At 71.4% G+C, this 57,671-nt stretch carries 47 protein-coding genes and 2 pseudogenes (1 of these 49 running past the window's edge); 16 read left to right on the top strand and 33 right to left on the bottom strand.

From position 1 onward, the window contains the following. From ACWF41_RS18500 to ACWF41_RS18435, 14 genes are all read right to left on the bottom strand, one after another. Positions 1–1,103: the start of an NEW3 domain-containing protein gene (locus ACWF41_RS18500; RefSeq protein WP_380320291.1), read on the bottom strand. Its footprint begins 2,527 nt before the window's first position; 1,103 of the gene's 3,630 nt are visible here — the first part of the coding sequence; the start codon lies at positions 1,101–1,103; its stop codon lies beyond the left edge, outside the window. Positions 1,104–1,699: 596 nt separating this feature from the next. Continuing rightward, positions 1,700–1,957, bottom strand: a complete 258-nt coding sequence (locus ACWF41_RS18495) for a hypothetical protein (protein ID WP_380320294.1) — start codon at positions 1,955–1,957, stop codon at positions 1,700–1,702. A gap of 889 nt (positions 1,958–2,846) precedes the next feature. Continuing rightward, positions 2,847–6,110 carry a LysM peptidoglycan-binding domain-containing protein gene (locus ACWF41_RS18490; protein WP_380320297.1) on the bottom strand — a complete coding sequence of 1,088 codons (3,264 nt, stop codon included), beginning with the start codon at positions 6,108–6,110 and terminating at the stop codon, positions 2,847–2,849. After that, on the bottom strand, positions 6,107–6,556 hold the full coding sequence (locus ACWF41_RS18485; protein ID WP_380320300.1) for a TadE/TadG family type IV pilus assembly protein: 450 nt from the start codon (positions 6,554–6,556) through the stop codon (positions 6,107–6,109). The genes ACWF41_RS18490 and ACWF41_RS18485 overlap by 4 nt, the downstream gene beginning before the upstream one ends. Further along, on the bottom strand, positions 6,553–7,026 hold the full coding sequence (locus tag ACWF41_RS18480) for a TadE/TadG family type IV pilus assembly protein (protein WP_380320303.1): 474 nt from the start codon (positions 7,024–7,026) through the stop codon (positions 6,553–6,555). The genes ACWF41_RS18485 and ACWF41_RS18480 overlap by 4 nt, the downstream gene beginning before the upstream one ends. Beyond that, positions 7,023–7,433 carry a TadE family protein gene (locus ACWF41_RS18475; RefSeq protein ID WP_380320306.1) on the bottom strand — a complete coding sequence of 137 codons (411 nt, stop codon included), beginning with the start codon at positions 7,431–7,433 and terminating at the stop codon, positions 7,023–7,025. Before ACWF41_RS18475 ends, ACWF41_RS18480 begins: the two co-directional genes overlap by 4 nt. Before the next feature lie 16 nt (positions 7,434–7,449). After that, the gene (locus tag ACWF41_RS18470) at positions 7,450–7,662 is read right to left on the bottom strand and encodes a hypothetical protein (RefSeq protein ID WP_380320309.1); all 213 of its coding nucleotides are present in this window, start codon (positions 7,660–7,662) and stop codon (positions 7,450–7,452) included. Positions 7,663–7,740: 78 nt separating this feature from the next. After that, positions 7,741–8,646 carry a type II secretion system F family protein gene (locus tag ACWF41_RS18465; protein ID WP_380320312.1) on the bottom strand — a complete coding sequence of 302 codons (906 nt, stop codon included), beginning with the start codon at positions 8,644–8,646 and terminating at the stop codon, positions 7,741–7,743. Beyond that, complete coding sequence (locus tag ACWF41_RS18460) at positions 8,643–9,377, bottom strand: type II secretion system F family protein (protein ID WP_380320315.1); 735 nt, start codon at positions 9,375–9,377, stop codon at positions 8,643–8,645. The genes ACWF41_RS18465 and ACWF41_RS18460 overlap by 4 nt, the downstream gene beginning before the upstream one ends. 110 nt (positions 9,378–9,487) lie before the next feature. Then, positions 9,488–10,939 carry a CpaF family protein gene (locus ACWF41_RS18455; RefSeq protein WP_380320318.1) on the bottom strand — a complete coding sequence of 484 codons (1,452 nt, stop codon included), beginning with the start codon at positions 10,937–10,939 and terminating at the stop codon, positions 9,488–9,490. A 35-nt stretch (positions 10,940–10,974) separates the two neighbouring features. Further along, entirely contained in the window at positions 10,975–11,775 is an 801-nt protein-coding gene (locus ACWF41_RS18450; RefSeq protein ID WP_380320321.1) for a hypothetical protein, read from the bottom strand. A 5-nt stretch (positions 11,776–11,780) separates the two neighbouring features. Then, complete coding sequence (locus ACWF41_RS18445; protein WP_380320324.1) at positions 11,781–12,437, bottom strand: SAF domain-containing protein; 657 nt, start codon at positions 12,435–12,437, stop codon at positions 11,781–11,783. A 53-nt stretch (positions 12,438–12,490) separates the two neighbouring features. After that, positions 12,491–13,492 (bottom strand): hypothetical protein, encoded by a 1,002-nt coding sequence (locus ACWF41_RS18440; protein WP_380320327.1) that lies wholly within the window; start codon positions 13,490–13,492, stop codon positions 12,491–12,493. After that, positions 13,474–14,205 (bottom strand): hypothetical protein, encoded by a 732-nt coding sequence (locus tag ACWF41_RS18435; protein ID WP_380320330.1) that lies wholly within the window; start codon positions 14,203–14,205, stop codon positions 13,474–13,476. Before ACWF41_RS18435 ends, ACWF41_RS18440 begins: the two co-directional genes overlap by 19 nt. A gap of 194 nt (positions 14,206–14,399) precedes the next feature. On the opposite strand from ACWF41_RS18435, the gene mobF reads away from it, so the two are divergent. The 5 genes from mobF to ACWF41_RS18410 all read left to right on the top strand — a co-directional run bounded on the left by mobF (position 14,400) and on the right by ACWF41_RS18410 (position 22,591). Next, positions 14,400–17,915: a MobF family relaxase gene (gene mobF / locus ACWF41_RS18430; protein ID WP_380320333.1), complete on the top strand. Its 3,516-nt coding sequence runs from the start codon at positions 14,400–14,402 to the stop codon at positions 17,913–17,915. A 262-nt stretch (positions 17,916–18,177) separates the two neighbouring features. Further along, entirely contained in the window at positions 18,178–18,573 is a 396-nt protein-coding gene (locus ACWF41_RS18425; RefSeq protein WP_380320336.1) for a hypothetical protein, read from the top strand. 44 nt (positions 18,574–18,617) lie between these two features. Further along, complete coding sequence (locus ACWF41_RS18420) at positions 18,618–18,992, top strand: hypothetical protein (protein WP_380320339.1); 375 nt, start codon at positions 18,618–18,620, stop codon at positions 18,990–18,992. Further along, the gene (locus ACWF41_RS18415; RefSeq protein WP_380320342.1) at positions 18,989–20,392 is read left to right on the top strand and encodes a hypothetical protein; all 1,404 of its coding nucleotides are present in this window, start codon (positions 18,989–18,991) and stop codon (positions 20,390–20,392) included. The genes ACWF41_RS18420 and ACWF41_RS18415 overlap by 4 nt, the downstream gene beginning before the upstream one ends. Positions 20,393–20,656: 264 nt before the next feature. Beyond that, positions 20,657–22,591 carry an AAA family ATPase gene (locus ACWF41_RS18410; protein ID WP_380346872.1) on the top strand — a complete coding sequence of 645 codons (1,935 nt, stop codon included), beginning with the start codon at positions 20,657–20,659 and terminating at the stop codon, positions 22,589–22,591. 299 nt (positions 22,592–22,890) lie between these two features. On the opposite strand, the gene ACWF41_RS18405 is transcribed toward ACWF41_RS18410, so the two are convergent. The 7 genes and pseudogenes from ACWF41_RS18405 to ACWF41_RS18375 all read right to left on the bottom strand — a co-directional run. After that, positions 22,891–24,378 carry a UvrD-helicase domain-containing protein gene (locus ACWF41_RS18405; protein ID WP_380321242.1) on the bottom strand — a complete coding sequence of 496 codons (1,488 nt, stop codon included), beginning with the start codon at positions 24,376–24,378 and terminating at the stop codon, positions 22,891–22,893. Beyond that, a complete protein-coding gene (locus ACWF41_RS18400) occupies positions 24,365–26,011 on the bottom strand; it encodes an ATP-dependent nuclease (protein ID WP_380321239.1) in 1,647 nt (548 codons plus the stop codon). The genes ACWF41_RS18405 and ACWF41_RS18400 overlap by 14 nt, the downstream gene beginning before the upstream one ends. Before the next feature lie 1,089 nt (positions 26,012–27,100). Then, positions 27,101–28,069, bottom strand: coding sequence for an agmatinase (gene speB / locus ACWF41_RS18395; protein ID WP_380321236.1), 969 nt, complete (start codon positions 28,067–28,069; stop codon positions 27,101–27,103). Positions 28,070–28,158: 89 nt separating this feature from the next. Further along, the gene (locus ACWF41_RS18390) at positions 28,159–29,415 is read right to left on the bottom strand and encodes an MFS transporter (protein ID WP_380321233.1); all 1,257 of its coding nucleotides are present in this window, start codon (positions 29,413–29,415) and stop codon (positions 28,159–28,161) included. A gap of 60 nt (positions 29,416–29,475) precedes the next feature. Next, complete coding sequence (locus tag ACWF41_RS18385; RefSeq protein ID WP_380321230.1) at positions 29,476–30,060, bottom strand: TetR/AcrR family transcriptional regulator; 585 nt, start codon at positions 30,058–30,060, stop codon at positions 29,476–29,478. Then, positions 30,047–30,646 carry a sugar O-acetyltransferase gene (locus tag ACWF41_RS18380; protein WP_380321227.1) on the bottom strand — a complete coding sequence of 200 codons (600 nt, stop codon included), beginning with the start codon at positions 30,644–30,646 and terminating at the stop codon, positions 30,047–30,049. The genes ACWF41_RS18385 and ACWF41_RS18380 overlap by 14 nt, the downstream gene beginning before the upstream one ends. A gap of 126 nt (positions 30,647–30,772) precedes the next feature. Then, positions 30,773–30,916, bottom strand: a pseudogene (locus ACWF41_RS18375) (isocitrate/isopropylmalate family dehydrogenase); the annotation flags it as partial. A 183-nt stretch (positions 30,917–31,099) separates the two neighbouring features. Here ACWF41_RS18375 and ACWF41_RS18370 point away from each other — a divergent pair. Continuing rightward, complete coding sequence (locus ACWF41_RS18370) at positions 31,100–32,158, top strand: LacI family DNA-binding transcriptional regulator (protein WP_380321224.1); 1,059 nt, start codon at positions 31,100–31,102, stop codon at positions 32,156–32,158. A 22-nt stretch (positions 32,159–32,180) separates the two neighbouring features. On the opposite strand, the gene ACWF41_RS18365 is transcribed toward ACWF41_RS18370, so the two are convergent. From ACWF41_RS18365 to ACWF41_RS18350, 4 genes are read right to left on the bottom strand one after another with little or no spacing between them, the layout of a single operon-like run. Beyond that, positions 32,181–33,503 carry a glycoside hydrolase family 32 protein gene (locus tag ACWF41_RS18365; protein ID WP_380321221.1) on the bottom strand — a complete coding sequence of 441 codons (1,323 nt, stop codon included), beginning with the start codon at positions 33,501–33,503 and terminating at the stop codon, positions 32,181–32,183. Beyond that, complete coding sequence (locus tag ACWF41_RS18360; RefSeq protein ID WP_380321218.1) at positions 33,500–34,405, bottom strand: carbohydrate ABC transporter permease; 906 nt, start codon at positions 34,403–34,405, stop codon at positions 33,500–33,502. Before ACWF41_RS18360 ends, ACWF41_RS18365 begins: the two co-directional genes overlap by 4 nt. 10 nt (positions 34,406–34,415) lie before the next feature. Next, entirely contained in the window at positions 34,416–35,321 is a 906-nt protein-coding gene (locus ACWF41_RS18355) for a carbohydrate ABC transporter permease (RefSeq protein ID WP_380321215.1), read from the bottom strand. Continuing rightward, positions 35,318–36,730, bottom strand: coding sequence for an extracellular solute-binding protein (locus tag ACWF41_RS18350; protein ID WP_380321212.1), 1,413 nt, complete (start codon positions 36,728–36,730; stop codon positions 35,318–35,320). The genes ACWF41_RS18355 and ACWF41_RS18350 overlap by 4 nt, the downstream gene beginning before the upstream one ends. 1,031 nt (positions 36,731–37,761) lie before the next feature. Here ACWF41_RS18350 and bsh point away from each other — a divergent pair. After that, positions 37,762–38,709 carry a choloylglycine hydrolase gene (gene bsh, locus ACWF41_RS18345; protein WP_380321209.1) on the top strand — a complete coding sequence of 316 codons (948 nt, stop codon included), beginning with the start codon at positions 37,762–37,764 and terminating at the stop codon, positions 38,707–38,709. Between the two features lie 10 nt (positions 38,710–38,719). Here bsh and ACWF41_RS18340 read toward each other — a convergent pair. Beyond that, positions 38,720–39,690, bottom strand: a pseudogene (locus ACWF41_RS18340) (IS481 family transposase). A 120-nt stretch (positions 39,691–39,810) separates the two neighbouring features. On the opposite strand from ACWF41_RS18340, the gene ACWF41_RS18335 reads away from it, so the two are divergent. From ACWF41_RS18335 to ACWF41_RS18325, 3 genes are all read left to right on the top strand, one after another. Next, on the top strand, positions 39,811–40,446 hold the full coding sequence (locus ACWF41_RS18335; RefSeq protein ID WP_380321206.1) for a hypothetical protein: 636 nt from the start codon (positions 39,811–39,813) through the stop codon (positions 40,444–40,446). A 61-nt stretch (positions 40,447–40,507) separates the two neighbouring features. Continuing rightward, positions 40,508–42,928, top strand: a complete 2,421-nt coding sequence (locus ACWF41_RS18330; RefSeq protein WP_380321203.1) for a S8 family serine peptidase — start codon at positions 40,508–40,510, stop codon at positions 42,926–42,928. Positions 42,929–43,047: 119 nt separating this feature from the next. Next, the gene (locus ACWF41_RS18325; protein ID WP_380317310.1) at positions 43,048–43,434 is read left to right on the top strand and encodes an SDR family NAD(P)-dependent oxidoreductase; all 387 of its coding nucleotides are present in this window, start codon (positions 43,048–43,050) and stop codon (positions 43,432–43,434) included. Positions 43,435–43,459: 25 nt separating this feature from the next. Here the strand turns inward: ACWF41_RS18325 and ACWF41_RS18320 are convergent, their stop codons facing one another. Genes ACWF41_RS18320 through ACWF41_RS18290 form a run of 7 tightly spaced genes read right to left on the bottom strand, consistent with a single transcriptional unit; the run spans position 43,460 to position 51,157 of the window. Continuing rightward, entirely contained in the window at positions 43,460–44,152 is a 693-nt protein-coding gene (locus ACWF41_RS18320) for a hypothetical protein (protein WP_380317307.1), read from the bottom strand. Positions 44,153–44,200: 48 nt separating this feature from the next. Then, on the bottom strand, positions 44,201–45,046 hold the full coding sequence (locus tag ACWF41_RS18315) for a hypothetical protein (RefSeq protein WP_380317304.1): 846 nt from the start codon (positions 45,044–45,046) through the stop codon (positions 44,201–44,203). Beyond that, a complete protein-coding gene (locus ACWF41_RS18310) occupies positions 45,043–46,461 on the bottom strand; it encodes a hypothetical protein (RefSeq protein ID WP_380317301.1) in 1,419 nt (472 codons plus the stop codon). Before ACWF41_RS18310 ends, ACWF41_RS18315 begins: the two co-directional genes overlap by 4 nt. Further along, positions 46,458–47,927, bottom strand: coding sequence for a CHAT domain-containing protein (locus ACWF41_RS18305; protein ID WP_380317298.1), 1,470 nt, complete (start codon positions 47,925–47,927; stop codon positions 46,458–46,460). The genes ACWF41_RS18310 and ACWF41_RS18305 overlap by 4 nt, the downstream gene beginning before the upstream one ends. Continuing rightward, positions 47,924–49,345 (bottom strand): hypothetical protein, encoded by a 1,422-nt coding sequence (locus tag ACWF41_RS18300; protein ID WP_380317295.1) that lies wholly within the window; start codon positions 49,343–49,345, stop codon positions 47,924–47,926. The genes ACWF41_RS18305 and ACWF41_RS18300 overlap by 4 nt, the downstream gene beginning before the upstream one ends. An 11-nt stretch (positions 49,346–49,356) precedes the next feature. Continuing rightward, entirely contained in the window at positions 49,357–50,745 is a 1,389-nt protein-coding gene (locus ACWF41_RS18295; RefSeq protein WP_380317292.1) for a hypothetical protein, read from the bottom strand. Positions 50,746–50,749: 4 nt separating this feature from the next. Next, positions 50,750–51,157 (bottom strand): hypothetical protein, encoded by a 408-nt coding sequence (locus ACWF41_RS18290; RefSeq protein WP_380317289.1) that lies wholly within the window; start codon positions 51,155–51,157, stop codon positions 50,750–50,752. A gap of 226 nt (positions 51,158–51,383) precedes the next feature. Between ACWF41_RS18290 and ACWF41_RS18285 the strand changes: the two genes are divergently transcribed. The 6 genes from ACWF41_RS18285 to ACWF41_RS18260 all read left to right on the top strand — a co-directional run. Next, positions 51,384–52,943, top strand: coding sequence for a phage tail sheath family protein (locus ACWF41_RS18285; RefSeq protein ID WP_380317286.1), 1,560 nt, complete (start codon positions 51,384–51,386; stop codon positions 52,941–52,943). Positions 52,944–52,981: 38 nt separating this feature from the next. Further along, positions 52,982–53,503 (top strand): phage tail protein, encoded by a 522-nt coding sequence (locus ACWF41_RS18280; protein ID WP_380317283.1) that lies wholly within the window; start codon positions 52,982–52,984, stop codon positions 53,501–53,503. 14 nt (positions 53,504–53,517) lie between these two features. Next, the gene (locus tag ACWF41_RS18275; protein ID WP_380317280.1) at positions 53,518–54,297 is read left to right on the top strand and encodes a hypothetical protein; all 780 of its coding nucleotides are present in this window, start codon (positions 53,518–53,520) and stop codon (positions 54,295–54,297) included. Further along, complete coding sequence (locus ACWF41_RS18270) at positions 54,294–55,436, top strand: hypothetical protein (protein ID WP_380317277.1); 1,143 nt, start codon at positions 54,294–54,296, stop codon at positions 55,434–55,436. Before ACWF41_RS18275 ends, ACWF41_RS18270 begins: the two co-directional genes overlap by 4 nt. Beyond that, complete coding sequence (locus ACWF41_RS18265) at positions 55,433–56,704, top strand: DUF4255 domain-containing protein (RefSeq protein ID WP_380317274.1); 1,272 nt, start codon at positions 55,433–55,435, stop codon at positions 56,702–56,704. The genes ACWF41_RS18270 and ACWF41_RS18265 overlap by 4 nt, the downstream gene beginning before the upstream one ends. Further along, positions 56,701–57,671: hypothetical protein (locus tag ACWF41_RS18260; protein ID WP_452183004.1), on the top strand; the 971-nt coding region annotated here is incomplete at its 3' end. The genes ACWF41_RS18265 and ACWF41_RS18260, both read left to right, overlap by 4 nt.

The raw sequence follows: 57,671 nt of genomic DNA, 5'->3' as shown, positions 1-57,671 counted from the left end.
AGCATGTCGGTGATGCACTGCTTCGCCAGGTCGGTAAAGCCCGCGTTGAGGATGCCCTCGACGTTGAACGCCGCGTCGCGCAGGTAGAACTGGTCGTACAGGGTGGGGCTGCCGTCCCAGAAACAATGACCGTCGACGAGGTCCGCGGACATCAGCGACTGGACGATCGACGCGCGGTAGGTGTCGATCACCTTGTTCTCGGCGGCGTTGTCGGGCCCGACCGTGGGCAGCGTGAAGCGGGTGCTGGCCCGTTCGACGGTGGTGCGCCAGAAGTTCTCGGTCTTCTTGGCGTAGGCGGTGGAGTCCGCGTCCCGGATCGCTTCCAGATCCTTCTGCTGGCCGACCCAGTAGGGCACCTTCAGACGGATCGTGCGCGAGGCGCCCGGCTCGAGCGGCAGCGACCATGCAAGTCGGCCGTCGTCGTAGCTGGGCCCGTCCGATGCCGTGAGCAGGAGCTTGCCCTCGCCGCCCAGGGCGCCTGCAGCTGCGTCCCAGACCGGGTCCGCGGGCACGGCGGGACCGTCCTGCGGCTGCCCGCCCTGGCTCGTGCCCCCCTCGGCGACCGACGCGCCGAAGTGTGCGGTCGTCGCCTCACGGCCCGTGTTCCGCAGGGTGATGTCGACGAAGGTGATCATGTTCTCGGCCTGCACCCGCATGGACTTCCTGGGGAAGGCGTACTGCTGGTCGTAGGGCACGGTCGCGACGTCGGGCACCTTGGCCGCGAAAAACGAGATGTCGTGCTCGACCTGATCGCGGGTGAACGTCTGGTCCAGCATCGGCAGCCAGCCGTCGCGCCAGGTCTTGACCCGCTGGTTGACGGGCGTGTGCTGTTCGCCGGTGTCGAAGACGACCTTGCCGAACTGCGTCTGAAGGTTGCCCTCCGGCGTGACGACGGCCTCCTCCGGGCCGCCGTACACGCCGATGACGGCGTGCGGGCTCCGGTACCAGTCGAACGGTTCGTCGTCCTTGTCGTCGACCTTGGGGAGCGTTGCCTGTTGCTGAGCGTTGTCCATGACGCCGTACGGGCGGCGCAGGTAGTCGTTGAACGGGTTGCCGTACGGGCTGGTGGCGGCGTCGGTGCCGGTCGTTTCGTTCTCTGCCATGGCTTGAGGGGCGGCGGTCAGGCCGCCGGCGACAGTGAGCGCGACGAAGGCCGCCACGGCGGCGCTCCGTCTCGATGAAGGTGCTCTCACGGTGTTCTCCGTTCGATGGGAACAGGATCCGGACAGTCGATTGCTTGCTGGCTTCGAGGTGCAGAGCCTGGTCGAAGCCGCGGTGAGACGGCGGGTCCGATGCATGGCCGTCGCCAGCGGCGGGCTCGCAGGGTCGCGTGAGGTGGCCCCCGCGACGTCCGCGCCGACCGTCTCCGCGAGGCTGGCGAAGCGCCGCACACCAGCCGGTGCGCGCTCTGTGCCGCCGACGAGCACGGAGCGAGGGTGAACGACATGAGCACGATGCGTCCTCTCGGGTGGACGTCGGTGACTGGTCGGAGGGCTCGCGGTCCGCCAGATGGCCAGCGGGGCGAGGCTCGAGGACGAGATTTCGGCAGCCCTGGTTGCTCGGGGCGTGCGGCCGGCGAAGTGCTGGAGGCGGTGCGCTCCCGGCGCGCAACCGGGGGCCTTGTCGTTCGAGGGGCGACTCGTGGACCTCGGGCCATGGCTCCTCCTTGAGCCGTACGGGTCGTGAGTGATTGCAATGATCAACCATAAATTTGCAGTTGTCTAGACCTGTTGGTGTGCGCGCGGACCGATGGTCGGTCGGCGGTACGGCCGCGGAGCGAGCTCGAGGTCGCATGTCCGTCGATCCCGGTGTCGAACGGGGGCGATGCCACGTGGTGGTAGTGCCGGAGGCGGGTCGCGTCGACGCGGTCGACGGCGAGCTGCAGCACGAGGGCCGTGGTGATGGCGGCGACGCCGAGCAAGGCTTCCCACGGGATCCCGTCGGACGGCAGCCCCACGCCCATCCGGGGGGAAGGGGCGATGAGTCTTGCTGCGGTCCCTCACGGCGGGGAGGCGTGCCTCAGGCTTCGCCGCAGAAAGATGCGGCGTGATCGCGACAGCACGGACCGCGGCCCCGGCGACCGGTGCCGCTTCTGAGGCTTCGAACGGCTGACGACGCCAAATGGGTTCGGTGCGTCGTCTCCTGAGCTGGGCTCACGATCTTCAGCTGCGCGATCGACGTGCAGAGGCGCGCCGTCGATAGACTCAACGGGTGGTGTCGCCGACGACACATCGCAGATATCGACGTTCCCGTCGGGTTCCTGCCGTCCCGCCATGGCGGGGGATTGCCCGTCGCTCTGATTCCCCCACGGTTCCCCCGCAGGCCTATCGGTCGCGGTGAAGCTACAGGTCAGAGCATCGATGTCACATTCAACGTCTGAGCCACACTGGCTATGCCCACCTCGTCGTCAGGGGGTAGCCGATTCGAGGAAGGCCGCCATCGCGAGGATCCTCGCGAAACCATTTGGCTCGAACAGGCCGAGGCCGACGAATCCCACCCACCCGCGAACGTCGGCACGATGCGCCCCGGCACTTCCTGGACGACGCCGACCGCGGGCGCTGGCTCCAGGTTCTACATGAGTGGCTCGACAGGCAGACCGCGGTCGAGCTGCGGTCATCACGTGCTCGGCCCTGAAGCGGACCTACCGCGACGCCCTGCGCCGCCCGAATCTCGGCACAAGAGGTCACTTCATGCACCCAGCGCTGTTGCGCTCCCCATCGGCGGATCTAGAACCGCTTGAAGCCGACGAGGACGAAGTCATCGTCGTCAGTCCGCCGCCTCGGGCCGTCGCAGGGTGGTGCCGGCCCGATTGATCTCGGCCAACCATGCTGGAAGGCCTCAGGCCCCTACATCTTGGTAGAGCGTCGTCGAACAGCGCCGAACTTCTGTGTTCGCTGGGAAGGGTCGAGCGGCGGTCGGTAGTCGTCGGTGCGCTGGTAGATCCCGTCTTCTCTGATCTGCGCGGCTTCGGCATCATTGCCCTCGAGCTCTGCGATCCTCGCGAGATCCAGCCGGGCGGTCTCGTCGTACGGCGAGGCACTGAGTGCAATCTCGGCGGCTCGGCGTGCGGTGGGCAGGTCGCAGTCCTTCATGGAGCGGGTGGCGACGAGATGTGCGACGTCGACGATCGCGGCGGCGAACTCCTGGTCGAAGCGTTCGCCCTCGAACATCCAGGCCCAGGAGTCGGCGCGCAGGTCCGCGAACGGCTCGCCGCGCACCAGCCGGAGGGCGGCGACGAGGTCCGGCAGACCGTCGCCGCCGCGCGCCTGGGCTCGGGCACGCAACCGTCGGAACAAGTCGATGTCGAACAGCACACCTTGCAAGGAGTACCCGGTCCACCCGTTCTCGGTGCGCTCGCGGGTGCTCGGCGCAGTCGGAAGGTACTCCTCGCCCGTGCGTGGGTCGACGCCGAGGTATTTGCGCAGGTGGCTGATCTCGACGCGGGCGCGTTCGCGGGTGTAACCGAACTCGTCGGACAGCGTGGCGGATGGGACGCCGTGCGGGTGGGCCCACAGGTAGGTCATGAGCTCGATGTAGTGGTGCTTGCGCTCGGAGACCTCCTGGCTGACACCGTGAGCGGTGGCGCGGAGCGTGCCGAGCAGCATGACGCGCGAGACCGGGCACTCGTCGCCGAGGCGCCACAGCTCGAGGTCGGCGTCGAGGGTCGGGTCGGCGGCGAACACGTCGTCGGCGGTCGACGGCGGTACGGGCGGAGCAAGTGCGGCGACGTCCTGCTCGGTGGTGGCCGCGGCGTCGACGTAGGCCGCGGCAGGCTCAGGCAGCAGCGATGTCGGCCCGGCTTCCTCATCCGGTGCGGGACGCTCGTCGACCAGCGGCTCGCGCAGCGCGCCGGTCTGGTTGATGAACGCCCCGTATCCCTCGGTGATGGTGACGTCGACCGGCATGGGCACGTTCGCTCGGCTCTGGGTGGCGCGGACGATTTCGGCAACCGCCGCAGCCTCGGGCTCGCTCAGTCCGGGTACGCGGAGGTCGATGCCGAGCCTGGGGACCCGCAGGCGCTCGTCGTCGACCTCGATGATCGTCGCTGACTCCGTGGCCGCATCGGTGAGCGTGACGACGGCCGCGCCCGGCCGTGACTCGTGCGCTGCGATGACCTCGGAGAGCCGGGTGGAAGCCTCTGCCGGGGCGGCCCCCGAGGCGATGACCACGACGTGCAGCTCCTCGGGGTCGTCGTCGTCCGAGGCCAGCGCTGACCGGGTGGCTGCGTCGAAAGCGCGGGTGTCGCCGGCGGGGTAGGGGGTGAGGCGGAACTCGTCGAGGTCGGTCAATTCTTGGCCGAAACCGAGCGTGTGGACCTGGACCAGGGTGGACCACGGTGACAGGGCCAGCTCTGCGGCCAGGTGCCGGCCGAGCTTCTGTGTCGCCTGGGCCTCGCCGGCGACGCTGAGCACGCCGAACCGTTCGAGGTTGAGCAGCCACGCCGCGCCGGCGTCGTCGGCACCGATCGACACGAGCATCGGGTATGGCGCGACGACGTCGATGCATTCGAGCGTGGTGCCGAGGGGTGCGGTCCAGCGGGTGTCCGCGCCGGTCCACGGTTCGCCGAGGTCGGCGTCGTCGGCCAGGTGCAGGGTTGCCGTCTCGGCCGCCAGCTCGACGGCGAGCAGCGGGGGGTACTCGGATGGTTCGACGTACGAAGACGCCAGGGAGCGCAACAGGGCATCGAGTGCCTGGATCCGGGGCGCCACCGGGCCGCCCACCACCCGACTTCTGCGGTCGACGGGCACCGTCTCGGCGGGCTCGGGGGCGATGAGCATCCCGGGCGTGCGGAAGCGCAGCTGGGATCGGCGGTTGGCCCGTAGCCGGAGGAACAGGACGCCCGCGAGCAGGGATCCTGCGCCGGTGAGCGCCGGGATCAGCCAACCGGCCGACGCTGCTGGGGACGACGTCGCCGCTGTCTCCGGTGTTGGCGTGGTGCTCGGTGCCGGCGTGCCTGATGTCTCGGTTGCTCGTGGTCGCTCGGCTGGAGTCGGAGCCTGCTCGGCTGGGTTCGTGGCGCTTGTATGCGGGTTGGTGGCCGGTTCCGGTTCAGCAGGTCGGTTCGCGTTGGAGCGGGGGTGTTCCCGATCCGGAGATTCACCCTGCTTGTCAGTCGTGGCGGTCGCACCTTGCTGGGCGGCGCCTGTAGTTGGGATGGTGAGTCTCCATCCGGGCTGGATCAGGTCGGGGTCTATGAGCTTGGCGCCGTCGGGCTGTGCCGTGCTGGTCGAGGCGTTGAAGATCTCTGGGTAGCGGTTCGCGTCCCCGAGCTCGTCGAGTGCAATCTGGGACAGGGTGTCGCCGGGTTCCACGATGACGGTGGCCGAGTCGTCGTGCTGTGACGTGGACGTGACGTGGCCGTCGTCGGGCAGGAGCAGCGCCATGGGCGGGGTGATGAAGTCAGGGTCGTCGCCCAGGATGTCGCGGTTGAGCGCGGCGATCTCGGTGTAGCGGAGCGGGTCGCCAAGGTGCTTCTCGGCGATGCGCCACAGGGTGTCGCCCCTGGTGACCTGGTAGGCGACTGTGCCGGGCACGGTGCGGTCTGGCGGCGATGTCCGCACCGTGGCCGATGACTGGTAGGCGGCGGTGACGTTGGCCGAGTTTGTCGCCCGTGTGTCGGGGGCAGCCACGGTACGGCCGATCGCGCGCTCGGGTGCCGAGGTCCGGTTTGGGACGTCGAGCAGGGCCGGGATGTTCGTGACCTCGACCGCGACGGCACTGTCGGTGCTGGCGAGGCCTGGCGTGGCGGCCGCGGCCTCGCCGGGGGCGGCGATGAACAGGAGCGCTGCCCAGCCCACGAGGGTGCGCACTGCTGCCTGGGGGACTGCCAGGCCGTGCAGGTTCGGCGCGTGGATGCCGCGGGTCTGGGCGGCGGCCTCGAGCAGGATGAGGCCGGCTATGACAACCCATAGGAGCCAGGCGAGCGCGCCGATGGCGACCCACAGCAGGGTGCCGTCGTCGGGCGCGAGCAGGTTCGTCCAGATCGGGTGGGCCGCGATCTGCGTCGGGCTGAGCCCGACCGCGATCAGGGCGAGGGGGACACCGGCCACGAGGGCGAGGGCGCCAAGGGTGCCGGCTGCTCCGATGAGACGGGTGTGGGTGTGGCTCATCGCTCGGTGTCTCCCATCGTGCGGATCACGCGGGCGCTGGCTTCGCCGCTCACCGTGAGGCCGCCGATGCCGACGACCCCGATGAAGGTCGGGTGGTAGGTGCTGGTGACCTGGACGTGGACGGTGGTCCCGCCGGACACGGTGACCGATCCGGTGGCGCCGGAGGCCGCGAGGTAGTCCTGGGCGGCGGTGCGTGCTTTCCCGATGGCGATGGATGGATAGGCGCCTTGGACGGCGGTGGCGTCCAGCTGTTGTCCGCCGACGCGAGCGGCCTGGGCGGCGATGTCGCGAACTTGTTGCTGGGCGTGGACCTGCCCGGACAGATCGACCGCAAGCCCGACGATCAGGACCATGGCGAAGGCGGACAGGACGAGCCAGGTGCTGACTGACCCACGCTCGCCGTCGTGGCCGAGGCCCGGTGCGGACCGATGACCGATGAGTTTCATGGGTCAGCCCTCCAGGTGTCGACCGGGCTGGTCATGGTCGCAGTGACGGTGTGCGCGCCGGGGACGCCGGGCAGGGTGATGTCGGTGAGGTCGACGGTGCAGGTCACGGTCGCCGACACCGCGCCCGGGATACCGGCTGGATGCGAGAGCGCCGCGGTAACGAGGGTGATGTCGGCGCTCTCGCAGGACAGGCCGCGGGCGGTGAGACCGGTGGCCATGGCGCGGGCGGCGGCGTCGTTGGCCTCGCTGACGGTGCGCGCGAGACTTGCTGCCCGTGCAGCGTCGGCGGCGACCGCTTGGACGTCCTGGTGCGCGAGCGCGATGCGTCCGCCGGCGATGACGAGCGCGAGGAAGAGCGCGAACACCGGCGCCCCGATGACGGCCTCGATCGACGCTGACCCACGCTCGTCGCGCGGACGGAGGAACGAGTGCCCGGGAAACAGCCGATGTCGAATGCGGTGCGGGGTCATGGTGCGGTGAGCCGTTCGACGGGGACCGTCACTGTTCGCTGGATGACGGGTTGCCACAGGGGGATGACGGAGACGGACGCGCCTGAGACGGTGACGGTCGCGGTGGTCTGGTCGCGGGCGGCGTCGACGCTTACCTCGCGCAGGGCGCGGGTGCCGACGTCGGCGGCGAAGTCGGATGCCGCGGCCGCTCCCAAGGAGCTGGTGGCATTCAGGGCGGCGGCGGTGCGCGCGCCTTCAGCGGCAGCGGCGGTGGCGACAGACTGGGCGTAGAAGTACAGCGCGCCCTGCAGCCCGAGGAAGAGCAGCGTGAAGAGCGCGGGCAGCAGGACGACGAGTTCGATCGACGCCGAGCCTCGCTCACCGCCGGACGTGCTCGAGGGCCGATCCCGGATAGGCATCTTCGTCATCTGGATATGCCGTGCCTCAAGTGATCTTCCCGGCCTGAGTGGTCAGGAACGCTTTGATGGCGACGACTGCGAGGCCGACGAACGCGATGGCGGCCACGGCCCACACGACGTGCTCTATGGTCACCGAACCCCGCTCGGAGGAGTCGAGACGCGCATGGTCGGACTGCGGCTGGCCGGGCGGAATCAGGTAGGCCCTGACCAGGGCCAGGAGCGTGGTGAAGTGCAGCATGGTTCTGCTCCTTGCTTCAAAAACGCTGAGGAAACCGGCTGACAGGCAGGGATGGGATGGGTGGCTCCTTTCACGGGGTCAGGTGGGTTGCAGCATGCCGAGGAATGCGGGTGCAAGCAGGAGCGCCATGAATACGACCCCGAGGACGGAGCCGGGGATCGACATGCGCTCGCCGACCGCGTTCGCGGCGGCCAGTTCCTCGCCGAGCATGGCGTTGCGTACGGCGGCTGAGCGGGCGCGGAGGTTGGCGTAGACGGAGGCGCCTTCGGCGCCGGACAGTCGCATGATGTCGGCGAAGTCGGCGAGCTCGGGCAGTGTGAGCTCGTCGCCGAGTGAGCGCAGGGCGTCCCAGGGTGGGATGCCGGACCAGCGTGAGCGACGGAGCTCTTCGGCCAGGCGGGTGAAGACCCAGGAGGTGCCGACCTCGGCGGCGTTCTCCATGGCCTGCCGGGTGCCCGCGCCGTTGTGGCGTTCGGTGGCGACGAGGTCGACGTAGGCGGCCAATGCACGGCGGAACTCGGCCCGCGCTTTGGTGGCGTCATCGCGGGCGTTGTAGTCCGGGATGAAGAACATCACGGCGGCCACCGCGACCCCAGCCACGGCGGGGACGGCGATGGGAAGCTGCAGACCGAGGAGGGTGAACAGGGCGACGAGGAAGGGCGGGATCGCGAGCCCTAGGGCCGCGAAGATGAGTTTCTCGGCGTAGAACCGGGCCACTGGGATACGCAGTAGAGCGAGCTCCCGGCTCGGGGTGCGTACCCATAGAGCCGGCGGCAGGGCGCGCATGGCCCACAGGCCGAGGCGTTCCTTGCCAGTGGTGTCGGTGCCCGCGGTGGGCTGCATCCTCCGGTGGCGGGTGGGGGTCATCCGGTCGAACGCGTCGCCGAGGTCGACATGCGCGGGCAGGAACCGCGCAAGCACGGCCACGAGGGCTCCGGCGCCGACAGCGGTCATGGCCATGATCACTGCGAGGGTCGAGCTCATGGGTGGGCTCCTTCGCGGGTGTCCACGAGGATGCGGGGCCAGGGCTTGCCGGTGGCCATCCGTTTCATCCACACCAGGGTGGCGATGTAGGCGGTGAGCAGCACGACGAGGATGAGCTGGCCGACGGGGGTCGCGTAGGTCGCTGTGTAGGTGGACGCCAAGGACAGGACGACCAGGACGCTCGCGGAGATGATCGTGACCCAGCGGGCGGTGGCGCGGGGCTTGGCACGGTCGGCCTCGACCTGTCGGCGGGCTCGCACGTCGTCGGCGACGGACTCGGCCAGCCCCTCCAGGACGGAGGCGAGGCCGCTGCCGCGCTTGCGGGCGGCGAGGATGAGGTTGGCGGCGATGAGGTCACCGGTGGCGTCATCGAGATCGTCTGCAAACGCGCGCAAGGCGTCTTCGGTGTGCCACCGGGCGCGCAGCCGGGCCGTGAGGCGGTTGAGTGCAGGTTCGATGGGGCCCGGGGCCGACCGCATCGAGATGATGATCGCCTGCTCGAGGCCGATCCCGACGGTCAGGACTCCGGCCAGGGAGCGGGTCCATTCCTCCATCGCTTCGAGGCGGGCGATCTCCGCCTTCGCGCTGCGAGTGGACATCAGGGTCGGCAGGCCCAGGACCGCGACGGGCACGATCAACAGGGCGAGCACCCACCCGGTGGCCCACCACGCCAGCAGGCCGCCGCCCAGCCCGGCGGCGAGCAGGATCCGGGTCCGCCGATCGACGTGCACCCGCGATGTCGCCGGTCGCGGCGGTGCGGGTGGTCGTGGAATCAGCCCAAGGATGCTCAGGAAGAGCCCTGCGCCGATCAGGGCACCGAGGACGACGACGAGCGGGAGCATCAGCGGGCCTCCCCATTCGGGGTGGTGTGCCCGTTCTGGTTGGCGAAGTAGCCGGCGAGGTCGAACCCGTAGGCGGCCAGGTCGCGGTAGTCGTCGGGCAGGACCGCCGGCCTGGCCAGCGCCAGCTGGCCGCGCGGGCCTACCGGGCCCTGCGACGCGGTCGGCCTGGTCGAGGTGAAGACGTCGGTGGTGGCGTACCCGGTCTCGTGCTCGCCGGGGGCGACCGCGACGATCTCGGCGACCCGTCGGCGGCGGACGGACCGGGTTGCGGCAGGCCGGCCCGAACCGGCTGTGCCCTCCCCGGGTGGGGCGGTGATGGGCTCGGTCGTCATGTCGAGGTGGACGATCAGGTCGATCGTGGCGGCGAGCTTGGAGGTGGCGAGCTCGTGGGTGACGTGCCGGCCGGCTTCCATGGCGCAGGTGACGAGCTTGCGGATCGCGGCGACGGCGCCGGAGGCGTGGGTGGTGGAGATGGAGCCGGTGCCGGACTCCATGGCCTTGATCATGGCCCAGATCTCTCGGCCGCGGACCTCCCCGACGATCTGGCGCGAGAGGTTGAACCGGAAGGAGTCGACGAGGGCCTCGTCCAGGGTGAACTCCCCGGCCCGGTGCCCGTCGGGGCCGAGCTCGCCGGTGCCGGGCCGGGCTTCCCAGGCGCGCACGACCCGGTGGCGTTCACGTAGCTCGTGCAGGTGCAGCTCGTACTCGGTCTCGAACGTGCCGATGGCCTCCCACGGGTCGATCTCGGCGCACAGGGCGCGCACCAGGGTGGTCTTGCCGGCACCCTGGGCGCCGGAGACCACGATCGAGCGGCGTGCCCGTACCGCGGCGGCGAGGAAGGATGCGGCGACCGGGGTGAGCATGTCCAGGGCGACGAGGTCGTCGAGGGTGACCTCGACCAGGCGGTGGCGCCGGATGGTGACCTGCGGACGCGGGCACACCCAGGCGCTGGCCGCGAGCCGCGCCCCGCCGTCCAAGCGCAGGTGCAGGGTCGGGTGCGACTCGGAGAACTCGCGGGCATTGACCTCGGAGCGGGACGCGAGGAACACGAGGAACTCCACGAGGTCCTCGTCGGAGTCGGCGACCGCCGGCGCCTGGGTCAGGGTTCCGTCGGCGAGCTCGAGCAGCACGGCGTCGGCGCCGGTGATCATGATGTTCTCGACCCGGTCGTCGTCGACGAGCGGTTGAAGGCGCCCGAGGCGGAACAGGGCGTCGAAGACCCGCTTGGCGAGCTGATGCTGCTGGGGCAGGCTCCAAGCGGGCAGGCCGGCGTCGACGCGGTCGGCGAGGGTCGCCTCGACCAGGTCGAGGATGATCGTACGGCCCAGCTCCTCCTGCGCGGACCGGGTCAGGTGGTCGTGCTCACTGACCGCCTGGGACAGCTGCTGGGAGGCGCGTGCCCGCAGCTGTGCGACCAGGCCCCAGTCATCCGGAGTCTGCTCGCCTGTCACGGTGGTGGCGCCTTGCCGGGGGTTGTCAAGGGTGGTCATGGGGTGCCGCCGGCGGTGACGTCGTGGGTGAGATCCTCGCGGTGGCGGGCGATCGCTCCGGTGATGGCTGCTGCCGCGGCCTGCAGGCTGCGCGAGAGCGGACCGGTAGTAAACCTTCTGGGCGGGCGAGCGCCGCGGTGGTACACCTTGGCGGCCTCCTCGTCGTCGGCGATCGTCGTCACGACGGGCAGGCCGAGCACCTTGGTGATCTCCTGTCGCCGGTAGGGCTGGCCCTCGCCGATCACGAGCAGTCCAGGTTGGCGCCATGAGCTGTCCCGGGCGCGCAAGTCGTCGGCCCAGGTCCGCGCGCCCGCCAGAGCGGGCAACGTGGACCGGGTGACCAGGAGCGTCAGGTCCGCCCACGACAGCAGAGGTTCGGGGGACCCAATCAGTCCGAGGCGTCCTGCGTCGACGATGACGTCCTGGCCGCCGCGCTCGAGGTCGGCCAATGCCTCGACCAGCGGCGTCCACAGGTCGCGCAACCCGGCAGCCTGCCCGTGTGTTTGCGTGCCGACGAGGTAGCTCACCGGTGAGCCTGCCGTTGCGCGGGTGGTGGGATCGAGGGACCGCACGACGTCGCGCAGTGCGTCCGGCATCGGCAGCGGGGAGGACGCGAGCTCGAGCAGCCCGGTCTCGTACTCGCTGGCTCCTTGCAGGTATCCGGCCAGCAGCCCGTTGCTCCCAGACGGATCGGCCTCGACGATCAAGACCGGGCGGGGCCAGACCATGGCCAGGCCGACGGCAGTGGTCGTCACGCCGGGGGAGCCGGAGGCTGAGCACAGGGTGATGACGGACATCTCATTCACCGTTCCCGGGTGTCGAGGACCAGGTAGAAGTTCCCGGCCGCGATCCGAGCCGCCAGGACCGGCCCGTCGGCTTCGGGCACCAGGAGGGAGACCACGGTGCCGCCGGTCTCGGGAGAGACGTCGACGCCGGCGACCTCGGCGGGGGTGAATGTCGGGTTGCCCACGGCTTCTTGACCGGCCGGACCGGTGAGGACGACCTTGACCCGGTCCCCGGCCTGCAGGTCCAGCCCGGCGGCGAGCTCGGCCGGCAGGGCTGCAGGCACCAGGGAGGATCCGTCCGCCGGCAGCGTCTCGGTCTCGAGCATCGCATCGGTCAGGAGACTGCCGGTCACCATGTCGGTCGCGGCACGCTGACCGACGACGTCGTCGGCGCGGTCGGCAGCCAGGGGAGTGATCGCGGGGTCGAGGTTGATGCGCGCGGTGCGCAGGTCTGTGGCGTCGATGACCTCCCCGCGCGGAACGTCACTCGCAGCGACCAGGACCTCGACCCGGTCGTTGGCGCGCATCCACATCCACCCCACCAGCAGACTGGAGACCAGGGCGACCACCAGGCCGATGGCGATCACGGTGGGCCGGCGGCGCAGCTTGGGTGGCGGGCCCAAGGCCGGAGCCGGGTCCTGGTTCGCTGTGTCGCGGGTGATGGTGTTGGTCATCGTCGACCCCTCTTGCCTGCCCCGTTGGACGAGGCGCCTTTCGGTGGTGCGTGTCAGTTGGTCACGAGTACCTGTGCCTCTCCGACGGCGATCTGCACGCTCTCGCTCAGCCCGTCCATGTGGATCGTGCCGGTCTGTCCGGCGCCTTCCCAGGTGACGACCCAGTCCGAGGTCGCGGTGACCGTGAACTTCCCGGCGGGTCGTTGGTCGCTGGTCGTGGTGTAGGTGTGTCCGCAGTCCGGCGACGGCTCGGTGCCGTAGCTGGTGTCGTAGGTGGTGCCCGGGCCGTCGCAGGTCACGGTGTTGCCGTCGCCCATGTTCCAGCTGATCGTTTGCACCCGGGCGGTGGCGGTGACGGTGATGCCGCCGGCGGATGCGGACGCCGTGGTCGGCCCGAGATTGCTCGGACCTGGATGGGAGGCCCACATCCAGACCGGCATCCCGACGATGCCGACCGAGCCGTCGCCCGGCTTGGGGGCGATGCCGATCGTGATGGCGTGCAGGTCCATCTCGTCCACGGCCATCTGCGCGACCTGACGTGGGGACGGGCCCGCGCCGGACGCGTCCGGGGGAGCGGCGAGCCACATGTACACGTCGATGTCGATCGGCAGCGGTTGGTGGCAGCCGTAGACCGCGCCGTCGTCGCGGGGAGAGTGGCCCTGCCACGCCGGGTCGTCGGGGCCGGGTTGAGGATCCAGCACCCGGATGTAGCACTGGTGCGCGTTCGACCAGTACCCCAGGTCGCTCTTGCACGGCACCGGGCCCGCCTTCACCGCGGTGAAGCCCTGCTTCGACGGGTCGAAGTAGCACGGCGATCCCGACCCGGAATCCTTCGCCCCGACCTTGCCGTCGGGGTCCCTCGTGGAGCCCGAGACCGGCTGGGCGTTCTCGTCCTGGCGAGGTGGGACGACGACCGTAACAAGACACCGGCCGGTGCTTGGGTCCTTGCGCTCGCACGTCGGTGCCCCAGCGTGTGCTGGGGCCGTGGGCGGCAGGACCGCCGTGATGGAGGCGATCACGAAGACGAGGACCTGGGTCAGGATTCGGGGTCGCATGGTGCTTGCTCGAGATCCACGCTCGTGGAGACCCGCCACCCGTCGTCGGGGTCGGTGTCCCAGGAGTAGTTGCTCACGGTGTGGCGGACCCGCCCGGTGTCTGCGCGGTCGGCGGCGACGACCGACGTCCCGTCGGAGTCGACGACGTCGACGTCGGACACGTCGTAGCAGACGTCGACCTGGACTGTGGGCACGACGCCGGCGTCAGGGTCGGAGTTGTCGAGGTTGACAGACCCGACGTCGACCTCGACGAGCCTCGTCTCGCCGGTCTGCCGGTAGCCGTCGCGGCGGTCGCGCTTGATCTGCTGCTCCCAGACGCTCAGGTCCTTGCTGATGGCCACGGACTCGAGCTGCGACAGGGGCTCATCGGGGTCGGCACGTGTCTGGTCGAGGACCTGGTAGTACTCGTGGACCAGACCCGCTGCGTTCTGTGCGGCGACCTCGGAGTCGGAGATCGGCGAGGGCGACGGCTCCGACGTGGGCGTGCTTGCCGCCGACGTCGTGGTCGGGGTGGGTATGGGGGAGGCCTCGGTGCTTGGGGTGCATGCGGCAAGGACGGCTAGCAGCAGTACTGCTGTCGTCGGCGTCCCAGCTCGTCCCCAGTGGCGCATTCTTGCGAGGCCCTTCGCCGAGCACCGCACCCCTTCGGGCGGTACATGCACGACGTCACCGCGACCAGCGCGGGTGAAGAAGTACTTGCCCAGGTATGCCATCACTCTCCTTGCCCTGCAATCCGAACGGTGTCCTGCCGTCCGCTCTGGAACACCAGTGGCCGGCGTCGGAACGTAGGTGTGCGGGCGGCGTCGCCGGCGCAGGAGGCCGGTCCCGTACGCACCGATCCGTGGTCCCGACGCCTCTGGCACCCGAGGCGGGTCGAGCCGCACACCTGGGCGATGTGACCGTCTCGATGCGCGTGTTCTCGGCCGGCAAGGGCTACGGCTACCTGCTGCGCTCGGTCGTGCAGACGGACGGCGACGCGACCCAGGCGACGGCGTTCACGCGCTACTTCACCGAGGCAGGGACACCGCCGGGAGTGTGGATGGGAAAGGGCGTCGCCTACTTCGGCCACGGCGAGCTGCGTCCCGGGATGGCGGTCACTCGCGCACAGCTCCAGACCCTCCTGGGGCGCGGCAGCGATCCCGTGAGCGGAGCGAACCTCGGTCAGCCGTTCCGGGAGTACCCGACCGTCGCCGAGCGCACCACCGCTCGAACCGCGCGAGTGGACCGGACGCTGCCCACCGAGGAGTTCGACGCCGAGGTCATCCGCGTCCAGGCCGAGGAGGCCGCCCGGGGCCCGCAGACCGCGACCGCAGGGTTCGACCTGACGTTCTCGGTGCCGAAGTCGGTCTCCGTGTTGTGGGGCGTGGCCGACGCCAACACCCAGGAACTGATCGTCGAGGCGCACCACGCCGCCGTCGCGCAGGTACTCGAGTTCTTCGAGCGTGAGGTCGCCGCGACGCGGGTCGGGCACGCCGGCACCGCGCGGATGCCCGTCGTCGGGATCGCCGCCACGGCCTACGACCACTGGGACTCGCGCGCCAACGACCCACACCTGCACACGCACGTCGTCGTGTCGAACAAGGTCCTGACCGCCCACGACGGGAGATGGCGCACCCTGGACTCCAAGGCCGTCCACCACGCCATCGTCGCGTTGTCCGAATACCACAACGCCGTCCTTGCCGACCGGCTCACCGGCACCTTCGGTCTGTCGTGGGAGCGGCGCGAACGCGACGGCCGCAACCCGCAATGGGAGATCGACGGCGTCGGCGAAGACCTTGTGCGCGAGTTCTCCTCCCGCGCCCGGGACATCGACGTCGCCACCGACGCCAAGATCGACGACTACGAGCGCGAGCACGGCCACCGTCCGTCGGACAGGCAGATCGTGCGCATGCGGGCGGACGCCACACTCGACACGCGACCCGACAAGACGATCCACGCTCTGTCCGACCTGACCGACGACTGGCGCCGGCGTACCCGCGCCATCCTGCGCGGCGACGCCACCGAGCGGGCGCGCCGGCTCATCACAAGGACGACGCCGGCGCAGGCACTCACCCGCGAATCGGTACCGATGCTCATGATCGACCAGGTCGCCGCTCAGGTGGTCGACGCAGTGGCAGAGAAGCGGTCGACATGGCGGCACTGGAACCTGTGGGCCGAAGCCTCCCGCCGCACGATGGGATGGCGCTTCGAGACCGTCGAGGACCGCGAAGCCGTCGTCGCACTCATCACCGAGGCCGCCACCCGCCAGTCCGTCCCCCTCACCCCCGGCGAGATCGCCTCCACCCCGGCCACGATGCGCCGCGACGACGGCACCAGCACCCTGCGCCCCCGCCACTCGACGTACTTCTCCAGCCAGCACGTGCTCGCGACCGAGGACCGCCTGCTGGCGCTCGCGGACGACCGCGACGCACGCCTCGTCGTCCCAAGCGGGAGTCTTGAGGCGGTCCCCGGAAGCCGCGTGGACGGCGTCGTGGTCGACGCCGAGCAGTCCACGGCGCTCGCGCAGGTCCTCATCTCGGGCCGGAAGCTGGACCTCTTGGTGGGTCCGGCGGGCACGGGCAAGTCCACCGCGATGGCCGCGCTGCTTCGTGCCTGGACGGTGCAGCACGGCGCCGGGTCGGTGGTCGGGATGGCGCCGTCGGCCGCCGCCGCTCAGGTGCTCGCCGAGGATCTCGGCATCGCGTGCGACAACACGGCCAAGTGGATATACGACCACCGTCGCGGCCGGGCGGAGTTTCGCGCTGGCCAGCTCGTCATCCTCGACGAGGCCACCCTTGCCTCGACCCGCACGCTCGACGTCATCGCGACACATGCCGCGGAGGCGGGCGCGAAGGTCGTCCTGGTCGGCGACCCCGCCCAGTTGCAGTCCGTCGATGCCGGGGGAGCGTTCTCCATGCTCGTCACCGCCCGCGACGGCGAGGTGCCAAGCCTGGTTGAGGTACGCCGGTTCGTTCACGCCTGGGAGAAGGTCGCTTCCCTGGCCCTGCGGGACGGCGACGTGACCGCGATCGACGCGTACGAGAGCCATGGCCGCCTCTACGAGGGGACCACCGAGGCGATGATCGACACCGCCTACGAGGCCTGGCAGGTGGACCTGCGCGCGGGGCGCTCCACGATCCTCGTCACCGAGGCCGCGGAGTCCGTGCGACAGCTGAACGAACGTGCCCGCGCCGAACGCATACGGTCCGGCGTCACGTCGGCGGAGCGAGAGGTAGCGTTGCGGGACGAGGAGCGCGCTTCGGCCGGCGACGTCGTGATCACGCGCCGCAACCATCGTCGGCTGCGCACGGACGACGGAAGCTGGGTTCGCAACGGTGATCGCTGGACCGTTACACATGTCGGCCGGGACGGGACTCTCGAGGTCCGCCGCACCGGGGGCACTGGGAGGACCGTCGCGCTGCCCGCCGAGTACGTCGCCCGGCACGTCGACCTCGGGTACGCGGTCACAGCGCACCGCGCCCAGGGTCTGACCGTCGACACAGCGCACGTCGTCGTGTCGCCGTCGACCACCCGCGAGAACCTGTACGTCTCGATGACCCGCGGCCGCCGCTCCAACACCGCGTATGTCGCTCTGGACAAGCCCGATCCGCTGCACGACATCCCGATCGATGACGACGTCTCCGCCCGCACGGTCCTGTTCGGGGTGCTCAACCACTCCGGTCTCGAGCTGTCCGCGCACGAGACCACCGCCGCCGAGCAGGAGCGGTGGACCGGCATCGCGCAGGTGGCGGCCGAGTACGAGACCATCGCCACCGCCGCGCAGCGGGACCGCTGGACCGCCCTCGTCACGGAGTCTCTCGTTCGTGCGGGCGGGTTTACGCCGGCCGAGGCCGGGCAGGTCATCGAGTCCGAGGCGTTCGCCGTCCTCATGGCAGAACTCCGCCGGGCCGAGGCCAACCGCCACGACGTCGCGGCCCTGCTGCCACGCCTGGTCGCCCAGCGCAGCCTGCTCGACGCCGACGACGTCGCCTCCGCCCTGTCCGCACGCCTCGCCCGCGCCGCCGGACGACCCGCCCGCGGAACGTCGCCGGACCTTGTCGCCGGGTTCATCCCCGCCGCCTCCGGGCCGCTGCCGACCGACACCGCCCGGGCCCTGGCCGAACGCCGCGAGCTGATCGAGACGCGCGCCCGCACCCTCGCCGAGGCAGCCGTCCGCGACCGCGCCCCGTGGGTGCGTCGCGTCGGCGACCGGCCCGCGGGCGCCGGTGACGGCGAGCAGTGGCTGGTCGAACTGAGCGTGATCGCCGCCTACCGCGACCGGTACGGCGTCACCGGGAACGCGCCGCTCGGCGCCTCGACGCGGACCGTCGTCCAGGAACGCGACCGCCGTCGGGCAGCCGAGGCGCTGCGCCGCGCCGAGGCGCTCACCCAGACCCGCGTGGGGGGTTCGAACGGCGCGCACGCGTACGGGCGCACCCTCTAGCGTCCGCCTGCCATCGCTCGGAACCAGACCCATGGGACCCAGCGTGCGCGGACGTCCCCGGCACCGAAACCCCTGGTCAGCAACCTGTGGACAGGGCCGCGCCTTCGGTCGCCCTCACGGCAGGAACGACGGCGATCCGCAGGACCCAGAGCGCCTTGTCCACAGGTTCGACGGCTGTCCGCGCCGCGGGAGGATTTCCGCGCGCACTCTCGGCACGAGGCCGGTTCACCGCGAGCCGGCCCGGCTCGAAGGGAGCGATCTCGTGTTCTTCTACCTCCTCTTCCGATTCTGGTTCACGCTCGCGCGGCGGTGTCACGCCTTCTGTCAGGCGTGGATGCCGACGAACCACTTGGTCCGCTGGCTCGACACCGACCGCGGCATCGCATGGGGCCTGCCCGTCGGAGCCGCGCTGACGCCGCTGTACTACCTGGCCATGACCTGGAGCGGCGAACACCTGAGCGCAGGCGGCACCAGCTGGTGGTGGGTGCCCACGCTGTGGGCGGCGCTCAACGCGATCAAGTTCGCCCACGTCGCCATCCGCAGCCCGTTCGTCTGGGTCTACCGCGCGGTGTGCGGTCGCGGAGCCCGTTGCCGCGACGCCGCCGTCGGCGGCTCGCCGCGTAGCTCGCCCGGTTCCGCGCGCACACCTTCCTCCTGACAACAGGACCGCCGTCGGCGTGCCCGAGAAATGGGAGAACCGCGATGACCATCCCCACTGGCCCGGCTGAGGCCGCCGTCGAACGTGGCGGCGAGCCCATGCTGCTCGGCCACTATCTGACGTACCAGGTCGCCCGCTCCAACCTCTGTGCGCTAGCCGAGGCGACCGACGCGGGGCACCTGCACGACTACTGGGACGTGCTGGACCTCATCGACTCCCTGCATCCGCCGGGCCAGCTCGCCGTCGCGCTGCCGGTGCGCTGTATCAGCCGGTACGCGATGTACACCGCCGCACGGCAAGCCATCAGCAATCTCAGCGGTTTCGGTCTCGACCCGGTCGTCCTGCTCCGTGCGGGCGAACTGCTCGACGCGAGTTGGGCCGCGGACCGCGGTGTCGTGCGGTCAGAGGCGACGCCATGACGTACGGCGACGTGGCCGGACAGCTGAGAGACTCCCTGACGGAGCTGCTCGGCCACACCCGGCCCTACTACGAACTCGGCGGCAAGCACCCCTCACGCGGTGCGCCGCTGGACGGCTTCCGCGAGCGAGCCGACCTCATCCAGCGCTACCGCGCCGTCATCCTTCTCTATGTCGCCGACCTGGCCCGTGCCTGTACCGCTGGGATGCTGGGGGACTCTCCGCGCCCCTCGACCTGGCTGCGCTGGGTCGAACGTGCCGTCCCGCAGCGCGACCAACTGCCCGGCGGGCGGCTCGCCAACGCGATCGAGCTCGGCACCGAACAAGAGAACCCCATCGTCGAGCAATGGCGGCGCGGCGCGGTCGCGGGGTTCCTCGCACGCGAGCGCGAACTCAGACCGTTGCTTGCGCAGATCACCCCCGAGCAACGGAACGTCGTCCTCAAGGACGTCACCGACGTCTTGCGCGCACTCATCCGACTGGACGACCGGCACGGACGGCTGCCCGGCTGGCAGGGGCTCGCCGGCACCAAGGGGGTCAGAACCGATCGGCCCTCACGCGCCACATCGGGGGATAACATGCGAGGGCTGAGCGCGACAACGAGGTTCTTCAACGAGTGGATCGCGCGGCAGATCACCCCTGACGGCTTCACCGTCGACCGCATCGGCTATCGGCCCGAGTCAAAGCTCGACGCAGCCGGCGGAACCGTCGACAGCGCGATCACCGCGTTGCAGAACCTCTCGGCCGTGATCGACGCGGACTTCCCGCGCCCCCTGTCACTGCGCATCCTGTTCCGATCCCAGTGGAAGCTCTCGGTACTCGCCAGCAAGCTTGCGCTGGCGGCCGGTGACACCAAGTGCGCGGCGGCCCTGACCGTCCGGGGCAACGTCTACGCCGGACTTGTCACTGCCATGCGCAACGTCAGCGGGACACTCGGTAACGGCCTGTACGCCGTCGCCTACGGCACAGTCGCCACCGACCAGGTCGCGCGGACGGCGACGATCACCGCCGAGCAGGCCTTACGACTCGTGGAGGCGCTCGACGACGTCGACCTGCGCCTTGCCCGCGCGACCCGCCAGGGCGTAGCCGACGGCCGAATGCTCGTCGCGACCGGTGAGGAGTCGCTGGTTGCAAGAGGTCCCGGTGGCGTGCGTCACTGCCGGACAGTGTTCGGCGTCATGACACCTCAGTCCAACCCCGAGTTCCATCGACAACTTTCGGTCCTGGAGCCCCAACGCCGCACGGTGCCGCCCCAGCCCGACGCGATCACCCAGCGCGCCGACTTCGCAGCGATGCTCAGGCAGCCATCTAAAGACTCCTTTGTCCCGAAGGCAGACTGGTCTGCCCGAGGGACGCGAGCGCGCGGCGCGGCGCGATGCTACCCCGTCACCTTGAGGCCATGAGTCGCATCCTCGTCGCGCCGACGGGCCATCGCCCACCAGATGCCTCGCGCCCAGGCTCGAGTGGAGGCTCGGAACGGATGGAAGGTGCCCCGGTACGCAGTACGCAGTGCGCAGTTCGCTCTTCTCATCACCCAGGACGCGCGGCCATGTCGAAGTGAAGGATTGTCCCCACCGCCTGCAAGACTCGTCCGGTAGTCGGGGTGCTGGCGGCCAACCGGTCACGCGAGCGCTCACCGAACAGGGGCCGCGGCGACGGGAGACGTGATGCGTGTCAGCAGGATCGAGTTCATGGGGTACCGGCGCCTTGCGGACACGGCGACCGCCATTGACGGCCCTATCACCGCCTTTGTCGGGTTCAACGAGGCGGGCAAGACGTCGCTGCTCTCTGCGCTCGAATGGTTCTCTATCGGCGGCGAGCTTCCCCCAACTGACGAGAACCGATCCCGTCCGCCCGCGTCCGACAATGCGTCTGTTGTGAAGGTCTTTTTCGAGTTCGAGGACGGTGACAAGAAGGCCTTCTCGTCGGTCCCGATGGACAACCCGCCTACGTCGCTTGTCCTCTACAAGAAGCGTGACGGCAGGCAAATATACGACCTTCGCCCGAATCCCCGACGGCCCGCCAGGCCGTTTGTCGTGGCTGCCGAGCGCCTCAGCACAGCAAAGGCCAAGCTTGCGTCGCAGTTTACCTCGGCCTCAGACGCGGTCGAACGCGACGCGGTCGACTGGGCCGAAACCATTTCGGAAATGCTCGCCAAGCCAGACGACGCATGGTCCGAAGAGCGTGTGGAGGACCTTATCGCGCTCTCCAAGTGGTTACAGGAAACCCCGGCCGGGCGGAAGGGGGCCAGGGACGCAAAGCTGGGCAGGATGCTAGACGAAGTCCACAGCCTGGTCGTCCAGGAACACCCGACAGACGCGGTCTGGAGCGCGGTCGAGAGCAGGGTGCCATCTTTCGTGCTCTTCAGAGATGAGGACCGCGACTTGCAGACTTCGTACCTCATACAGCCGGACAAGCGGGAAATCCCACCCGCCGTGACGCGCCTGCTTTCGATCGCGGGGCTCGATCTGGATTGCATGTGGGACTACATACAACAGCAGGATACGACCAAGCGTGAGACGGCCCTGGAGCGGGCCAACGGCAGGCTCCTAGACGTTTTTGATGCGGCATGGAACCAGAGCAAGGTCGCTGTGCGTCTTAATGTCAACAGTCAGCGACTCGAAGTGCTGATCAAGGAGCTTCACGGCAATGGTGACGTGACGAAGATGAGCGAGCGGAGCGACGGACTGAAGACGTTTGTCTCGCTGGTGGCCTTTCTCGAATCCGGCGGGCATGCGGTCCCGCCAGTCTTGCTCATCGACGAGGCAGAAACCCACCTTCATTACGACGCGCAAGCCGACCTAGTCGGAGCGCTTCTCAAGAGCGTCGATGCCGCGCAGGTCTTCTACACCACCCACTCGCCCGGCTGTCTTCCGGCAGACCTCGGAACCGGAATCAGGGTGGTCGTCCGCGACCCCGAGCACCCGGATGCCAGCATCCTCAAACACAACTTTTGGGATGGGGCCGGGCCGGGCTTCTCGCCACTGCTGTTTGCCATGGGAGCGGGCGCAGCAGCGTTTTCCATGTGTCGAAGCGCAGTGTTGGCGGAGGGCGCCTCAGACATGGTGCTCCTTCCCACCCTCATCCGGCAGGCCACAAGTCTCGACGACCTCGACTATCAGGTCGCGCCGGGTCTCGCCAATGCGCACGGTTCGGGAATCCGTGTCGAGGAGGTGGCGGCACGCGTCGTCTATCTGACAGACGGCGACCAAGGCGGTGCAGCCCACAAGTACGCCCTTAGGGCAGCCGGGGTCGACGAGCATCGTGTTTTCGCGCTGCCAAAGAACCACGCAGTGGAAGACCTAGTTAACCGGGATGACTACATTATGGTCGTGAACTCCCTCCTAGAAGCCATGGGCCAGCTGAAGCGCTTTCGCGCCTCAGATGTGACACCCGGCACGCCGATCGCGACTTGCTTCTCCAATTGGGCAAAGAGCAACCGTGTCCAGGCTCCTGGTAAGGTCGAGATCGCTTATGCACTCTTGCGGAAGGACGTTCGCCTGACGAGTCCGGGTAAACGGGCGCTCGTCGCGCTTCACAATAGGTTCGCGGCTGCTTTCGAGGAGGCGACGCCTTCGGGCGGCCGCCAATCGCGTCGCTGAGACTATGTTGAGGCAGTCATTCGCCTCGCATCGCCTGGTGTGTTCCGCGCGTAGGCTCGCCTGTGCCGGGGTACCCTTTCTGGTCCAGCGATGAGTGGGTCTCGGAGTCGCCCAGGCCTACGGTTGTGCCTCGTACTGAATCGCTCATGGGGCCGTAGTGGAGTTGTCACCGTAGAGCGCGGGGGTCTCAGGGGCAGGCTTCGTCAATATGACTGTGTAGGACGATGACGCATGGCGCGCTGTAGCCAGCTAGGCCGCGGAGGAATCACCCGCGCCTGTGTGCAACGCCGCACGAAGGGCTACACCTGAACGGTCCGGCGGCGCGCGCGGGTGACGGCGACATACAGCTGGCGTTCGATCTCCGTCTGATTGGTCAACCCGGCGGCGAGGTGTTCGGCGTCCTTCTCGATAAGGTGCACGCCAACTACGGGCCATTCACGGCCTTTCGCCTGGTGAACGGTCATCCCGGGTGTCAAGGTCGGTTGCTGTGCTCGAACGGCGATCCGTCGAAGACGGGCGTAGTAGTTGTGGTGGGCGTTCTCAGGGATGGAGCGGGGCGCTTCTGTCTTCACGATCGACACGAGCTCCGGCCAAAGAGTCTTCGCGGCGTCGGCAGCGTCGCTGGCGAGCAGAGCGATGATGTCGCCAAGTGGTGCTTCAAGGCGAGACAGCGACTGAGGGTCTGTGATTCCAAGAGTGATGAGCGCTTCGTTGAGGTAGGTGGCGGATACGCCGAACCGAGCAGTAGTCAGCGCGTTCAATAGGAGGGTTGCAGTGGCATACGGAGTGTTCCCGTTCTTCGGCTTGAATGCAAGTGGAAGAAGTGCGTCGTCGACATTCCAAAGTGGTTCCCACTGGCGCGACAGGACGACGTCCGTTTCAACGGTTGCTGCCATGGGAAGGTTGCTCGGTTGTGAGCTGCGAACCTGAGATGCGAGCGCGGCCTGTTCTTCTGTTTCCCACCGGAAGGACTGGGTCAGGGGCAATGTCGTTGCGGCGATCCTGGCGATGACGTCGGGGACGAGGTCTGGCTGTGCTCCGCGGAAGCCATAGAGGGCCTGCCAGGGATCGCCGATGAGAGTTGTGGGTATGCCTGCCTCGGTAGCGACCTCGACGATCGTGAGGTCGAGGCTGTTTGCGTCGAAGATCTCGTCGACGATGAGTGCGCTGGTGGTTTGGGCAAGGCGGCGTCGAACGCGGTCGCGCGCCCCAGGCAGGTCGAGGGCTTCCTCCAAGAGATGTCGAACGTCCTCATGGGTGCAAACGCCCGCCTGTAGTTGGGCGGCCACCTCCTCAAGCCGAAGGTGCGCACCCCGTGCCGTGCGTTGGCGATGCGTAGAAACGCGGCTTCCATCGAGAACAACGCGGACCTCAAGCACGGTCCAGAAACGCTCGAGACGCATCGTCCAGGTGTCAATGATCTCGAGGTCGGTGTGGCCTTCTGGCCAGTGGACGATCCCGCCAATGAGTAGGTCGCGAAAGAGGTCGTAGACGAGGGTGTCGAGGGTGACGATTTGATGCGGGCCGGACAGGGCGGTCGGTCCCCACGAGACTTCGACGCGATGGCGAAGCTCCGCAGTCGCGGCTCTGGTGAAACTTACGGCGACTACGCCACGGTCGTGCGGAGGTGGCGTGCGGGCATACCGGAGCGCGCCGAAGCGCTGAGCAGCGACGGTGGTCTTTCCCGAGCCGGGGTGGGCTTCGATATAGACGCGAGGGAGTGGGGTCGCGGCGGCGACAGTTTGCTGATCGGTGAGCCGAGACAGGACGGGGTCAGTCGCTGCCATCGTTCCCGGCTCCCGCAGCGGGCTCGGTAGGCCCTGCGTCGTTCGAGGCGTCGTCGGGCTCAGGTCCTGAGAGAGGCTCGATTGGGGGCTGGGGATAGAGAAATTCGAGTATCCCGGCGAGGTGGGCTGGGACGACCGGGGGAGCGTAGCCGCGCTCGGCGCGGAAGGCTTCCGCGTCGCGGGCGTCAGTTTCGCTTGCGAGCAGTAGCTCATCGGCCAGTTCGAGCGCGAACTCGCCCTTGCGCGATTGCATCGGTCCCGCGGGCTGGGCCGGCCGGTCGCCCTTGGCTTTCTTGGCGCTGCGGAAGAGCTCGTGGACTTGAGTGCTGTCCATTGTGGGGGACTCTGCGTCCCAACCTTCCATATCGAGGAGGACGGCGGTGATCAACTCTTCGTTTCCCGGGGTAACGGCAGGCTCGAGCGTCGGGTGGCTGTGGAAGAACTGCACGATGTTCGGGTCGTACTTCGACGCCCACGAAGGGAGCGAGGGGGTCTCGTGTTCCTCAAGGTCGCTGTCGCGCAGGACAGCAAGTTTCGTGCAGAGCTCCTTGCCGCGCGTTGCGAGCAGCGCAGGACCCCACTCGCCGACCTTGGTGCCCATCGCAACGATGGTCAGCGCGTCGACGAAGGCCCGCTTTTCGGCGTCGTTGGCAGCCCAGAGGTAGGCCAGTTGGCGGATGAGGGCGACCTCGGTAACCCCTTCGACCAGAAGGAGGCGCTCTGCGAACAAGGCGGACGAGCGTGATGCATCCATGTGGAGGCGCACCTTGCGCTTGTGGTCAGGTGTTAGGGGCAGGTCCTTCAGCGCGACGCTCACGCGGTGATCTCCGCGACGTCGCAGGAGGACCAGATCGTCCGGCTCGCACGCAGAGATGATGTCGTTCGCGTGGCTGGTGATGACTACCTGGATCTCGGGACGCTCGCGAACGACCTGGCGGAGATAGCGGACGAGCGCGAACTGCAGCTGAGGGTGCAGGTGGGCCTCGGGCTCCTCTATGACGACGATGGCATGGAACGGCCCGTCGGGGTAGAAGGAATCCTCCTGCATCTCGGCGACCTCGTGGGCGTCCTCGAGGATCGCACGTGCCGCTGCCGCCTCGTCTGGGTTGCTTGGGTTCGTCGGCGCGGGGCCAGGACCCCCCTCCGTTGTGGAGACGACGGGGATAGCTGTGGGATCAGGGATCGCGGCAAGTGTGACGGCGATGTGAAGCAGATTGACGTAGCCGAGGCCTGTGACTTCGAGGGGTTGGGCGTTGTCGCGTCCCTCGAGAGTGGCGAGCATGATTTCGAGGACGCGAGCGAGGTATGTGTCGTCGACGACCTGCGCACGAATGTGGGGTGTCTGGCGGGTGACTCCGGCTGTCAGGGCGTGCAGGTGGTTGGCGATGCGGGTTTCGATGTCGGCGATGATGCCGTGCTGAGTGAGGGCCTCCAGTAGGCCTGTGGCGCGGCCGCGCAGGTCGCGTAGGTTCTTGGTGCCGTCGATGCGCTGTTGCTGGGCGCGTAGCAGCTCGATGAGGGTTTGTGCTTCGCGACGAGCGAGGTCGTCGAGCGGGTTGCGGGAGGCAGGTAGGTAGACCATCCGAATGCTGTCGGCGACGCCGCGGTCTCCGATGATGGATTGGGCGCGCACTCTCCCGAGCCGGCGTTGGAACTCGCGGGTCCAGGCGCCTGCGCGGTCCCCTGGCTGCCCTGCTCCGCTGCGGTTCTGGAGGTGCTTTCCGAGCGGTCCTTCTCGTGATAGATCGGCCTCAAAGTGGTATTCGACGTCGACGCCGCGCCGGCCACGCCCCAGTGTGGCAGCTGAGAGTCGTCCCGCAGAGGTAAGCGTCTGGGGGTGCGCGAGGTACAGAGCCTCGCTGATCGTGGACTTTCCGGCCGAGTTCGCCCCGATGAGGACCGAGAACCTGCCGGGCAAGGTGCACGTCATTTGCTGATCGGCACTTGCGCGGAAGCCATCCACCGTGACCCTACTGAGGTACATCGTTCCCCTTGCGTGCTTCGCTCGTAGCGCCACATGGCGCGGTTGATGGCTGTTCGGTGGGTGGTGACGTCGCCGACGTCGCCGCCGATCACGAGAAACTCCACAGGCCGGGGAGGAGGTGTGCCCCATTCCTGCCGAGTTGAATCGATGGGACGTCCGGAGGCAAGTGTACGGACTGGTCAAGACGATGTGAGACCCCCAGACGCGTGCAAACCGTGGCAGGACGTGCGGTGTCGCCAGAGGTCAGGACCTCGACGAACGGTGCTGAGCGGGCCCGATGAGCCCCGCTCGGGGATCGCGCAGAGTAGTACTTCGCTGCTGGTCGGGTGGGCACACGGTTCTCGCATGATCGCTTGGTGCCTGGGGGATGAGTCGCGGTCACACTCGGAACCGTCGAGCTCGTCAAGTGTCGCTGGCCCGCATACCTCATTCGCTAGGATGGGTGTTGGCGGCTATCGCCTTTGGCGTTCGCCGCTCCAGCTGAGAGTCCGGCTCGGACGAGTTGCGGATCGTTTGCCCACTGGTGGCCCACGGCAGGTTCAGAACCATCGTCGATGCTGGTCAGAGTGGCGGAAGTCGCTGCTTCGAACCCAGTATCGCCCACCCATGAGGAAGGCCCTCTGACCAGCGGAAACGACGGTCGGAGGGCCTTCCTCGTTTCGCCCCGTGGGATCTGGCGCAACTCTCTGACCTGTGGTGATGCTGGTCGCACAGATCCGAGTTCTCAGTTCCAGTGCGCTAGTGAATGTTCGTAGTGCTCTCGGGGAGCCCCATCAGCGTCAGTAGTTCCCACGCCGTGTGCGCCGCTGCGAGCCCGGTGATGCCGGCGTGGTCGTACGCGGGGGCCACTTCGACGACGTCGCCGCCGACGATGTCGAGCCCGCCAAGCTGGCGGAGCACCGCGAAGAGCTCTCGTGTGGTGATGCCGGCGACCTCCGGTGTGCCGGTGCCGGGGGCGTGCGAAGGGTCGAGAACGTCGATGTCGATCGAGACGTACACCGGTCCGGATCCGAGGCGTTCACGGATCTGTGCTGCGATGCTCTGCGTCGTGCGGTCCTGGAAGGCTTCGCTGCGGATGATGTCGAAGCCGGCCCTGCGGTCGTCGTCGAGCTCGCTGGGGTCGTAGATCCCGCCGCGGATGCCCACGTGCTGGCAGTGGTCGAGGTCGAGGAGTCCTTCCTCAGCGGCTCGGCGGAACGGCGACCCGTGCCAGATGCTCGCCCCGTGGAGCACGTCCCAGGTGTCCAGGTGCGCGTCGAAGTGCAGCACGGCAAGGGGCCCGTGGACCTCGGCCGCCGTTCGAAGAAGCGGCAGTGCGATCGTGTGATCGCCTCCGAGCGCGAGGATCCTCGTGCCCCGGGCGGCGATGCGGCGGGTCTGCGAATGGATGGTCTCGACGGCCCGCTCGATGCCGTACGGGCCGACCCCGACGTCACCGGCATCGACGACCTGTCGATCCCGGAACGGGAACGCGTCATGGATCTGATGGTAGGGGTGGAGCTGGCGCGAGTGCTCACGGATGTGCGCAGGGCCGAATCGTGCGCCAGGCCGGAAGCTCGTTCCCGAATCGAACGGGACGCCCACCACCGCGATGTCGGCGTGCTCGACGTCCTCGATCCGCGGGAGCAACGCGAACGTCGCGATCCCCGCGTACCGAGGGAGGTCGCCGTCGTCACGCTGTCCGACGATCGTGCGATCTTCTCCCATGACTTCCGCCTCTCCGTCGTTCGTTGCTGGTCGGACGTCCTCTGGCGAGTGGTTCGCCGCCCTCGGCCGTGGAGGTCGGGTCCGGGCGCTCACACCAGGTCTTCTGCCGGCGCTCCCACCGTCTCGGGTGTGCGGGTCGGCTGCGTGGGGCGGCCCTGGAGGACGCCCGCGAGGAGCACCACGGCGAGGCCGGCGATCGGCACGACGAGCAGTCCGGCACGGAGGCCGGCCGTGTCGGCGATCGCGCCGACGATCGTCGGCGAGAGCAGGAAGCCCAGGCGCATGAGCCAGGACACGACCGTGAGGCCGGTGCCCTGGCGAAGGCCGGGCAGCTCGTCGGCTTCGTGCATGGCGGCCGGGACGAGGGTGGCGACGCCGAAGCCGGCGGCGGCGAAGCCGAGGATCGTGCCGGGGACGGTCGGGAACGCGAGGGCGAGACCCATGCCGACCGCGGCGACGAGGCCGCCGGTGCGGGCGACCGCGCGCTGACCGTACCGGTCGACGAGGCGGTCGCCGATGAGCCGGCCGACGAACTGGGCTCCGACGAGGGCGATGAACCCGAGCGCGGCCATCGCCGCGGGGGCGTCGAGCGAGGTGAGGTAGAGCGTGGCCCAGGAGTTTCCGGCGTCTTCGACGATGGTTCCGGTCATCGCGATGACGACGAGCGCGACGAGCACGAAGACGGTGCGCGGGCTGACGCCGCGGCGCAGGGCGGTGCGGGCCTCGTCGACGTCGGCGATCGATTCCTCGTCCCCGTCGTCGTCCTTCCCGGGCAGGCAGAAGCGCAGCGCGGTGAGGGACACCGCGGAGAACAGGATCGCGGAGATCGTCAGGTGCACGCCGATCGGGAGCTCCATCGCGATGGCGGCGGCGGCCATCGAGCCGCCGAGGACCGCGCCGATGGACCACACGGCGTGAAAGGAGTTGATGATGGAGCGTCCGTAGCGGCGTTGCACGCGCAGGCCGTGCGCGTTCTGCGCGACGTCGGTGATGGCGTCCATGCCTCCGCCGACGAACAGTCCGAGCACGAAGAGCGCCAGCGACGGCGCAAGCCCTGCCGCGAGCAGGCCGAGGCTCGTGAGGACGGTGCCGACCACGGCAACCGTCGCGGAGCCGAACCGGCGGATGAGCACCGCGGCGGCGAGACCGGCGACGATCGCGCCCACCGGGAACGCGGCGACCGAGAGGCCGTAGGCGGCGTTGCTCAGGCCGAGCTGCGCCTTGATCTCCGGGTACCGGGGCAGGAGGTTCGCGAAGAGCGCGCCGTTGGTGAGGAACAATGCGGCGACGGCGGCTCGCGCACGGCGGTCGGTCGGCAGGACGGATCTGGTCTCAGGGCTGTGCATCGGTCGCACGAGTCCTTTCGCTGGGGGAGGGGGAAGATCAGACGCCGGAGGTCTCGGCTGTCATCGCCGTTCGGATCCGTCGACGATGCGGGCGACCGCCCGCTCGACCTCGTCCGAGGTGTGCGGCTCGTCGTCGAGGGCGCGGTGCAACGTGAGGCCTTCGACGAGGGCGTCCAGCAGCCGTGCGGTCTCCGGGTCGAAGTGCTGCTCGAGCGCGGCGCGGCTGCGGGCCATCCACGCGGTCGTGAGGTGGCGGTAGCTGCTGTCGCGGGCGGCGAGGGTGTACAGCTCGTGGGTCAGCACGAGCTCGCGCGCGCTGCCGAAGACGTCGTCCCGGATGATCGCGACGACCGCCGCACGGGCCGCCTCGGGGTCGGTGGCATCGGCCATCCGCCTCTCGAACCGTTCGCTGACCGTGGTGGCGAACCGGGCGAACGCCTCGTGGAGGATCTCCTCGATGCCGTCGAAGTGGTAGGTCATCGAGCCCAGGGGGACCCCTGCGGCCTCGGCCACCCTGCGGTGGGAGGCGCCGGCGACACCCGCCTCCGCGATCACGTCGAGGCAGGCGTCGATGATCCTGTCCCGCCGCTCGGGGTCGTTGCGGCGGCCGCGTCGCGTGCCCGAGAGCCGCTCAGCGGACGGCATCGCCGTCGCCGATCCCGCGGACGACACGAGCGGGGTTGCCGACCGCGATGACGTTCGCGGGGATGTCCTTGGTCACCACGGATCCGGCGCCGACCACGGAGTTGTCGCCGATGGTCACGCCGGGGCAGACGATGACGCCGCCGCCGAGCCAGACGTTGTCGCCGAGGGTGATCGGCCGTGCGGCCTCGAGCTTGTCCCGTCGCGGCTGAGGGTCGATCGGGTGCGTGGGGGTGAGCAGCTGCACGTTCGGCCCGATCTGGCAGTCCTCGCCGAACGTGATCGTCGCGACGTCGAGGGCGGTCAAGTTGTAGTTGACGAACGTGCGCGCGCCGATGGAGATGTTCTCGCCGTAGTCCACGAACAGCGGGGGCTTCACGAACGCGCCCTCCCCGAGGTGCCCGACGAGCCTCTCGAGCAGCGGGCGCGCGGCGGCCTCGTCGGCCACCGCGGCCCGGTGGTAGGCGTCGGCGAGCTGCACGGCACGCTGCGCGATCCGGCCGCTGTCGGGGTCGTCGGCGATGTACAGATCTCCGGCGAGCATGCGCTCCCGATTCGTGCGCGGATCGCCGGCGAAGTAGTCCGTCATGACAGCCACGATAACAGGAGTGTGTACGAGCGTACCCATTATGGGTGCGCTCGTCCACCTCGCCTACACGGCCGCGGCTCGGGTGTGCTCCCTGCCCGCCACGGCGTCGTCGTCGATGGTGAGGTGTCCCTGTCCGGCGATGTCCGGCGCAGAGCCGTGCACCGGCTCGAACATGCTCGGGTAGCGACGCTCAGGGTTGAGGTTGGCGCCGAGGCCGAGGCCGGGGCCGAGGCTGCCGGCGAGGGCGCTGCCGAGGTCGGGGAGGATGTCGCCGGGCCCACGATCAGCTGCTCCGTGGCCGCGGACGCCGATGTGCTTGCAATGGCGGTGGCGGTGGCGGTAGTCGACGGCGAGCCGGAGGAGCTGGGACCATCAGGGTGACCCCGTCGGAGCGTCGGGTCGTTAGGTAGGCTCGCGTCGAGGATCACACGTGTGATGCCGGGAGGGTGGGCGATGCAGCGGCAGGTCACGGCGCTCGACGTGGCGCGCCTCGCGGGTGTCTCCCGGAGTGCGGTCTCGTTGGTGCTGAACGGGCGCGCGGGCGGGAACATCTCGGCGGAGAACCAGCGCCGGGTGCGGGATGCCGCCGCGCAGCTCGGGTACCAGCCGAACGCCACCGCAGTGGGCCTGCGCCTGCGTCGGTCCGCCACGATCGGGTTGGTCGCGGACGAGATCGCGACGTCGCCGTTCGCCGGCAAGCTGGTGCAGAGCGCTCGCGACGTCGCGCTCGAGCGGGGCTACATGGTGTTTCTCATGGACACGGGGTACGACCCGGAACGCGAGGCGGAGGCCGTGCGCCTGCTGCGGGCGCGTCAGGTGGACGCGTTCGTGTACGCGGCGATGTCGATGCGCCCCGCCACGCTCCCCGCGGGCATGGGCGACCTGCCCACCGTGCTCGCCAACTGCTTCGACGGGGCGGGCGCCGGCGTCGTGCCCGACGAGGTCGCCGGGCAGCGGGCCGCCACCCGGGCCGTGCTCGACGCCGGCCACCGCGACGTGGTCTACCTCGCGGGGGCGGAGCCGCCCGAGCGGCCGCCGGTGCCGGCCGTGGCGCGGCGCATCGCCGGGTTCGAGGAGGAGGTCGCCGCCGCCCTCGGGCCCGGAGCCGCCGCCACCGCCGTCGCCGGTGAGCCGCGCGTGCAGCGCGTGGGCTGGGACATCGACGACGGGTATCGCGCCGGGAGCCGGCTCCTCGCCCGGTCGGACCGCCCGACGGCGATCCTGTGCGCGAACGACCGTGTGGCCGTGGGCGTGGCCCTCGCCGCGGCGGCCCTCGGTCTCGACGTCCCTCGCGACCTCACGCTCGTCGGCTACGACGACGAGGAACGCATCGCGGCGCGGATGGTGCCGCCGCTGACGACGGTGGCGCTGCCGCACGCCCGGATCGGCGCGACGGCGATGGGGCTGCTCCTCGACGCCGTGGAGGACGGCGCCGTGGCCGCGCTGGGCACCGCGGTGCTCGTGGCCTGCGAGCTCATGGAGCGGGAGTCGGTCGCGCCGCCGCCCCGGTGAGCGTCCAGGGCGGCCGCGACGATCAGGGCGTGCCGGGCAGGCCCAGCCGGTGGACGGTGAGCGGGGTGTCGGCGGTGACGGTCCAGCGCTCGCCGGCGGCTGGATACGCACGCACCGTGTGCGGGACGGGGCCGGCGAAGACCTCGACCACGCTCCCGTCGACGAGCAGCCGCCCGCCCGGCACGACGTCGCCAGTCCAGACGTCCCGGATCCCCGCTGGACCGTCGAGCGCCAGCCGCACCCGGCCGGCCGTGACCGCCTCGACCTCGAACGCCGGCACCTCGACGGCGACGCCGTCGTCCGCTCGTGCCTCGTGCAGCACCTCCCGCCGCAGCCCGGCCAGCTCGGTCGCGGGCCGCGACGCGGCCCGGTCGCCGTCGAGGTACAGCTCGCGGGGGAACGTCAGGGCGCCGGCCCACCCGGCGGCGTCGACCTCGTCCTGGTCGCGCGCCTCCCAGGTCCAGCCGAGGACGAGCACGCGGTCGGGCTCCGCCAGCGCCTGCGGGGCGTAGAAGTCGGGGCCGGTGTCGAGGCGCCCGCCCGAGGCGGCGACGAAGCGCGGCGCGCCGTCGCCCTCGACCCCGCCGGCCAGCTCCGACATGTCGAGGTCGCCCACCAGCGCCGCGACGCCCCGCAGCGTGTGCCCCTCGTCCCGGTGCCAGAGCGACACGACGAGGACCCACCGGCCGCCGATCTCCACCAGCTGCGGACACTCCCAGATGTCGGCCTCGGCCAGCGCGGCGGCCGTCGACCCGGGCGGACCCTCGACGAGGACGCCTCGGTACTCCCACGCGTGCAGGTCGTCGGCGAGGTAGACCAGCACGAGCGGGGTCCCGTCGTCGAGGCCGGCCCCCTGGACCGCCCACCGGTGCCCGCCGGCACGGAACAGGAACGGGTCGCGGACCTGGTCGATCCCGGCGACCGGCGGCATCCCCTCGACGGGGACGGTCTCCGGCTGCCACGCCGTCAGCCGCGGGTCGCGCGGGTCGGCGGCCGGGGCCAGCACGACCGCGGAGTCCGTCGGGGTGCTCTCGACCGCGGTGTAGACGAGGGTGGGTACGCCGTCGTCGACCGTCGCGACGCCGCTCCAGCAGCCGGCCGCGTCGGGGCCGCCGGGGCGCGGACGCAGCGCGACGGGCTGGTGCTCCCAGGTCAGCAGGTCGGTCGAGGTGGCGTGGCCCCAGCAGATCGCGTCGTGACGAGGGCGGTCGGGGTTGTGCTGGAAGAACACGTGGTACCGGTCGGCCGCCCGCAGCAGGCCGTTCGGGTCGTTGACCCACCCGTGGTCGGGGCGCAGGTGCAGCCGGGGGAACGCGTCGAGTCGGGTGGTGGCCGGAGGGGTCACTTGCTGGCTCCTGCGGTGAGGCCCTCGTGCAGCGGGCGCTGCCCGACAAGGAACACGACGAGGGCGGGGATCATGGACAGCACGACGCCGGCGAGCACCACGGAGATGCTTCCGGTGCCGAGGTTTCCCTGGAGGGTCACGAGGCCGAGCGGCAGCGTGAAGTTCTCCTCGCTGATCTCGAGGATCAGGGGCCGGAAGAACTCGTTCCAGTGGAAGTTGAAGGCGAGGATGCCGACGATCGCCATCCCGGGCAGGGCGAGCGGCGCATACACGGAGCGGAAGGTGCGCCACGGTCCGGCCCCGTCGAGCGCGGCGGCCTCACCCAGCTCGGGCGGCAGCCCGAGGAAGTACTGGCGCATGAGGAACGTGCCGAACGCGGTGGGGATGGCCGGCAGGATGAGCGCGAGCAGGGTGTCGGAGAGGTGCATCCCCCGGATCAGCATGAAGACCGGCACGATCGTCACCTGGACGGGCACCATCATCGTGGCGAGGACGAGGGAGAACCAGAGCCCGCGGCCACGGAACTGCAGGCGGGCGAAGGCGTACCCCGCCAGCGCTGCGGTGAGCATCTGACCGACGGCGACGAGCCCCGTGACCAGGGCGCTGTTCCACACCAAGCGGGTCATGTCGATGGTCCGGAACACCTCGGCGTACGCCGTGAGGTCGGGGTCGGTCGGCAGCAGCTTCGGCGGCAGGGTGAAGGACTCCGCGGGCTCGCGCAGCGAGGTCGAGAGCGTCCAGATCACGGGCCCGAGGGTGAGCGCGGCGGCGACGACGAGCACCACGACGCGCGTGACGGCGGACGCGGACGGCGCGGCCCGGCGACGACGCCGTGGTGGCACGGGGCCCGCGGGCCGTGGGGCGGTGGCCGGCGTCGTGCCGGCGGGGGCGGCGGTGGTCATGACGCGCTCCTCACTGGTAGAAGACGAAGCGGCGGGACAGGCGGAACTGGAGCGCGGTGACGGCCATGATGAGCGCCATCAGCACGACGCCGATGGCGGACGCGCGCCCGAACTCGAGCTGTCGGAACGCGGACTCGTAGATGACCATCACGGCGGTGCGCGTGGCGTCGCCCGGCCCGCCGCGGGTGAGCACGTAGGGCTGGTCGAAGACCTGCAGCGCGGAGATGATCGACATGACGCAGGCGACGAGCATCGTCGGCGAGATCAGGGGCAGCGTGATCGTGCGCAGCAGCCGGAGGCCGGTGGCACCGTCGAGGCTCGCTGCCTCGGTGACCTCCTTGGGGATCCCCGACAGGGCGCCCACGAACAGCAGGAACGTGAAGCCGAACTGCTGCCACACGTACACGAGGACGATGACGACCTGGGCGCCCAGGGCCGTCGTCAGCCAGGGCACGCCGGGGATCCCGACCAGGGACAGCAGCCAGTTCACGACGCCGAAGTCGTCGTTGAAGAGGTAGCGCATGACGATCGACACCGACGCGGCGGACAGGATGAGCGGGAAGAAGAACGTCGACCGGAAGAAGGTGCGCAGCCACACGGGCATGCGGCCGGCGAGCAGCACCGCCAGCAGCAGCGAGACCGCGATCTGGAGCGCGACCGCGACCACGACGAAGACGATCGTGTTGGTGAACGCCACGCGGACGGTCGGGTCGGTCACGATGCCGGCGAAGTTGTCGATACCGACGAACTCGGGAGCGGTGATGATGTCCCAGCGGAAGAAGGCCAGGCCGACCGAGGCGACGATCGGCAGCAGCGTGAAGATCCCGATGCCGAGCAGGGTCGGCAGCAGGAACCAGAACGCGACGCGGCGCTGCCGTCGGTGCTGGGCGCGGGCGAGCGTGTCGGTGGCGGTCATGCGGTCCTCCCGAGGGCGGTCGTCAGGTCGCGCTGGAGCTGGGCGAGCGCGGGCGCGACCCCCTGCGGGCCGCCCGAGACGGCGGCGGAGACGTTCTTGATGAGTGCCGTCTCGACGGCGGCCTGCTGCGGCGGCGCGGGGATGGGTCCGGTGGTCGGGAACCGGTCGAGGGTGTCGTAGAAGACCGACCAGTGCTCCGGGCCGGTGTCGCGGTACCGCTCGGCGTTCACCATCGACCGCCGGGCAGGCGTGGTCGACTGTCCGGGCAGCGCGAGCTCCATCGCGGGGCGTGTGGCGCAGAACTTGATCCACTCCCAGGCGGCGTCCTTGCGCGGAGAGGTGTTCATGATCGCGTACCCGGCGGAGCCGAACTGGTGCCGCTGGGTGCGCCACCGCGGGAAGTACTGGACGTCGAAGTCGTCCGCGCCCATCCCCGCCTCGTGCAGCCCCTGGACCCAGTAGCCCCCGGCGGGGGTGGTCCCGATGCGACCGCTCGCGAACAGGCCGACGAGGGCGTTGCCGCCGCCCTCCTCGGGCCGGGACCCGAGGTCGTCGGCCACGATCTGGCGCAGGAACTCGACGCTCTCGGCGACGCGCGGGTCGTCCGCGTTGGCGTGGAGCCAGCGGTACCCCCCTCCGCGGGCGACGGCGTCGTCGGGGTAGAACCTGTCCCAGAACCAGCCGCCGCCGGGGGCCTTCTCCTCCGTGAGGAAGCTCGTGTCGTTGACGTAGAGCCACGGGACCAGGCCGCCGAACAGCCGGTTGGTCCAGAAGTAGGGCACGAAGCCGCCCCCGCGTGCGTCGCGCATCGCGCGCAGCATGCCGCGGAAGTCCTCGTGGTCCCAGTCGTGGGCGGGGCGCTCCAACCCGGCCTCCGCGAGCGCCGAGGAGTTCAGGTACATGTTGGCCGCGTTGAAGTCGACCGGGAGCTGGAACAGGCTGCCCTCGTACATGAACGACTCGACGAGGCTGGGATGGACGTCGTCGAAGTACTCCTGAAGATCGGCGGCGTCGCGCGTGACGTAGTCGTCCAGGGGCTCGGCCAGACGGGAGGCGAAGAGCTGGGCACCCTCCGTCGCCACGTTGACCACGTCCGGCGGCGTGCCGGCCGCGATCATCGTGAGGATCTTCGAGAAGAAGTCGCCCCAGTCCGCGCCCTGGATCGCCTGGATGTGCACGGGGATGTCGGGGTGTTCCTCGGCGAACGCCGCGACCAGCGATGCTCGGGAGGCGGCGTCCTGCGAGGTCCCCAGGATGGCGACCGTCAGGACGTCGCTGCCGCGCCCGGGGATGTCGGTGCCGGTCAGCCGTGGCCAGGACAGGCCGACGGCCGTGGCTCCCGCCAGGCCGAGGACTCCGATCGCGGATCGTCGGGTCAGCTCGCGGTCGAACAGGTGGTGCGGTGGCATCGTCGTCACTCCTCACACGTGTTAGGTCCTCACACGTGTGAGGACTATGCTCCGGCATGCTCGCTCTGTCAAGAGCGATCAGATGCTCCTCAACCCGCTGACCCGTGGTCGGCGGCGGGCGCCGCGCAGGTTGGAGTGTGCAACGTCGGCGAATCCACCAGGGCCAGACCCCGCGCGAGTGAGTTGCGCCCCAAGCTGCCAGGGGGCGATCGGTGAGTCGATCGGTACGATGACGCTACGGTCACGCACGATGCAAGGATCGCTCCAGTTGCGATTCAGGCTCCACGAGTTGCGAATCGTTGGCACACTGGTGGCCTACGGCAGGTCCAGAGGCATCGTTGATGCTGGTCAGGGCGGCGGAGTCGCTGCTTCGAAAACCCAGCATTCCCGACCGTGAGCAGAGGCCCGCGAGGATGCGGCGGGTTCCTCGGCAGTTGAGTCCAGCCTGCGAGGGGGTGGGCGAGGCGTGCCGGGCGCGTCGGTGCCGTCCGTGGGCACTTCACCTAGACTCTGAGTGCAGTCAGCACGACTCCACTCCGACGCGAGTCCTTCAGGTGGGAAGGGGTGGACAGGCCATAAACCGTCCAGAAACCCTCGGCCGCAGTCGGTCCCGGCTGGCCCGGATCGGTTGGCTGCAAGACCAAGAAGATGCAGGTCATCGGCACTTTTCGGCTCATGTGAGCGTGCAGTCGGACCAGGTCGGACCGGGCCCGATCTCTCCAGGGGGTCGCAGGTTCAAATCCTGTCAGCCCGACCATGTGATGTATCAGGACATCGGAAAGACCCGGACCTACGAGAGTGGGTCCGGGTCTTTCGTGGTTTCCACGCCCAGTCTCGGACCTTCTCGGTCGCGGACCCCACGTTCTCATCCTTGGCACGGGAGCGGTGATGCACCGATGCGCAGAGTCGCCGGGTGCCCAGGCGACCGGGTGCGCCGCGGGTGACGATGGCAGCGAGCGGGGCGCCACCCGACGAGCGTGGGGCACGACCGGCGCGTCGCGGACGAGTCCCACGACGACGGGAGATCCTCCATGTGCACGGGAATCCGGTTCTCGGACGGCCACGGCAGCGTCTACCTGGCACGGAACCTCGACTGGACCAGCGGCTACGGGCAGCAGGTGGTGATGACACCCACCGGGTTCGCGCCACGCTCGCCGTTCGGTGCGGTCCCCGACATCAAGCACGCGACCATCGGCATGGGCATCGTGGAGGAGTCCACGCCGCTCTACTTCGACTGCGGGAACGACGCCGGGCTGGCGGTCGCCGGGCTCAACTTCCCGGGGTACGCCCGGTACGCCACCGGACCGGTCGACGGCGCGGTCAACGTGGCGGCGTTCGAGCTCCCGCTGTGGGTGTGCTCGCAGTTCGCGAGCGTGGAGGAGGTCGAGGCGGCACTGCAGGACGTGGTGATCGTCGACCGGCCGATCAACGACAAGTACCCCAGCTCGCTGCTCCACTGGATCATCGCCGACGGCACGCGCGCGATCGTGGTGGAGCACACGGCCGACGGCATGCACGTGTTCGACGACGACGTCGACGTCCTGACGAACCAGCCCGGGTTCGCCTGGCACCACGAGAACCTGCGCAACTACCTCAACACCTCGCCGGAGTTTCCCCAGGAGGTCGCCCTGGGGAGGGCGCGGCTCGGCCCGTTCGGCTCGGGGGCGTACATGCACGGGATCCCCGGCGACTACTACTCCCCGTCCCGGTTCGTCCGCGCGGCCTACGTCAACGCGCACTACCCCACGAAGGACACGGAGGAGGAGAACGTCAGCCGCGCCTTCCACACGTTGCAGCAGGTCGCGATGGTCGACGGGTGCGCCGCGATGGGGTCGGGGGAGTTCGAGGTCACCGTCTACACCGGGCTCTTCTCGTCCCGGACGGCGACCTACTACTGGAACACGTACGACGACCCGGCCATCCGCAGCGTGGCGATGGCGGAGCACCCGACCGATGGCACGGAGCTCGTCCGCGCCTAGCTGTACCCGGTCACGACGTTGGTTGCAGGCGGCTGATCGGCGGCAGGCCGTCGAGGGCTTGGTGGCGACGTCGGGTGTTGTAGTACTCGATCCAGGGTGCCAGTGCCGCGGCTCGTTCGGCGTTCGACGTAAAGACCTGCCGGTAGGCCCACTCGGTGGCCAGGGTGCGGTTGAGGCGTTCGACCTTGCCGTTCTGCCAGGTGCAGTGCGGCCGGATGAACTTCTGCCGGATGTCGTGAGCAGCGCAGACCCGGCGCAGTGACCAGCGGTAGGCCCACGCGTTATCCGTCATGAGGCGTTCGATCCGGGTGATGCCGCGGGTAGCGAAGTAGCCGATCGCGCGTTCAAGGAACGCGGCGCAGGTGGGCCCCTTCTCGTCGGACAGGATCTCCGAGTAGGCCAGGTGGGAGTGGTCGTCCACCAGGGAGTGGACGTAGTCGTAGCCGATCTTGTCCGTCCGGCTGCGGGTCTTCTCGCGGTTCTCGCGGCCGTGGGCACGCCAGCCGCCACCGTCGGGAATGCGGCCGAGTTTCTTGACGTCCATGTGGACCAGCTCGCCGGGTCGGTCGCGTTCGTAACGGGTCGTGGTCGTCCTGGAGGCGCGCAGGCGTTCACCGGTCATCGGGTCCAGGTCGGCCAGGTGCGGCAGGTGGTGACGGGCCAGGACTCGCGAGACCGTCCGGGCCGGCACGCCGAGCTCGGCCGCGATCCAGTCCCGTCCGCGTCGCTCGCGCGTGCGCACCGTGACGATCTGCGCCTCGACCTCAGTCGGCGTTCTGGTCGGGCAGTGGTGCGGGCGTGAGGACCGGTCGGCCAGGCCGGCCTCGCCCTCGGTGGCGAACCGGACCAGCCAGTAGCGCACCGTCTTGCGTGAGATGCCAATCGCCGCGGCGATGTGGGCTTGCTTCCAGCCATCACGGCGACGTTTGACGATCAGCTTCCCGCCGCGTGGACGGTGAGGCGGGCGTTAGCGTGGGACACGAGGACCTCCGGGTGGTGAAGACTTCGACATCTCCACTAAGCCCGGGGGTCCTCCCTCACGCCAACAAGAACGGCACCAACGTCCTGGCCGGGTACACCTAGCCGGGCGAGCAGCGGGCCTTGCCGCGCGCGGTGCTCAGCCTCGAGGTCGATGCCGAGGTGCCGACGGCGATCGAGGTCGGCGATCTGCTCGTCGCGACGACGGAGCGGTTCGTCGGGCCGACGAAGACCAAGGTCCGGCGCCGGGACGCGGTCGACGGCGTGCGGCACGCGGGCGGCACCGTGCACGTGAGCGTCAGCACCCGCCCGATGGTGTGCGGGATGACGTTCCCCGCCGAGACGGCCGAGGTCGGACGGGCCGCCGTCGACTGGGCCGCGACCAAGGACCGGTCCAGCGCTCAAGAGCTCGCCTCCTACGTGGCGTCCGTCCGCGATCAGATGCATCAGGTGCAGGCCGCGACGGTGGCCGCTGCCGCCCACGCCGGCCCGCCGAAGATGCCGCGCAAGGTCACGGGTGGACGGCGCGGACCGTCTCCATCGTCCGCGCCTCGGCGACCCGACGTGGGTGGTCAGTCCATGAGGTCGGCGGGCCGGCCGGAGGGCCGTGAGGTCGACGCGCCGGGGAAGTCCCGGTTCTTGAGGGCCCCTCGGACGACCGCTACTGTCCTGGATGCTTGCTGGACGTCTGCACGATTCACACTCGAGAATCGAGGGTTCAGAAATGGGAAGACGGCTTTCGGAACGTTGTCCTGGTAGCACCGCCCCGAGGCGGAGGTCGCGACGAGCGATCCCCCTCGTCCTGGCACCGGCACTCTCGTTGCCGCTGGTCCTCATCGCAGCCTCACCATCGAGCGCGCAGACGTCATCCGACGACTGCGCGCAGTTTTCTTATCCGGGGGACCCCGCCTTCGTCGCGGCGAGCCCGGACGAGGTCGACGCCGCGCGGGCCAGCTGGGAGACGCCGGAGTACGGCTTCTTCACCGGCCACAACCCGGCGTCGCCCGGCACGGCCATCGACGCCCCGTGGCAGATGGCCGCGGTGAACGCGTCCAGCGCCTACGCCCTGGGGTACTGCGGGCAGGGCGTCACGCTCGGGATGATGGACTCCGGCTACCGGACGACGCACAAGGCGTTCCAGACCCCCCTGATCCAGCCGGTGACGGGGACCGGCGTCTACGGGACGTCCGGGTTCGGGTACCGCGGCCTGAACCCGTCGAACCCGTTCCACGCGGGCGAGCCGTTCACCGTGGCCGGCGACCAGGCGAACCCGAGCGACTACTCGCACGGGACCGGCATGCTGGGGGTCACCTCCGGCCTGCGCGACGGGAAGGAGCAGCACGGCATCTCCTTCGGGTCGACGATGGCGGTGGCCAAGACGGGTGGGTCCGACAGCCAGTCCCACGGTCCCTTCCACGACTACGTCTACTGGTCGACGGCGAACAAGGCGCTGGTCGACGCGGGCGCGGAGGTCATCAACAGCAGCTGGGGCTCCTACGTCCAGACCATCGACCGGACCCGCTACGACGGGCTGGGGAACGACCTGGGTGTCGACGGGAACCTCGCCCACGCCTACCAGGTGAGCGGCAAGGACAGCGTCAACCCCACGGCGATGAGGACGGTGCTCCCGAACGAGTACCAGAAGGACCTCGAGTACCAGTACTTCCTGTTCAAGAAGAGCTACTCGAAGGACGGGATCCAGTACAACCCCGACCACCCCGGACAGTCCTTCATGGACGCCATCTGGGACGCCATCAAGGACAGCGGCACCGTGAACGTGAGGTCGGCGGGCAACAACGACTGGAGCAACCCGTTCTACCGCCCGGCGTACCCGTTCTTCACCCCCGCCGCGGAGAAGCAGTGGGTGGCGGTCGGCGGGGTCCAGGCGCCCACGGAGGCCAACCCCGAGTACACGAAGCAGTACGGGTTCAACGAGGCGGGGCTCGCCAAGTGGTGGTCCGTCTCGACACCGTCGAACAGCGTCCGGACCACGAGCAGCGCCGGGGACACGAACTACTCGAACTCGAGCGGCACCTCGCCGGCCACCCCGGTGGCGACCGGGGTGATGGGCGTGCTGCTCTCCCGCTTCCCGGACATGGACCCCATGCAGGTGCGCGACGTCATGCTCACCACGGCGAACAACAGGATGACGGACGGCACGCGGTTCCTCGGCACGGGGCAGACGTCGCCCACCGGGGAGTCCATCGCCTGGACCGCGCCCGACGGGCTGCCGGACGACCGGTGGGGCTGGGGGATCCCCGACCTGGCCAAGGGCATCCAGGGACCGGGCCAGCTCCTCGGCCCCCTGACCTACACCCAGGACGAGGCGCCGCTGGACGTCTGGTCGAACGACATCGGCCAGCGGGCGATCACGGAGCGGGAGCGGGAGGACCGGGCGTGGCTGGCGGGCTACGAGAAGGAGGGCATCTCCTTCGCCGGGGAGTTCGGCCCCAACGTCCTCAAGGCGGACGGCTCGCTCGACGAGCAGGCGTTCGTCGTCCAGGGCCTCCTGAACGACCCGGCGGTCCAGGCCGTCACGAACGGTCACCCTGAGATGTACGACAAGATCAGCCACGCGGACGCCGTCGCGTGGCGCACGGAATGGATGGACGCTCGTGCGGCCTCTATCCGGCACAAGATCGCCGACGGCCTCTACGAGGCCTCGCTGACCAAGCGCGGCGCCGGGACGCTGATCCTGACCGGCGACGACACGTACCGGGGCGGGACGACGGTCGACGGAGGCACGCTCGCCGTCGCGGGCACGCACGCCGGCTCGGTCGACGTCGAGCGCGGCACTCTCGGCGGCAGCGGTGCCGTGGCCGGCAGCGTCGAGGTCGGCTCGGGCGTGCTGAAGCCGGGCCTGTCCGCCGCGGAGGCCGAGAGGGCGAAGTCCGTGAGCGACGCCGACGTCGCCACCGGCGACGTCCTCGAGGTCGGCGGTGACGTGACCGTGAGCAGGTCGGGTCGGGTGGCCATCACCGTCTCCGGCGACGACGAGCACACGAGCGTGCGGGCCGGCGGCGACCTCGTCCTCGACGGCGAGCTCGAGCTGGACGTCCGTGGGCGCCTCACTCCGGGCACCGTGCTGACGGTCATGAGCGGCGATTCGGTCCGCGGCAGGTTCCACGCGTTGCCGCAGGGGCGGGTCCTGAACGCGGGCGGCCACCTGTTCCGCGTGTCGTACCAGGGTGGTGACGTGACGCTGACGGTCCTCCGGTCGTTGCCCCACCAGGGTCGATAGGCAGGACCTGCCACGGCGGGGCGAGTGCGACGTCCGTTCGTCGCCAGACCCCGGACGACGGTGCGGCAAGAGTGGGTGGGCCGGCGAGACCGCCGGCCCACCCACTTTCAGGAGGACGCATGACATCCGTCGCACTGGTCACCGGAGGGACGCGCGGGCTCGGGCGCGCCGTCGTCGAGGCGCTCGCCACGCACGGGGCGGCCGTCCTGCTGGCCGGTCGGGACGCCGACGCCGTCTGCCGGGAGGTCGCGACGCTGCGCGCTCGCGGTCTCGACGTCACGGGGGTCACGCTCGACGTGGACGACCCGGCGAGCGTGCGGGCTGCCGCCGCCGAGGTCGCGGAGCGCTTCGACCGCCTCGACGTCCTGGTCAACAACGCCGGGATCCTTCCCGAGGCGAGCGTCGCCCCGACGCCGGACGGCCCGCGGTTCGCCGACGTCCGCGTCCTCGAGCAGACGTTCCGGACCAACGTCTTCGGTCCCGTGGCCGGTGTCGTGCCCTGGTGATCCGGCGCGGGGTCGGGCCAACGGCTCAGTCGCGGCCGGACTCCACCCACCAGATGCGGTGGTGCAGGGCGCGACGGGGCACCTCGAGGAGGTCGGCCGCGCCCTGCACCGCCGCCTCGGCGCGCCTCGTGCTCACCGGCCGGGAGGCACCGACGGCGCGGGTGACCCAGCGCAGCACGGTGGCGTCGCCGGCGCCCTGGGCCCCGACGTTCATCTGCAGGTACTCCCACGACAGCGGCCCGTTCCCGCGGACCGAGACCCACGTGGTGCGGGCGGCGGCGAGGGTGCTCGGCGACGCGTCGCGCAGGTCGGTGGCCGTGTCGACGCCGACGCGTCCGAGCGCGGCCACGGCGTCGGCGAGGGCCACCGACCGCAGCAGCGGCGGTCGCACCCCGGGCGCCTTCGCGTTGTTGAACAGCGCGACGGCAGCTGCCGCGGGGCCGCCCGCGCTCGCCACGGCGGCCAGGAGGTCGCTCCCGGAGTCCCGGTACGGGTCGGCGCCCTGGGAGCGGCGGAGCGACCGGTAGGTGTCGAGGACGGTGGCGACGGCCGCCTGCCGCGCCCGCAGGGAGTAGACGGCGTCGATCGCCGACAGCGCGAGGGAGTGCGGGTAGCCGCCCGGCTCGGCCCACGCCTGCGGCAGCCCGAGGGTGGCCAGGGCCTGGTCCCGGACGGCGGTCGCATCGTCGGTCGCGTCGTCGGTCAGCGTGTCGGTCATGACCAGAACGTAGCGGGCGGGTCGTCCCGTCGTGCCGCAGGGCGGCGCTCATGATCCGATCCACGCGCTGGTCGCCCCGGCGATCAGTGGCGTGAGGACGATGACGGCGCGCTGGAGCTCGCCGAAGAGGCCCAGGTCCGCCCCGGTGGCGAGGTCGAGCTCCTTGCGCCGAGCGAGCGTGCTGGCGATGTCGTCGGCCCGCTCCAGACCGTCGAGCGGGTAGAGGCGATCGGCGAGACCTCGGCCTCGTCGGTCGAGCGCCGCTGTCGTCGGCGCGACGACCATCGCGACCGCCACGGTCCCCGCGATCCCTGCACCCAGGACCCGGAGGTCCCACCCGGACGTCGGATCGGTCCGGTTCAGGTGGGCGCCCAGGGCGATCGTCAGCAGCGCGATCTCGGCCCCGGCCCCCGCGACGGCACCGCGCACGGCGCGGCGATCGTCGATCAGTCGCGCGAGCCGGGTCCCGGCCGGGTTCCCGTGGTCCGCCGGGTCGTGGCGCAGCGCATCGAGCAGGCCGGCGGTGGGCGCGATGCCGAGGTACGCGACGAGCGTGATGGCGGGGCCGACCCAGTTGCCGCCCGTGATCAGGTCGTGGGCGATCCACACGACCATCACGAGGACCGCGCACCCGAGGAGCGCCGCGGGCCAGCTCGTCAACGCACGACGGACGTTCCGGGCGTCGGCCGGGAGCGCTGCCCACCGGCGGGCGCCGAGGGCCCAGACGACCCCGGCCGAGGTGCACGCAGCGATCGCCCACGCGGCCCAGACCTGGTCCGCCAGGGTGCTCAGCCCGCCGGGTTCGAGCAGGGCGAGGACGATGCCGACGGCGACCCCGCCCGCCATGACCAGGGTGTCGCGGGGGCGGGCCTCAGGGGATCGCCTCGAGCTCACCCGCCGCCGCCTGACGCAGGCACCGGGACGGCGACGGCCGGATCGCCGAGGACGACGGTGCTGGCGCGGTCGTGGGCGGTCACCCGGCTGTAGACCATGAGGTCGAGGCTGGCCCGGGCGCCGGCGCCGAACGTGGTCTGGTTCTCCCGCTCGGCGGCCTGGTAGCCCTGCAGCAGCGCGCCGATGGGGCGGTACCAGGGCTCCATCGCATAGCCGATCGGCCGCCCCAGGAACAGTCGTTCGTACAGCGCGGCCCGCAGCTGCGACGTCAGCGGCTGCACGTTGGGCGGGAACGCGAGCGTCCAGTCGAGGGTGGGCTCGACGTGCCCGACGAAAGCGCGCAGCGGCTTCTCCGCCCCGAGGAGGGCGCGCGGCAGGGGCGACGTCACCGCGCCCAGCGCGGCGATGCGGGCGAACGTGGCGGCGAGGTCGCCGGTGAACAGCCGGTCGTAGGCCGAGGGGCTGTCGGCGCCGGCCGAGCAGCAGGCCTGCGCGAACCAGATCGCGCCGTCGGGCTCCCACGACCGCAGCAGGGCGTCGGGGTCGAGCAGGGCGTGCTGCTGGTCCACGGGCTTGCCGAGGTCGGCGCCCATCGCGGCCAGGTCGCCGAGCGGCCCGGTCTGGCCGTGGCTGCTGGTGACGACGACGGCCGGGCGGTGCGCGGCGAGCGCCGCGGTGAGCCCGTCGACGGTGGCCGGGGCAGCGCGGCCGTCGAGGAACGTGGGGGCGAGCTCGGCGTCCTCGCCCATCGCCCGCGCGAGCGGCTCGGCGACGACGTCGCGCATGAGGGTGGTGATCTCGCCGAGCTGGTGGTCCACGGCCCACACGACGGGCGACGACCATCGCGCCCCGGAGCCGCGCCAGTCGTCCAGGACGGCGTCGACGTAGCGGGTGAGCGCCGGCCCGTCGAGGTCGAGCCGCCCGACGTACCGGACGGGGTTGAGGATGTACTGCACGCTCCAGGGGACCTCGGCGGGGGAGCCGTAGATCAGCAGGAACGCGGGCAGCTCGCCGGCGTCCGCGCCGGCGGGCGACGCCGGGAGGAACGGCTGGGTGCCCGCGGCGTGGTCGATCAGCGTCCAGCTCGCGTACGCGCCGCCCGGCCGGTAGCGGAAGATGCGCCCGCCCCGGGCCTCCACCAGGCGGTGCACGTCGGCGGGCAGGTCCGCGCCGGCGACGAGGTCCGCCTGCGAGCGCCCCTCGGGCTCGCGGGCCACCAGCCCCCACCCGACGTCGGGGTGTCGCCAGTCCCACGGGTCCGCGGGCGCGGGCCGCGCCGTCCGCTCGGCGAACGCGAACGGGCCTCCGAGCCACGCCCGCACGTCCGCGGCGAACGCGCCGGTGACCGGGCCGGCGCCCGACCACGCGTCCACGGACACCCCGACGTCGGGCCCGACGTGCGGCGCGGCGCTCACGGCGCGTCCCCGAGGACGTCGGGGGCCACGCCCAGCCGCGCGGCGAGCTCCCGGATCCGGGCGGCGGCCTCGCCGCGGAACGTCCCGCCCTGGTCCGGCGGCAGCGACTCGAGCACGAACTGCAGGGCCGCGACCTCGAGCCGGCTCGCGCGGGCGTCGGTCGTGTCGACCGCACCAGCGACGGCTGCTCCGGCGGGTCCTCCGACGGCGGGTCCGCCGGCCGCCTCGTCGGCGGCTTCTCCGGCGGCGACGTCGGCGGTCGTGTCGGGCGGCGGGGCCACCTGGAGCTGGAACTCGTCCCAGCGCAGGTAGAGGGCCGGGAGGGTCCACTCGCGCAGGCCGTCGCGCGCCCGCGCGGGCGTGGTGCCCTGCGCCAGCCCGTCGACCACGCGGTTCCGGGCGAGCACGGTCAGCGCCGCCCAGTCCAGCGGTCGCGGCTGGTCGTCGGCGGCGTCGATCCGGGCGCCGAGCTCGTCGACCAGCGCGCCGTACAGGCCGCTGGTGAGCAGCCGCGCCAGCTCGCCGCGGATCGGTTCCCGCATCCCGATGACGGCGTGCGACCGGCCCTTGCTCACGAGCTCTCGGGCCATGGACGTCAGGCCGGCCGCGCCCGCCGCGGCACCCTCGCAGCAGTTCAGCACCACGAGCCAGAACCCGCCCCGGTTGGCGCGCGTCAGCTGGGCCAGCTGCTCCTTGTCGAGCACGAGGCCGGTGCCCGGGTTCTCGACGCCCCAGTCGTTCTTCAGCGCGAGGCGCACGGTGCCGTCGGCGGACCCGTGGCAGAACAGGTGCAGCACGTGCGGGCGGAAGTCCTGCACGATGCCGCGCAGCTCGTGGAAGTCGGGCGGGACGAGCTTGACGTCCGCGACCTCGGGCGCGGTGCCGGCCTGGACCTCCGCCAGGAGCGGTGCGGCGAGAGCTTCCTCCCCGAGCACGACCAGCAGGCTCACCCGGCCGGGGCCGGCGGCCTGGGCGGCGTGGCGCAGCTCCGCCAGCTCGCCCGCGGCGGTGAGGCCCAGGCACGACAGCACCGCCACCACCCGCAGGGGCGGCTCGAACGGGTAGAGCGGTACGCGCGGCTCCGCGGTGCGCACCACGCGGGCGAGCGCGTACTTGGGCTCCAAGGCCAGGAACGGGCCCTCGTCCGGGAAACGCAGCGCCTCCCAGGGCACCCCTTCCGCGCCGCTGAGGGGCAGGACGTCGGCGTAGACCGGCACGCGGTCGTCGGTGCTGCGCATCGCCACGGTGAACGACGTGCCGAGCTCCTTGTGGGCGGCGAGGGAGCGGTAGAGCTCGGCGCCGAGGTGGGCGTTCACCTCCGGGTCGGCCGCGTACGCCCCCGTCTCGGTCGACCACGTGAAGCGCTCGTCCACGGCCGCGTCGTCGACCGGCTCGACGAGGTGCACGTGCGGCACGAGGCCGTGGTCGCCGTTCGCAGGGACGATCTGGAAGACGACGCGGGTCATGGCCGGCCTCCGTCCTGCGGTGCGGCGTCGGTGGCTGGGGCGGGCGGGGAGTCGTCGCTCGCGGGGTACTCCTGCCGCACGCTGTGCTCCAGCAGCTGGGACACGCGCTCCAACGCCGCCGTGGCGGCGTCGTCGACGGGCCGGTCGACGGCGCCCGGCAGCCACGTCATCTGGAGCTGCTCGATGCTGCGGGCCGCGGACGCGACCCACGCCTCCTGCTCCACGTGGGTGGCGGCCCGCCGCGTGGACTCCTGGAGGAAGGCGGAGCGGCCGTCGCGCAGCAGCCGCATCTCCGCGGTCCACCTCTGCCGCTCCGGCTCGACGTCCGGCGGGATCGTCCCGGGAGGCTCGACGAACAGCGGGTGCACCCAGGACGTCAGCGCGGGCACGGTGCGGCCGAGCCGCTCGGGGCGCGCGAAGATCGTGTGCAGCGCGGCGCCGATCTGCTCCGCGGCGGGGTCGGCCGCCAGGTCGTGCACGGTGGTCAGGCCGGGTCGCACGCCGGCGAGCTCGTCGGCGAGCTCGCGCAGGCCGGCCGTGCTCGGGTTGCCCGGCGGAGCCGAGAACGTGACGGCCACCGCGCCCACGCGGGTGAGCACCTCGACCAGCTCGGTGGGCTCGACGAAGGCGGGGATCTCGCCGGTCGTGGTGGGGCGCAGCGCGAACGCGCCGTGCCCGTCCGCGAGGTGGCCGTGCACGACGAGGTGCAGGACGTCGACGCGGTGGCCGTCCAGCTCCTCGAGCAGCCACGTGAACCACGGGGCGGAGACCACGGGCCCGTGGCGCCGGGCGCGGGGGCCCGCGCCCGAGGCCGGCGGGGCGTGCACGTCGACGTCGGCCCCGGCGGCGTCGAGCGGCTCGACGGCGGCCCGCGTCGCGGCCGCCCACCCGGCGTCGGTGAAGACGTGGACCCGCACGCCCGGGGTGTGGGCCACGTACTGGCCCGCCAGGCGGGCCACGAGGGCGGCCGGGTCGTCGCCCCCGCCCGGCGGCAGGCTGCAGCAGAGCGCGACGTCGAGGTGCGGTCCGGGACGCTCGGCGCGCACCGGGTGGAACGGCAGGCGGAACACGGGCCGGCCCAGCGGGGCGAGCAGGCGTTCCCACGGCAGCACGTGCAGCTGGCCGCGCGGGACGGGGATCTCCAGCCACAGCACGTCGTGCGGGGAGATCGGGGACTCGTCGAGGTCGGCCACCGCGGTCCGCAGCCGCGCCAGGACCGCGTCCGGCACGGTGAGGGACGCGTCGTCCACCCGGCCGGCGACGGACGGCGGCAGGCCGAGCTCGCCGAGGGGGCAGCGCGCCACCTCGAGCAGGCGTTCTCGGCCGCGCACGACGGAGAACAGCGCGTGGGACGCGTCGTGGTCGAGGTGGATCCGGAGCGTCGGCAGGCCGATCTCCGACCGCAGCGCCATCGCCATCGCCGGCCTCCTCATGCACCCGCCGGGGCACGGACCTGGCTCAGCAGCGCCCATGCCGTCTGGACCGACTCGACCTCGCCGTGGCCCGGGATGCACCAGGTGCCGTCCACGCCGACGATCTCGTGCGGCGGTCCCGCGTACCCGGCGCCGAAGGGGTAGCGACCGCCGACGTCGGGCATCGGCGCGAGCGTGGTGGCCTCGGCGCCGAGGCCCTGCGGGCCGAAGCCGCCCAGGGCGGCGAACCGTGACGGCGGCCGGCCTGCGATCTCCGCCTCCCCGAGGTCGGACGCGCGCCGCATCGCGAGGTGGAACACGCGCGTCAGCGGCATGTCGTGGGCCGAGAAGGTGCTGAGGACCGGGAGGCGCACCCGGTCGAGCGCGACGCGGTACCCGCCCGGGTGCCCACCGACGTCCGGCGCGAACGCCCAGGCGGACAGCGCGGGCTGCAGCAGCAGCACCGAGTCGACGTCGCGGCTCGGGGCCGTCCCGTGGGCGACGGCGGAGAGCATCACCCGGCACCCGTACGAGTGCCCGACGAGGTGCAGCCGGGCTCCGGAGCTGTCGGAGAGCCGGCGCACGGCGTCCGCGACCCCGGCGCTGCCCACCCGGCCGGCGCGGTCCTTCATCTGCCGCACCGTGGCGAGGCGGACACCCCCGCGCAGCAGCTCCAGCGGGTTGAGGAGACCGGCCGCCTGCGGTCCCGCGGCGACCTGACCGGCCCCCTCGTCGATGATGCCGCCGGGCTTCACGGCCGCGGGCGCGAGGCGACGGCGCGCGTCGGCCCACAGCGCGAGCAGCTCGGCGCCGTCGGCGGGCACCTGGTCGTTGTCGTTGTCGTCGTCGGTGTCGGTGGCGGTGTCGCCGCCGGCCGCGTCGTCGTCCCCGTCCCCGTCCCGCGGCAGGGAGGCGAGGATCTCCGCGGCACGCATGCAGCCCGACTCGCCGGCGCCCGGGTCGGCCAGGACGGCCCGCAGCTCCGCGCTCTGCTCGGGGCCGAGGTCGTCGTCGAGCGCCGCGAGCTCCGGCGCCAGCTCGCCGGCGAGCCCGTCGCCGCCCCCGGCGATGTCCGGGCCGCGCTCCCACGGCATGACCAGCGCGGTGCTGGGCCAGTGCACACCGGCGTACACGGGCCGGTAGGGGCGGTCGCGCGGCGGCCCCTGCGAGCGCACGACGTCGTCGAGGCGGTCGAAGAACCGGTCGTAGCGCGAGGTCGCGGCCGCCCAGTCGTTGTTCCACCCGTGGGAGACGAGCACGACGTCCGTGGCGTCGGCCGCGTCGTGCACGAGGGCGTCCAGGGAGCGCGGTGAGGTCAGCCGACCTGCGGAGTCGAACTGGAGGATGTAGACGGGCACCGGCCCCGTGGGGGTCTGGCGCACCTGCCACGGCACGTTCTCGGCCACGACCTCACACCTCCTCGAAGGCGGCGAGGAGCCGCACGCTCGCCGCCACGGTGCCCTCGTTCGTCACCTTGAACACCTGCGGCCCGTCGGTCACGAGTCGCCCGAGCACGTCGGCGTTGGCGAGGACGAACGTGCCGTCGACGGCGACCGGGTCGCCGTCGGTGGTGTCGTGCGCCGGGACGACGGTGACGGACGCCCCCTTGCCCGTGGCCGCCTCCGTCGCGGCGACCGCGAGCAGGGTGAGGGCGACGTCGTCGGGCACCAGCGGGATCTCCGCGGTGTCGCCGGCCTGGCCCTGCGGCGCGAGGACGGCGTCGGAGACCACGTAGCTGTCCGGCGCGAGCGTGAGGCCCACCGGCAGCACCGGCCCGCCGGCGACGCTGACGCTGGCGCTGAGCGAGATCTGCACCATGGTGACCTCCAGGGAGCGGTGCGGCACGGGCCCGGGCAGGCCGGGACCTCGACCCGACCAGCGTCGCGGGCGCTCGTCACCGGGCGGTCACCACGACGTCACGGAGACGTTCGGGCACGTCGCGCCTGCCGCGGCAGGACCCGCGGCCCCGCGTGACGGGCCCGTGACGGCCGGTTGACGTCCCCGGGCGATGCTCGCAGTGGCCTGGACCGTCGAAGGAGCCGTCATGAGCATCGCCACCAGCTACCCGGGCGTGTACGTCACCGAGGTACCCAGCGGGAACCGCACCGTCACGGGCGTGGCGACGTCGATCACGGCGTTCGTCGGGGTCGCGCGCCGCGGCCCGGTGGACGTGCCGGTCCCGATCAGCAACTTCTCCGAGTTCGAGCGCGCCTTCGGCGGCCTCGTGCGCACCAGCGGCCTCGGGTACGCCGTCCGGGACTTCTACCTCAACGGCGGCGGCCCGGCCCTCGTCGTGCGGGTGGCGCACCTGGACGACGCCGACGCCGACCTGCAGGCGACGGCGGCCCGGCTCGCGGTGGGCGGCCTCACCCTCGAGGCGATCGGCCCCGGCGCCTGGGCGAACGGCCTGGAGGCGACGGTCGAGCACCCCGCGGACCCCGACGCGACCGACATCGCCGCCGGCCAGGGCGTCGAGGCGGACGACCTGTTCACCCTCACCCTGCGCCTGGGCGACGAGGTCGAGGTGTACCGCAACGTCACCGTCGTGGACGGTCCGGCGCGCGTCACCCACCTGCTCGCGTCCTCGCGCCTGGTCCGGGCCACGGGAAGCGCGCCGACGACACGGCCCGCGGCCAGCGGCGTCGACGCGGACGGCGCCCTCGTGCCGGTCACCGTCGCGACGGCCGACCAGGGCTCCGACGGCGGGCCCGTCGGCGCGGACGACTACACGGGCGGCGGCCGCGGGCTCCTGGCGCTGGAGACCGTGGACCTCGTCAACATCCTCGTGGTGCCGCCGCCCACCCCCGCCGGGGAGCTCGACGCGTCCGTCTGGCCGGTGGCCGCCGACCTCGCCCGCAGGCGCCGCGCCTTCCTCGTGATCGACCCGCCCCCGGGCCTCGCGCTCGACGACGTGGGCACGTTCGTCACGGACGCGGCGGTCACGGGCGAGAACGCCCGCTACGCCGCGCTGTACTACCCGCGGGTGCGGCACGCGGACCCGCTGCGCGGCGGCCAGCTCGACACGTTCGCCCCCGGGGGCGCCGTCGCCGGCGTCTTCGCCCGCACGGACGGCGGCCGGGGCGTGTGGAAGGCGCCCGCCGGCCTGGAGGCGGCCCTCACGGGGGTCGTCGGGCTGGAGCAGGACCTCACCAACGACGCGAACGGGCGCATCAACCCCGTGGGCGTCAACGCGCTGCGCACCTTCCGCGACGCCGGGTCGGTGGTGTGGGGGGCGCGGACGCTGCGCGGGTCGGACGTGCTCAGCGACGACTACAAGTACGTGCCCGTGCGTCGGCTGGCGAACTTCCTCGAGGAGAGCCTGTACCGCGGCACCCAGTGGGTCGTCTTCGAGCCCAACGACGAGCCCTTGTGGGCGCAGGTCCGGCTCAGCGTCGGGGCGTTCATGCAGGACCTGTTCCGGCGCGGTGCCTTCCAGGGCACCAGCCCGCGCGACGCGTTCTTCGTGCGGTGCGACGCCGAGACCACCACGCAGCTCGACGTCGACCGCGGCGTCGTGAACATCCAGGTCGGGTTCGCGCCGCTGAAGCCGGCCGAGTTCGTCATCATCTCGGTCCAGCAGAAGACGGCCGCGGCGGCGCAGTAGCGCCCCCCCGACCAGGAGCCCGACACCAGGAGCCCGACATGGCTGAGTTCTCGGTCAACGCCACCCGCTTCGACCCGTACAAGAACTTCAAGTTCCGCGTGAAGTGGGACGGGAAGTACGTGGCCGGCGTGTCGAAGGTGAGCGCCCTGAAGAAGACCACCGAGGTGGTCAAGCACCGCCACGGCGGAGACCCGTCGTCGAGCCGCAAGTCGCCCGGCCGCACCGAGTACGAGGCGATCACGCTGGAGCGAGGCGTCACGCACGACGTCGAGTTCGAGCGGTGGGCGAACTCCGTGTGGAACTACGGCGCGGGCCTCGGCGCCGAGGTGTCCCTCGCGGGGTTCCGCAAGGACCTCATCATCGAGCTGTACAACGAGGCGGGGCAGCTCGTCCTCGCCTACAAGGTGTACCGGGCGTGGGTGTCGGAGTACCAGCCGATGCCCGAGCTCGACGCCAACGCCAACGGCGTCGCGATCCAGACCATCAAGCTCGAGAACGAGGGCTGGGAGCGCGACGTCGCCGTCGCCGAGCCGTCCGAGCCGTCGTTCGTCGAGCCCTGACGGCGGGCCGGACGGTGCTCGGGCGGCCCGCGCCCACGCTCGCCCTGTGGGAGGCGCTCGCGGCCACCGCGCCGCCCGCCCGCGGGGCGGCCGTGCTGGTGGCGCGCGGGGTGGCCCCGGACCTGGACGCGGCGTGCGCGCTGCCCCTCGCCGCCGCCGCCGGTGCGGCGCTCGCGGAGCTGCGGGAGCGGGCCGGGGACGTGCTCGAGACGGTCGTCACCTGCCCGTCGTGCGGGGAGCTCCTCGACGTCCCGCTGCCGCTCGACGGCGTCGCCGTGGGTGGGGACGGTGTGGTCGGGGACGGTGTGGGAGCGGGCCGCCTGGACGGTCCGGAGGTGCCGGACGTCGAGGCCGTCGGCCCGGTCGAGGTGCGCGCCCCGACGACGGCGGACCTGCTCGCCGCCCTCGCCGCCCCCGACCCCGCGGCGGCCCTGCGGCACCGCTGCGTGCGCCGGCCCGCGGGCGCTGGTCTCGACGGCGCTGATCTCGCCGACCCGGAGCTGGCCGAGCGGGTCGCCGCCGCCGCCGAGCGGCTCGTGGGGGCGGCAGGCGTGTCGGTGCGCCTGCGCTGCCCGGGCTGCGACACGGACGTGCGCGCCGACGTCGACGTCGTGTCGCTCCTCACCGACCGTGTGGCCGAGCAGGCGCGGGCCGAGCTCGCGGACGTCGCCACCCTGGCCGCCGCGTTCGGGTGGACCGAGCCGCAGGTGCTCGACCTCAGCCCGGCGCGGCGCGCGGAGTACCTGGCCCTCGCGGAGCAGGTGCTCGTGCGGGGAGGAGGCGGGGCGCGATGAGCGACGTGTTCGACCGGATCGCGGAGCGCTCCACGCGTGCCGGGGCGGGGGAAGGATCGGTGACGCGGCTCGTCGGGCGCCGGGACGTCTGGGCCTCCGGGCCGGTGCCCGCGGGCCGCGGGGCGCCGGAGGTGCCCGCGCCGGACCGGGCGGGGGAAGGCGCGGGGGAGACGTCCACGCACGGCGGGACCGCGCAGCGAGGCACACCGGCGCCCGCCGCGACGGGAGTGGGGGCGTACGCGGGCGGCGACCCGTGGCCCGGGCGCGACGGGCCCGGGTCCTCGGTCGCGGCGGGCGGTCGGCGCTCGGACGACGTCGGCTCCGGGGCAGCGCCACGAGGCGTCGCACCGGCCCCGCCATCCGGGGGCGCCGCGCCCGGCGACGCAGGGTCCGGGTCCGTTCGCCGACCCGGCGGGCCCGCCGGCGGCGCACGGACCGACCCTCGGCGCGCGGGCCTCGGCGCCGCCGGACCGGGCGCCGCGGTCGCCGGCCGGGCAGGACGGGTCGTCGGTGGCGCGCCTGCCCACGGCGGGCCGGGCATCGACGGTGACGACGGCTGGTACGGCCGGACCGATGACTTCCGGCGAGACACCTGGAGCGGCGCCGGGCAGGACGGCGCCGGGCAGGACGACGCCGGGCAGGACGACGCCGGGCAGGACGACGTCGGGCCCGACGACGCCCGGGACGACGGGGCCACGAACGGCGCCGGGCCACGCGACGTCGTCGCGCCCGGCGCATCGTCCCCGCGTCCTGGAGGAGGGACGCCCGTCCTCCGCCTCGCGGGGTCGGGACGGGGCAGCAGGCAAGGGGACGCACGTCACGGCCGCCCGGACGCAGGCGCCCGGACTGCGGGATCGCAGCCGGACCGTACGACGACCGCGCTCGGCCCGGAGGACCTGCTGCGCACGCACGTCGCGCCCGCGCTCGCGGAGCGCGGGCTCCTCGAGCCCGGCGGCGCGGACGACCTGGCCGCGCCCGGGCTGGGCCCCGTCGAGGCGCCGCCGGGCGCCGTCGTGCACGTCCACGTGGACCGGGTCGAGGTGCATCGCCCGACCCCGGAACCGCCCCGCGCCCCGCGCGCGGTCGCCCGGGTGGACCACGCGGACTACCTCGCCCGCCAGCAGCGGAGGTGGCGATGAGCAACACCCACGCCATCGCGGCCGTCACCGCCACGCTGCGGGCCGTGCTGCAGCGGGCCGTCGACGCGGAGCCCGACCCCGTCGCGGGCCGCAAGGTCACGACGCTGCGGCCCGCGCAGCTCGCCGCGCTCGGCTCCGACGACGCGCCGGCGCGCGGCCTCAACGTCTTCCTCTACCAGGTGACGCCCAACCACGCGTGGAACCTCACCGACCTGCCGACCCGCAGCGGGGCGGGCGCCCTCGTGGCGCGCCCGCTCGCCGCGCTCGACCTCCACTACCTGGTCACCGCGTACGGCGACGAGCCCGCCCTGGAGCCGCAGCGCCTCCTCACGCGCGCCGCGCTCGCGCTGGCCGCCACGCCCGTGCTCACCAAGGACGTCGTCGAGGACGCGATCGACCTCCTGGGCGCCGAGACGGACACGGCGTTCCTGCAGCACGCCGACCTCGCCGGGCAGGCGGAGCCCGTCAAGCTCAGCCCGGCGCCCCTGTCGCTGGAGGAGCTGTCCAAGCTGTGGGGCGTGCTCGGCACCCCGTACCTGCTGTCCCAGGCGTACATGGCGACGGTCGTGCTGGTCGAGGCCGACGACCCGCCCCGCCGCGTGCTCCCGGTGCGCACGCGCCGGATCGACGTGCGCACCCTGGCCCGGGCGGAGGTCGCCGCCGTCACGACCGCCGACGGCGGGCCCGCCACCACGGGGTCGACGCTCGTCGTCGAGGGCTCTGGGCTCGCGTCCGCGCACCCGTTCGTCGTCGTGGGGCGCACGCGGCTGGCGCCCGCGCCGGGGTCGACGGCCGCGCGCGTCACGGTCGTGCTGACCGACGCCGTGCCGGCGGGCGTGCAGGCGCTGCAGGTGGTGCACGTGCGCCCCGCCGACGCGGCGACCGGCGAGCCGGAGCGCGTGGTGGGGCGGTCGAACGCCGTGCCGCTCGTCGTCGTGCCCACCGTGGGGGCGGTGACCGTGGCGGGGGGAGAGGTCCACGTCCCCGTCGCGCCGCCGCTGCGCGAGGGGCAGCGGGCGGCCGTCACGCTGGGCCGGCTCGCGGAGCCGGGCGAACCGGACCCAGATCTGCCCGGGACCGTGCAGCCCGTGGTCGCGGCCGTGCTGCCGCCCGTGCCCGCCGGCCCGCCGGTCGCGGCGCTCGACCTCCCCGACGACGACCTGGTCCCCGGCACGTGGCTGGTGCGCGTCACGGTCGACGGCGTGGAGTCGCTGCCCACCCTCGGGGCCGGCGGCACCTACGACGCCCCGGCGGTGACCGTCCCGTGACCCTCGCCCCCGGCCGTGCGGCCGCGACGGCTGACGGCGCCGGCGACACCACCCCCGGCGTCGTCGCCGACGCCGACACCGCCGCCGACGAGCGCCGCGACCTCACCGTCGCCGAGCTGACCGTGGCGCGCGCACGCCTCAGGGGGGCGGACCCGGCACCGGCGGAGCGGGCGCTCGCGGGCGTGCGCGCCCGGGCGGGCGGGCCGGCGCCGCTGGACGTGCTCCAGGACCGCCTGGGACTGTCCGCCTTCGAGCGGTCGGTGCTGCTGCTCGCCTGCGGGCCGGACCTCGTGGGCGACGTCGCGCGCGAGCTCGCCGAGCACGGCGGCGGCCCCCGGCTGACGTTCGCCACCGCGCTGGAGCGGCTCCCCGGGGCCCACTGGGACGCCCTGACCCACCGCCGCCCCCTGCGCCGCTGGCAGCTGCTGCGCCTGGCCGACCCGGACGCCGTGCTCACCAGCCCGCTCGTGCCCCCGGAGCGGGTGGTCCACCACCTGGTGGGCGTGGAGGGGCTGGACGAGCAGCTGGAGCTCGCCAGCCGTCCGCTGGACGTCCCGGCCCGGCTGGGCGAGACCTTCGCCGCGCTCGTCGGCGACGTCGTGGGCCGGTGGACCGAGGGAGCACCCGTCGTGATGCGCGGGCCCCAGCCCCGCACCACGCGCGCCCTGGCCGCGGCCGCCTGCGCCGCGGCGGGCCTGTGGCCGCGCCTCCTCGGTGCGGACGCCGTCGACCCCGGCCCTGCCGGGCCGGCGACCACCCTGCAGCGCCTCGTCCGCGAGACCGTGCTGGCGCGCGTGGCGTGGGTGCTCGACGTCGACGAGGCGGCCCCGCGGGCCGTCGCCGAGCTCGGCCGGGCCCTCGCCGGGACGGAGGCGCCGATCCTGCTCGTGGCCTCGACCCGACCGGGTGGCGCGGCCCTCGACGCGCTCGGCCTCCCCGTCGTCGAGGTGCCGCTCCTCGGCGCGGG

The organism is Isoptericola sp. NPDC055063 (genome assembly GCF_053608125.1).
This window is presented reverse-complemented; position numbering and strand designations above follow the sequence as displayed.

Bases quoted from the DNA above. Each gene is read 5' to 3' on its own strand.
- ACWF41_RS18490 (WP_380320297.1), bottom strand. From the start codon at position 6,110: ATGAGCCACACCCACACCCGTCTCATCGGAGCAGCCGGCACCCTTGGC.
- ACWF41_RS18485 (WP_380320300.1), bottom strand. From the start codon at position 6,556: ATGAAACTCATCGGTCATCGGTCCGCACCGGGCCTCGGCCACGACGGC.
- ACWF41_RS18480 (WP_380320303.1), bottom strand. From the start codon at position 7,026: ATGACCCCGCACCGCATTCGACATCGGCTGTTTCCCGGGCACTCGTTC.
- ACWF41_RS18475 (WP_380320306.1), bottom strand. From the start codon at position 7,433: ATGACGAAGATGCCTATCCGGGATCGGCCCTCGAGCACGTCCGGCGGT.
- ACWF41_RS18470 (WP_380320309.1), bottom strand. From the start codon at position 7,662: ATGCTGCACTTCACCACGCTCCTGGCCCTGGTCAGGGCCTACCTGATT.
- ACWF41_RS18465 (WP_380320312.1), bottom strand. From the start codon at position 8,646: ATGAGCTCGACCCTCGCAGTGATCATGGCCATGACCGCTGTCGGCGCC.
- ACWF41_RS18450 (WP_380320321.1), bottom strand. From the start codon at position 11,775: ATGTCCGTCATCACCCTGTGCTCAGCCTCCGGCTCCCCCGGCGTGACG.
- ACWF41_RS18445 (WP_380320324.1), bottom strand. From the start codon at position 12,437: ATGACCAACACCATCACCCGCGACACAGCGAACCAGGACCCGGCTCCG.
- ACWF41_RS18440 (WP_380320327.1), bottom strand. From the start codon at position 13,492: ATGCGACCCCGAATCCTGACCCAGGTCCTCGTCTTCGTGATCGCCTCC.
- ACWF41_RS18435 (WP_380320330.1), bottom strand. From the start codon at position 14,205: ATGGCATACCTGGGCAAGTACTTCTTCACCCGCGCTGGTCGCGGTGAC.
- mobF (WP_380320333.1), top strand. From the start codon at position 14,400: ATGCGCGTGTTCTCGGCCGGCAAGGGCTACGGCTACCTGCTGCGCTCG.
- ACWF41_RS18420 (WP_380320339.1), top strand. From the start codon at position 18,618: ATGACCATCCCCACTGGCCCGGCTGAGGCCGCCGTCGAACGTGGCGGC.
- ACWF41_RS18415 (WP_380320342.1), top strand. From the start codon at position 18,989: ATGACGTACGGCGACGTGGCCGGACAGCTGAGAGACTCCCTGACGGAG.
- ACWF41_RS18410 (WP_380346872.1), top strand. From the start codon at position 20,657: ATGCGTGTCAGCAGGATCGAGTTCATGGGGTACCGGCGCCTTGCGGAC.
- ACWF41_RS18405 (WP_380321242.1), bottom strand. From the start codon at position 24,378: ATGGCAGCGACTGACCCCGTCCTGTCTCGGCTCACCGATCAGCAAACT.
- speB (WP_380321236.1), bottom strand. From the start codon at position 28,069: ATGGGAGAAGATCGCACGATCGTCGGACAGCGTGACGACGGCGACCTC.
- ACWF41_RS18390 (WP_380321233.1), bottom strand. From the start codon at position 29,415: ATGCACAGCCCTGAGACCAGATCCGTCCTGCCGACCGACCGCCGTGCG.
- ACWF41_RS18385 (WP_380321230.1), bottom strand. From the start codon at position 30,060: ATGCCGTCCGCTGAGCGGCTCTCGGGCACGCGACGCGGCCGCCGCAAC.
- ACWF41_RS18380 (WP_380321227.1), bottom strand. From the start codon at position 30,646: ATGACGGACTACTTCGCCGGCGATCCGCGCACGAATCGGGAGCGCATG.
- ACWF41_RS18370 (WP_380321224.1), top strand. From the start codon at position 31,100: ATGCAGCGGCAGGTCACGGCGCTCGACGTGGCGCGCCTCGCGGGTGTC.
- ACWF41_RS18360 (WP_380321218.1), bottom strand. From the start codon at position 34,405: ATGACCACCGCCGCCCCCGCCGGCACGACGCCGGCCACCGCCCCACGG.
- ACWF41_RS18355 (WP_380321215.1), bottom strand. From the start codon at position 35,321: ATGACCGCCACCGACACGCTCGCCCGCGCCCAGCACCGACGGCAGCGC.
- ACWF41_RS18350 (WP_380321212.1), bottom strand. From the start codon at position 36,730: ATGCCACCGCACCACCTGTTCGACCGCGAGCTGACCCGACGATCCGCG.
- bsh (WP_380321209.1), top strand. From the start codon at position 37,762: ATGTGCACGGGAATCCGGTTCTCGGACGGCCACGGCAGCGTCTACCTG.
- ACWF41_RS18325 (WP_380317310.1), top strand. From the start codon at position 43,048: ATGACATCCGTCGCACTGGTCACCGGAGGGACGCGCGGGCTCGGGCGC.
- ACWF41_RS18320 (WP_380317307.1), bottom strand. From the start codon at position 44,152: ATGACCGACACGCTGACCGACGACGCGACCGACGATGCGACCGCCGTC.
- ACWF41_RS18305 (WP_380317298.1), bottom strand. From the start codon at position 47,927: ATGACCCGCGTCGTCTTCCAGATCGTCCCTGCGAACGGCGACCACGGC.
- ACWF41_RS18300 (WP_380317295.1), bottom strand. From the start codon at position 49,345: ATGGCGATGGCGCTGCGGTCGGAGATCGGCCTGCCGACGCTCCGGATC.
- ACWF41_RS18290 (WP_380317289.1), bottom strand. From the start codon at position 51,157: ATGGTGCAGATCTCGCTCAGCGCCAGCGTCAGCGTCGCCGGCGGGCCG.
- ACWF41_RS18285 (WP_380317286.1), top strand. From the start codon at position 51,384: ATGAGCATCGCCACCAGCTACCCGGGCGTGTACGTCACCGAGGTACCC.
- ACWF41_RS18280 (WP_380317283.1), top strand. From the start codon at position 52,982: ATGGCTGAGTTCTCGGTCAACGCCACCCGCTTCGACCCGTACAAGAAC.
- ACWF41_RS18270 (WP_380317277.1), top strand. From the start codon at position 54,294: ATGAGCGACGTGTTCGACCGGATCGCGGAGCGCTCCACGCGTGCCGGG.
- ACWF41_RS18265 (WP_380317274.1), top strand. From the start codon at position 55,433: ATGAGCAACACCCACGCCATCGCGGCCGTCACCGCCACGCTGCGGGCC.